This is a genomic window from Paenisporosarcina sp. P4_B8 (genome assembly GCF_056402175.1).
In genome coordinates this window covers 1-57,671 of record NZ_JBFUHX010000017.1, presented here as the reverse complement: position 1 = coordinate 57,671, position 57,671 = coordinate 1, and the positions used below count along the sequence as shown (strand labels likewise).

Annotated in this window: 46 protein-coding genes (1 of these 46 running past the window's edge); 38 read left to right on the top strand and 8 right to left on the bottom strand. The window is 39.9% G+C overall.

Features of this window, described 5'->3' with window-relative positions; all coding sequences use genetic code 11:
- The 7 genes from AC1DSK_RS14505 to AC1DSK_RS14475 form a co-directional block, all read left to right on the top strand.
- Positions 1-980, top strand: partial view of a M14 family zinc carboxypeptidase gene (locus AC1DSK_RS14505; protein ID WP_477548412.1) — the 3' portion only. It extends 835 nt beyond the left edge of the window; 980 of the gene's 1,815 nt are visible here — the last part of the coding sequence; its start codon lies off the left edge, out of view; it ends in the stop codon at positions 978-980.
- A gap of 24 nt (positions 981-1,004) precedes the next feature.
- Complete coding sequence (locus tag AC1DSK_RS14500) at positions 1,005-2,225, top strand: S-layer homology domain-containing protein (protein ID WP_477598312.1); 1,221 nt, start codon at positions 1,005-1,007, stop codon at positions 2,223-2,225.
- A gap of 394 nt (positions 2,226-2,619) precedes the next feature.
- Positions 2,620-4,974 carry a bifunctional 2',3'-cyclic-nucleotide 2'-phosphodiesterase/3'-nucleotidase gene (locus AC1DSK_RS14495; RefSeq protein ID WP_477548422.1) on the top strand — a complete coding sequence of 785 codons (2,355 nt, stop codon included), beginning with the start codon at positions 2,620-2,622 and terminating at the stop codon, positions 4,972-4,974.
- A 215-nt stretch (positions 4,975-5,189) separates the two neighbouring features.
- The gene (locus tag AC1DSK_RS14490) at positions 5,190-5,690 is read left to right on the top strand and encodes a C40 family peptidase (protein ID WP_477548410.1); all 501 of its coding nucleotides are present in this window, start codon (positions 5,190-5,192) and stop codon (positions 5,688-5,690) included.
- Positions 5,691-5,848: 158 nt separating this feature from the next.
- Complete coding sequence (locus tag AC1DSK_RS14485; RefSeq protein WP_477598310.1) at positions 5,849-6,871, top strand: acyltransferase; 1,023 nt, start codon at positions 5,849-5,851, stop codon at positions 6,869-6,871.
- Between the two features lie 147 nt (positions 6,872-7,018).
- Complete coding sequence (locus AC1DSK_RS14480; RefSeq protein ID WP_477548408.1) at positions 7,019-7,636, top strand: S-layer homology domain-containing protein; 618 nt, start codon at positions 7,019-7,021, stop codon at positions 7,634-7,636.
- Positions 7,637-7,880: 244 nt separating this feature from the next.
- A complete protein-coding gene (locus tag AC1DSK_RS14475) occupies positions 7,881-10,391 on the top strand; it encodes a phosphodiester glycosidase family protein (protein WP_477548407.1) in 2,511 nt (836 codons plus the stop codon).
- 70 nt (positions 10,392-10,461) lie between these two features.
- Here AC1DSK_RS14475 and AC1DSK_RS14470 read toward each other — a convergent pair whose 3' ends face one another.
- Both AC1DSK_RS14470 and secA2 read right to left on the bottom strand, forming a co-directional pair.
- On the bottom strand, positions 10,462-11,358 hold the full coding sequence (locus tag AC1DSK_RS14470; protein WP_477548406.1) for an accessory Sec system S-layer assembly protein: 897 nt from the start codon (positions 11,356-11,358) through the stop codon (positions 10,462-10,464).
- Positions 11,358-13,718 (bottom strand): accessory Sec system translocase SecA2, encoded by a 2,361-nt coding sequence (gene secA2, locus AC1DSK_RS14465; protein ID WP_477548405.1) that lies wholly within the window; start codon positions 13,716-13,718, stop codon positions 11,358-11,360. Before secA2 ends, AC1DSK_RS14470 begins: the two co-directional genes overlap by 1 nt.
- Before the next feature lie 249 nt (positions 13,719-13,967).
- On the opposite strand from secA2, the gene AC1DSK_RS14460 reads away from it, so the two are divergent.
- Positions 13,968-15,008, top strand: coding sequence for a glycosyltransferase family 4 protein (locus AC1DSK_RS14460; protein WP_016428075.1), 1,041 nt, complete (start codon positions 13,968-13,970; stop codon positions 15,006-15,008).
- Positions 15,009-15,157: 149 nt separating this feature from the next.
- On the opposite strand, the gene AC1DSK_RS14455 is transcribed toward AC1DSK_RS14460, so the two are convergent.
- Positions 15,158-16,219, bottom strand: coding sequence for an LCP family protein (locus AC1DSK_RS14455; RefSeq protein WP_477548404.1), 1,062 nt, complete (start codon positions 16,217-16,219; stop codon positions 15,158-15,160).
- 202 nt (positions 16,220-16,421) lie between these two features.
- The gene (locus AC1DSK_RS14450) at positions 16,422-17,054 is read right to left on the bottom strand and encodes a YigZ family protein (protein ID WP_477548403.1); all 633 of its coding nucleotides are present in this window, start codon (positions 17,052-17,054) and stop codon (positions 16,422-16,424) included.
- Positions 17,055-17,232: 178 nt separating this feature from the next.
- Between AC1DSK_RS14450 and AC1DSK_RS14445 the strand changes: the two genes are divergently transcribed.
- Entirely contained in the window at positions 17,233-18,387 is a 1,155-nt protein-coding gene (locus AC1DSK_RS14445) for a sensor histidine kinase (protein WP_016428072.1), read from the top strand.
- A gap of 29 nt (positions 18,388-18,416) precedes the next feature.
- Positions 18,417-19,091, top strand: coding sequence for a response regulator (locus AC1DSK_RS14440; protein ID WP_016428071.1), 675 nt, complete (start codon positions 18,417-18,419; stop codon positions 19,089-19,091).
- 374 nt (positions 19,092-19,465) lie between these two features.
- On the opposite strand, the gene AC1DSK_RS14435 is transcribed toward AC1DSK_RS14440, so the two are convergent.
- Positions 19,466-20,341, bottom strand: coding sequence for a nuclease-related domain-containing protein (locus tag AC1DSK_RS14435; RefSeq protein ID WP_477548421.1), 876 nt, complete (start codon positions 20,339-20,341; stop codon positions 19,466-19,468).
- Positions 20,342-20,868: 527 nt separating this feature from the next.
- On the opposite strand from AC1DSK_RS14435, the gene AC1DSK_RS14430 reads away from it, so the two are divergent.
- The 19 genes from AC1DSK_RS14430 (at position 20,869) to AC1DSK_RS14340 (ending at position 41,116) form a co-directional block, all read left to right on the top strand.
- Positions 20,869-21,453, top strand: a complete 585-nt coding sequence (locus AC1DSK_RS14430; protein WP_477548402.1) for a nuclear transport factor 2 family protein — start codon at positions 20,869-20,871, stop codon at positions 21,451-21,453.
- Positions 21,454-21,758: 305 nt separating this feature from the next.
- A complete protein-coding gene (locus tag AC1DSK_RS14425; protein WP_477548401.1) occupies positions 21,759-23,114 on the top strand; it encodes an ATP-dependent helicase ComFA in 1,356 nt (451 codons plus the stop codon).
- Positions 23,111-23,731 carry a ComF family protein gene (locus AC1DSK_RS14420; RefSeq protein ID WP_477548400.1) on the top strand — a complete coding sequence of 207 codons (621 nt, stop codon included), beginning with the start codon at positions 23,111-23,113 and terminating at the stop codon, positions 23,729-23,731. Before AC1DSK_RS14425 ends, AC1DSK_RS14420 begins: the two co-directional genes overlap by 4 nt.
- Before the next feature lie 118 nt (positions 23,732-23,849).
- Positions 23,850-24,410: a ribosome hibernation-promoting factor, HPF/YfiA family gene (gene hpf, locus AC1DSK_RS14415; RefSeq protein ID WP_016428061.1), complete on the top strand. Its 561-nt coding sequence runs from the start codon at positions 23,850-23,852 to the stop codon at positions 24,408-24,410.
- Between the two features lie 518 nt (positions 24,411-24,928).
- Positions 24,929-27,319, top strand: coding sequence for an EAL domain-containing protein (locus tag AC1DSK_RS14410; protein ID WP_477548399.1), 2,391 nt, complete (start codon positions 24,929-24,931; stop codon positions 27,317-27,319).
- Positions 27,320-27,417: 98 nt separating this feature from the next.
- A complete protein-coding gene (gene secA / locus AC1DSK_RS14405) occupies positions 27,418-29,931 on the top strand; it encodes a preprotein translocase subunit SecA (RefSeq protein WP_477548398.1) in 2,514 nt (837 codons plus the stop codon).
- A gap of 18 nt (positions 29,932-29,949) precedes the next feature.
- Positions 29,950-31,051, top strand: a protein-coding gene (gene prfB, locus AC1DSK_RS14400; RefSeq protein ID WP_477548420.1) for a peptide chain release factor 2 whose coding sequence is annotated in 2 segments (ribosomal slippage) — positions 29,950-30,021 and positions 30,023-31,051 — 1,101 coding nt in all. Because the reading frame shifts where the segments join, the coding sequence is not laid out codon by codon here.
- Between the two features lie 313 nt (positions 31,052-31,364).
- Complete coding sequence (locus tag AC1DSK_RS14395; protein ID WP_477548397.1) at positions 31,365-32,228, top strand: YitT family protein; 864 nt, start codon at positions 31,365-31,367, stop codon at positions 32,226-32,228.
- Positions 32,229-32,277: 49 nt separating this feature from the next.
- The gene (gene cccB, locus AC1DSK_RS14390; protein WP_477548396.1) at positions 32,278-32,619 is read left to right on the top strand and encodes a cytochrome c551; all 342 of its coding nucleotides are present in this window, start codon (positions 32,278-32,280) and stop codon (positions 32,617-32,619) included.
- A 291-nt stretch (positions 32,620-32,910) separates the two neighbouring features.
- Entirely contained in the window at positions 32,911-33,597 is a 687-nt protein-coding gene (gene ftsE, locus AC1DSK_RS14385; protein ID WP_016428055.1) for a cell division ATP-binding protein FtsE, read from the top strand.
- Entirely contained in the window at positions 33,587-34,471 is an 885-nt protein-coding gene (gene ftsX / locus AC1DSK_RS14380) for a permease-like cell division protein FtsX (protein ID WP_477548395.1), read from the top strand. The genes ftsE and ftsX overlap by 11 nt, the downstream gene beginning before the upstream one ends.
- A gap of 24 nt (positions 34,472-34,495) precedes the next feature.
- Positions 34,496-35,803, top strand: a complete 1,308-nt coding sequence (locus tag AC1DSK_RS14375) for a murein hydrolase activator EnvC family protein (RefSeq protein ID WP_477548394.1) — start codon at positions 34,496-34,498, stop codon at positions 35,801-35,803.
- Between the two features lie 137 nt (positions 35,804-35,940).
- Complete coding sequence (locus AC1DSK_RS14370; protein WP_477548393.1) at positions 35,941-36,594, top strand: hypothetical protein; 654 nt, start codon at positions 35,941-35,943, stop codon at positions 36,592-36,594.
- Positions 36,591-37,166, top strand: coding sequence for a redoxin domain-containing protein (locus tag AC1DSK_RS14365; RefSeq protein WP_477548392.1), 576 nt, complete (start codon positions 36,591-36,593; stop codon positions 37,164-37,166). Before AC1DSK_RS14370 ends, AC1DSK_RS14365 begins: the two co-directional genes overlap by 4 nt.
- A gap of 75 nt (positions 37,167-37,241) precedes the next feature.
- Positions 37,242-37,370, top strand: a complete 129-nt coding sequence (locus tag AC1DSK_RS14360; RefSeq protein WP_477548391.1) for a hypothetical protein — start codon at positions 37,242-37,244, stop codon at positions 37,368-37,370.
- Between the two features lie 317 nt (positions 37,371-37,687).
- The gene (locus AC1DSK_RS14355; RefSeq protein ID WP_477548390.1) at positions 37,688-39,121 is read left to right on the top strand and encodes a S41 family peptidase; all 1,434 of its coding nucleotides are present in this window, start codon (positions 37,688-37,690) and stop codon (positions 39,119-39,121) included.
- An 81-nt stretch (positions 39,122-39,202) separates the two neighbouring features.
- Positions 39,203-40,372 (top strand): PDZ domain-containing protein, encoded by a 1,170-nt coding sequence (locus AC1DSK_RS14350; RefSeq protein WP_477548389.1) that lies wholly within the window; start codon positions 39,203-39,205, stop codon positions 40,370-40,372.
- A 10-nt stretch (positions 40,373-40,382) separates the two neighbouring features.
- The gene (locus AC1DSK_RS14345) at positions 40,383-40,628 is read left to right on the top strand and encodes a CsbA family protein (RefSeq protein WP_477548388.1); all 246 of its coding nucleotides are present in this window, start codon (positions 40,383-40,385) and stop codon (positions 40,626-40,628) included.
- Between the two features lie 251 nt (positions 40,629-40,879).
- The gene (locus AC1DSK_RS14340) at positions 40,880-41,116 is read left to right on the top strand and encodes a glutaredoxin family protein (RefSeq protein WP_016428047.1); all 237 of its coding nucleotides are present in this window, start codon (positions 40,880-40,882) and stop codon (positions 41,114-41,116) included.
- Positions 41,117-41,249: 133 nt separating this feature from the next.
- Here AC1DSK_RS14340 and AC1DSK_RS14335 read toward each other — a convergent pair whose 3' ends face one another.
- Both AC1DSK_RS14335 and AC1DSK_RS14330 read right to left on the bottom strand, forming a co-directional pair.
- Positions 41,250-41,558, bottom strand: a complete 309-nt coding sequence (locus AC1DSK_RS14335; RefSeq protein WP_477548387.1) for an AzlD domain-containing protein — start codon at positions 41,556-41,558, stop codon at positions 41,250-41,252.
- On the bottom strand, positions 41,558-42,244 hold the full coding sequence (locus AC1DSK_RS14330; RefSeq protein ID WP_477548386.1) for an AzlC family ABC transporter permease: 687 nt from the start codon (positions 42,242-42,244) through the stop codon (positions 41,558-41,560). Before AC1DSK_RS14330 ends, AC1DSK_RS14335 begins: the two co-directional genes overlap by 1 nt.
- A 76-nt stretch (positions 42,245-42,320) precedes the next feature.
- Between AC1DSK_RS14330 and AC1DSK_RS14325 the strand changes: the two genes are divergently transcribed.
- From AC1DSK_RS14325 to AC1DSK_RS14285, 9 genes are all read left to right on the top strand, one after another.
- Entirely contained in the window at positions 42,321-42,878 is a 558-nt protein-coding gene (locus AC1DSK_RS14325; RefSeq protein WP_477548385.1) for a helix-turn-helix domain-containing protein, read from the top strand.
- A 58-nt stretch (positions 42,879-42,936) separates the two neighbouring features.
- On the top strand, positions 42,937-43,575 hold the full coding sequence (locus AC1DSK_RS14320) for a TVP38/TMEM64 family protein (RefSeq protein ID WP_477548384.1): 639 nt from the start codon (positions 42,937-42,939) through the stop codon (positions 43,573-43,575).
- Entirely contained in the window at positions 43,572-44,144 is a 573-nt protein-coding gene (lepB, locus tag AC1DSK_RS14315; RefSeq protein WP_477548383.1) for a signal peptidase I, read from the top strand. Before AC1DSK_RS14320 ends, lepB begins: the two co-directional genes overlap by 4 nt.
- 96 nt (positions 44,145-44,240) lie before the next feature.
- The gene (gene addB, locus AC1DSK_RS14310; RefSeq protein ID WP_477548382.1) at positions 44,241-47,735 is read left to right on the top strand and encodes a helicase-exonuclease AddAB subunit AddB; all 3,495 of its coding nucleotides are present in this window, start codon (positions 44,241-44,243) and stop codon (positions 47,733-47,735) included.
- Positions 47,719-51,441: a helicase-exonuclease AddAB subunit AddA gene (addA, locus tag AC1DSK_RS14305; RefSeq protein ID WP_477548381.1), complete on the top strand. Its 3,723-nt coding sequence runs from the start codon at positions 47,719-47,721 to the stop codon at positions 51,439-51,441. The genes addB and addA overlap by 17 nt, the downstream gene beginning before the upstream one ends.
- Positions 51,442-51,443: 2 nt before the next feature.
- The gene (locus AC1DSK_RS14300) at positions 51,444-52,613 is read left to right on the top strand and encodes a DUF418 domain-containing protein (RefSeq protein ID WP_477548380.1); all 1,170 of its coding nucleotides are present in this window, start codon (positions 51,444-51,446) and stop codon (positions 52,611-52,613) included.
- Between the two features lie 63 nt (positions 52,614-52,676).
- Complete coding sequence (locus AC1DSK_RS14295; RefSeq protein WP_477548379.1) at positions 52,677-53,579, top strand: fumarylacetoacetate hydrolase family protein; 903 nt, start codon at positions 52,677-52,679, stop codon at positions 53,577-53,579.
- Between the two features lie 294 nt (positions 53,580-53,873).
- Positions 53,874-54,245 carry a YisL family protein gene (locus AC1DSK_RS14290; protein ID WP_477548378.1) on the top strand — a complete coding sequence of 124 codons (372 nt, stop codon included), beginning with the start codon at positions 53,874-53,876 and terminating at the stop codon, positions 54,243-54,245.
- A 256-nt stretch (positions 54,246-54,501) separates the two neighbouring features.
- Positions 54,502-55,965, top strand: coding sequence for an alpha-amylase family glycosyl hydrolase (locus AC1DSK_RS14285; RefSeq protein WP_477548377.1), 1,464 nt, complete (start codon positions 54,502-54,504; stop codon positions 55,963-55,965).
- Between the two features lie 291 nt (positions 55,966-56,256).
- On the opposite strand, the gene AC1DSK_RS14280 is transcribed toward AC1DSK_RS14285, so the two are convergent.
- The gene (locus tag AC1DSK_RS14280; RefSeq protein ID WP_477548376.1) at positions 56,257-57,195 is read right to left on the bottom strand and encodes a bifunctional helix-turn-helix transcriptional regulator/GNAT family N-acetyltransferase; all 939 of its coding nucleotides are present in this window, start codon (positions 57,193-57,195) and stop codon (positions 56,257-56,259) included.
- Between the last annotated feature and the right edge of the window lie 476 nt (positions 57,196-57,671).

Here is a 57,671-nt window from a genome sequence, read left to right as displayed (position 1 = left end):
ATAAAGGCGTCATTGAATTTCTTGGTTCAGTAGCTTATATTCCTTTGAAAAATGTGACACATTCAAACCTTGTTCAACCAAAGAAAAACATTTCTCACCGAGAAATGTCCTATTGGATGCAAGTGATAGCGGGAATGTACCCGGAGTTCACTAAGTTTGAACTCATCGGGAAAAGTGTAGAAGGACGGGGAATTTACGCGTTAAGAGTAGGGAATGGAAAGAAAGAAATATTATTTGATGCATCCATGCATGCACGGGAGCACATGACAACCAATGTACTTTTAGAAATGATTGATACTTACTCTCTTCATTACAATAACAAAACAACCTTTGCTGGATATAACGTTAAAACGGTATTGGATCAAACGAGTATATGGTTCGTTCCAATGATGAATCCTGATGGTGTTACGCTGGTTCAAGGTGGGCAAGGTGCTGTTACAAATGGCGCACTTGCTCGAAAAATCAACGGTTCGAGTAACTTTGCACGTTGGAAAGCGAATGTGCGGGGAGTCGATTTGAACAAAAACTTTGATGCAGGATGGAGCTATATTGATAATAATATTACTAAGCCAAACTGGATGGGTTACCGTGGACCACGTGCGTTTTCTGAACCAGAAGCAGTTGCTTTGAAGCATTTCGTCGAGAAACATAAGTTTATGTCCAATGTCTCTTATCATTCCTCTGGACAAGTCCTGTATTGGTTCAATTTCCAAGCAGGAGCGCAACTGAGCAGGGATGTTCAATATGTGAATCAGCTTAAATCGATTACAGGATATACAGTTGTCCCACCTTATTATAGAAAAGGAACAGGTTCTTCCGCGGATTGGTTTATTAAAGTGACGAAGATGCCTGGTGTTACAGTGGAGATTGCTCCGTATGCTGGAGAGGCGCCTGTTCCACTTGCTTATTGGGATGGCATTTGGAAACAGAATCATAAAGTCGGTTTGCACGCTGCCAATGAAGCTTGGAAACGGAATTAATATAATAATGGAAAGAGGGATATGATGATGAAAAAAGTAATTGCATCCTTGTCACTAGGAATCTTGTTTGCAAGTTCATTTGTCAATGAAGCCAATGCCAGTGTAAAACATTCAATCTATACCGACTTATCCATGAACAACACTTTCTATGAGGCTGTCTATTCTATGAACATGAAAGAAGTATTGGAAGCAGAATATACGAATGATGGTAAAGTGTTGATTGATGCCGCTGGAATCGTCACTCGTGGGGAAGCAGCATACATGCTGTATATGCTTCTTGGCATGGAGCCGGAAATCAGTAAGAGCTTCCCAGATGTTAAATCCGACAGTGCCTATTATGAAGCAATTTCCACAATTGCTTCACTAGGGTATGTTAATGGCTATGAAGATGGGTCATTCCGCCCCGACGTTGAATTGACACGTTCGCAAATGACTCGCATCTTGTCAGGAGCATTCAATTATTCAGTGAAAACGAATGTTACTGTACCTTTTACTGATGTCAATGAACGTTGGGCGCCTTACGTTGATGCGATTTTCCGCAATGGAGTGACCAAAGGTGTGACGGCGACGTCGTTTGCACCGGATAAAAAGTTGACCCGAGGTGAAATGTCAGCTTTCATGTATCGTGCCTTTAAAAAAGTTCCGGGATCTACTTATAATGACTTCGAAGTGATGAATGCCGTTAATGAAGCTACTCGCAAAACACGAATTATCATGATTCAAGGTCTTGAAAAATATCATCCGAATCATAAAGCTGCAGATATTAAGGATGATTTGTCAGAGCTAGTGGTGGAGCCATACTTATTACAAGCATTAAAAGAATATGAAGCGTCATGTTATAACTGTGATAACGCAAATGTTATACATGACTTCCAATTTGGATTACCATTCAGAGTCGTTTCGAAAACGGACAATGTTCTAAAAGTGGATGCGACCGTTCCTTCAAATGGGATTAATTCGGGTTACCGTGCCACGATTGAATTAGTACGAAGCGGTGATACATGGAAAATCAAAACGTACGTGCCACGTACGTTTAAAGAAGATCCACTAAAACTCACAATTGAGCAATCAATTGATTACTTAAAATATGCTATTCCTCTTTACTACCAGGAAGAAGTTGATTCAATTCAACATACAGGAAAAGAACCTCGATTAGGACTGGATTTGTTTAAGGTGAATGGGAAAACAACGTATGTCTTTGATGTAAATACCGCTGAACTCACGGAGTACTATCCAGTTAACTAAATAGTGTATAAGGAGCCTATCTGTGAAAAAGATAGGTTCTTTTCTTTTTCTATTAATATTTTGAAGAACTAATATTAATCGATAATAAAGAAGATATGTTAAAGTTCCCTTTTGATTTTTCCTTATAAAGAGATATGTAGCAAATCAGAGGAGACTCATGTGGTAAAGCGAGACAGTCGAGAGCGAGGCTCGGTGCTCGCCCACGGAAAGCGGAGCGGTTTTGCGGAATATCTACAATACCATTTAATATAGCCAATAAAAAATGAGCTTTAAGAATAGGAAAATAGTAGGAAAACTTCATAAAACAGTCACATAGACTTAACATTCCGACATCCTAAATTTGGTATAATGAATTTGTTTCATTATTTCGAATTAAGGGGAGAAATGCATGACAATGTGGAAAAAAGTATCCGCTTCAGCATTAGCAATGTCGTTAGCTGTAAGTGGTTTGGGGATAAGCCAAGAAACGTCTGCTGCAGAAAAAGATGCTACGCGCGGAGAATATGTGAAGGCACTAATTACTGCAATGGGCGTGGAACTTGGAACTGGAAAAACGATTAAATTTGATGACGTTCCAAATGAACTGAAACCGTATATTGAAAAAGCAGTTGAGTTAAAACTAATCAATGGCAAAACTGCAACAAAATTCGATCCAAACGGAACTCTAAATCGTGAACAAGCATTTGTAATTGCGGTTCGTGGTATCGGGACTGATAAGAGTTTTCCGATAAGTAACTTAAAAGAGTTCAAGGATGGCAATAAAATCAGCGGAAGTTTACGCTCTGATCTTTCAAAAGGAGTTGGAATGGGCTTCTTACTTGGATATGCCGACAAAACAGTAAGACCAGGTCACCATGTAAGCAAAGGGGAAATGAGTGCACTCGTGCAACGTTTCCTGAAAGAATACAAGGCATCTGTGGCGAATACGACAGTAGCGCTACGAATTCTTGGAACTTCTGATATCCATACGAATATAGTGAACTATGATTATTACAAAGATACGCCATCCAACAGCTTGGGTCTTGCAAAGACAGCAACATTAATCAAAAATGCCCGTAAAGAAAATGGCAATACTTTGTTATTCGACAATGGAGATTTGATTCAAGGGACTCCACTAGGCTCATTCAAATCATCAGTGGAGCCATTGAAAGATGGGGAAGTTCACCCATCGATAGCGGCTCTTAATTTGTTGGATTATGACGTTGCCACTCTTGGGAACCATGAGTTTAACTATGGTCTTCCATACTTGAATGAAGTGATGGACGATGCTGGCTTCCCTTATGTAAATGCAAACGTGAAAGACGCTAAGACAGGGAAGAATATGTATACTCCGTATGTCATCATTGATAAAAAAGTGAAAGATTCTAAAGGAAAAGAAACGACCATTAAAGTCGGTGTAACTGGAATTGTCCCTCCAGCGATTCTTAAATGGGACAAGTCTCATTTAGAAGGAAAAGTCACTGTAGACGATTCAGTGGATGCTGTAGAAGCACTTATTCCTAAAATGGAAAAAGACGGTGCAGACGTAATTGTCGTTCTGTCCCACTCAGGTATGGGTGACATGGTTCACGAAAAAGGCGAAGAAGATGTGTCCTATTTGATGACAAAAGTTGAAGGCGTCGATGCAATTATTACAGGACATGCACATCAAGTATTCCCTGGGAAAGTTGATGCTTCATTGACTGGCGTGAATGTTGAACAAGGTACAATCAACGGGAAACCCGTAGTAATGTCTGGCAAGTTCGGCAGCCATTTGGGTGTAATCGATTTGACGTTAGCTAAGAAAGGAAAAGATTGGACAGTTTCTTCTTCTAAAGCTGAAGTACGAGCGATTGCAAAAGATGAAAGTGATGTAGATCCTACAGTAGTAGAATCCGTTAAAGTTGCACACGAAGGAACAATTAAATATGTGCGTAAAGCAGTAGGAACAACGACTGCCATCATCCATAGTTACTTCTCACAAGTTCAAGATGATCCATCAATTCAAATCGTAACAAATGCTCAAAAATGGTTTGTTGAAAAAGAATTAGCAGGAACTGCTGACGCCAAGTTGCCTATTCTATCTGCAGGAGCACCATTCAAAGCAGGTACCCGCAGCGATCCAGAGTATTACACATATGTACCAAAAGGTGAATTGGCAATCAAGAACGTCGCAGATTTGTACTTATACGACAACACTGTCTCTACTTTAAAACTTACAGGAGCTGACGTGAAAGAATGGCTTGAGATGTCTGCAGGTCAGTTCAACCAAATCGACGCAACGAAAACAGCAGAACAATCTCTGATCAATACTAACTTCCGTTCATACAACTTTGACGTAATTGATGGAGTGATGTATGAAATCGATGTAACACAACCAGCAAAATATGATGCTGATGGCAAAGAAATCAATGCCAATGCATCACGTATCAAAAACTTGAAGTATGATGGAAAAGCAATCGATCCTAAACAGGAATTCATCGTTGCTACAAACAACTACCGAGCAAACGGTACTTTCCCAGGCGTACGAAATGCTAAAGAAGTCGAAATATATACAGTTGAAAACCGCCAAGCGGTCATCGACTACATTATCGAAAAGAAAACAATTGATCCTTCTGCTGACGGCAACTGGAAGTTTACAACATTGCCTGCATCAGCTAAAGTAATGTTTGAATCATCTAAAAAAGCGGTTGAAGTTATTCCAACTAGTGGTAATATCAGCTACTTGGGTGAAGGTACAGATGGATTTGGTAAGTACTTATTAAAATAATAACATGCAAAAGTAGTGGCCAAATCGGTCACTGCTTTTTTTATGTTTAATAGTCTGAACATTCAATTATTACAAGATTATCTTAAATTCGACTCATAATGTAACGACATTGTTACACAACTGTAAAATAAAACAGGTATATTTCATGGTAAGATGACTTTAGTTAAGTTTTCAGAAAATTTTTAGCCATGGGCCAAACCGGAGGATTCTAATTCATGAAGTTACAGTCTCAGTTCCTTAAAGTTCTTACGATGATTACTTTCGCTATACTATTAATTGTTGCTCCATTAGCAAATGAAGTGGACGCTTCAAGTGGTGTTGATTCAAGCAAGCTTGTATCTGCAGCAAATAATGTTATGGGAACAAAGTATTTACGTGGTGGAACGACAGCAAACGGATTTGATTGCTCAGGATTTATCGGTTATGTTTACAACCAAGTAGGTGTTGATCTTCCAAGAACATCTGCAGGCATGTACTCAACAGGCTCATCAGTTGCTAAGAAAAATCTACAAGCGGGCGATTTGGTTTTCTTCAATACTTCAGGTAAAGGTGTATCTCATGTGGGAGTTTACATTGGTGGAGGAAAATTCGCTCACTCATCATCTAGCAAAGGTGTTTCAATTGCAAAAGTTAACGATCCCTACTACTGGGGTTCAAAATACATTGGCGCTAAGCGTGTTGCAAACGTATCACAAGTAGCTTCAGCTAAAAAATAAGCTTACATTCTCATACGCCTTGTCGTAAATTCAATTTGCGATAAGGCGTTTTTATATGGAATAATATGATGTGAGTCTTCGAAATAGAATCGCGAGAGCAAAGAAGTTTAGAAATGAAGTTAGTTCAAGATTTTTTGATGTAGAAAGGATATGAGAGAATGTCGAATGAGCGTTATGATTATATGGACTGGATGAGAGTTTTCGCCATCTTTTCAGTCGTAGGTATACATGTAGTAGCACAGTTAGTATCAAGTATGGAGATTGGTCACCAAATTTGGTGGTTTGCAAATCTATTGGATTCTGCCTTACGTAACAGTGTCCCGTTATTTTTCATGATTAGTGGGGCACTATTGTTGACGCGCAAACAACAGGAACCGTTAATCCCTTTTTTCAAGAAGCGGGTTAGTAAGGTCGCAATCCCGTTACTGGCGTGGAGTATTATTTACATCGTCTATCGCAAATTCATGTGGTTTGAAGAACATACGTGGAAACAAATGATTAAAATGGTGTTGACGGACTCTGTGTTCTTCCATTTATGGTTTCTATACGTTATTTTGGGTTTATATTTAATGACCCCGTTTTTAAGACAAATTGTCAGTTCCTCTTCTAAACAAATGCTGCAATACTTTATAGGAGCTTGGTTTGTCATGTCAAGCTTGTTTCCATTCGTACCAAAATTCTTCGATTTTGGGCTGGCTTTGTCTGCTGGACTGTTCGGTACGTATATTGGCTACTTTATTTTAGGCGCGTATTTAATCTTATATCCTCTCAAACGGAAATGGTTGCCTTTGCTTGGACTGTTAGCCGTGATCGGGTATGCCGTAACAGCATATGGCACATATATTTTGACTCTCCAGAATGACGGGAGATTGGATGGTTTCTTCTATTTGTATATTGCCCCGAATACGGTGGTGATTGCTGTTTTCTTATTTGTATTATTTCAGCAGTTTCCGAATGTCTTCAAGCCGAATACTGTTATTCAAAAAATCAGTGCTGCCAGCATGGGAATCTATTTGTTACATCCCATCATCCAGTTATATGGTCGCCGTATAGGGTTTGACGAATATTGGGTTCATCCAGTACTTGCAGTGCCGCTAGTGTGGATTGCTATATTCTTTTCATCATTTATCATCGTGTGGATTCTTCAAAAAATTCCACTCGTTAATAAACTAGTACCATAAAGCATTCAAAACAAAGTGTCAGGTCATTTCGTTTGAATCTCAATCGTCCCAACTGAGAGAGGGAGGGCCTGGCACTATTTACACGGTGGTATTCATTTCCATATTTTGTTACACTCATAAGAGACTTAAAAAGAGGTGAGCAGTAAAATGTTTAAAAAAACTTTGTTGCTTTTGTCATTGGCAATTGTCGTCCTACTTCCTTTGAACTCGGTTCTTGCGGCTTTTTCAGATGTAAATAATACATATAAACCAGCTGTAGACCATATTGTCAGTAAAGGTTATGCACAGGGAATCAGTGAAACGCAATTCGGTATTTCCAACGAAATCAAACGTATTGATGCAGCAGTCATGATTGCCCGTGTAAATGGTTTTACTCCGGATGGAAATTATCCACAAGCAGGATTCACGGACGTCCCTAAAGATCGTCAATGGGCTGTTAATGCTCTTGCGGCAAAGGGTATTATGAACGGATTATCTGCGAATACATTCGGTAGTTATCAATCGATGTCACGTGAACAAATGGCGAAGGTCATTGCTCTTACATACGATTTAAAGGCTACTTCTATGGATATTCCATTTACTGATGTTCTTTCAACAGTGAAACCTTTTGTAGCAGCTTTGCTTGAAAGTAATATTACGCAAGGGAAAACGGCTACTGAATTTGGTTCTAAAGCAAATATTACACGAGGTGAATTTGCCTTATTCATCTACCGTGCAGAAACTGCTGGGTCACTTACACCGCCAGATGTAATTTCAGTTGATTAAATTGTAAAATGAAAAATTACCATCTTGTACTAATTCTGAATTGTGATACAATAAAAACGTATTAAACTTCCTGTTTTGTATTTTCATAAACTTAAAAACTTGGTTGATGCGCGAAAAAGAATCCACGGGACTGGTCTCCTGTGGATTCTTTTTCGTTTATGGAAAACAATTACAAATAGACTATTCCTATTTTACTATATTTTAGTATAATTATTAGTAGAATCTAACATTAAGGAGCTGCATCATGTACCTAAAATTAAAAAGAATGCCTGCTTTTCTACTAGCATTCATTCTAGTCTTTTCAAGTTTACCCGTTTCTGCCGCCACGTTATCTCCTGGTATACACCACGAAACTATCTCGACATCAGTGGGAGGTTACCCACAAAAAGTAAACAAACTCTCCATCGATGTCACAAATCCGTATACTAAAATCGAATACGGGGTATCCAATCCAATCAATACACTTAAGACAGTAACTAATTTATCAAAAGAACATACATATCCGAGCCATAATGTAGTTGGTGCAATTAATGCATCTTTTTTCACCTTCGAAAATCGTTATCCTTCATATTTACTGGCAAAAAATGATCAAATCGTTAATTTAGGAAGAGTTTCGACTAATTTTAATGACTATATGTACGTGCCAGCTGCATTTGGTGTGACGGCTGAAAATAAAGCGAAAGTTGGGCGTTATTCATTAGAACGTACGATTGAACATAATGGGTCGTCATTTAAGACGACAGATATGAACCGGGATAGAGCAAATAACGAATTAATTTTATACACGGAAGGTTTGCGTGAAGAAAAAACCCGTCAAAACCAATATGGAATTGAAGTAGTTGTAACGGGAGTAACAAAAAAAGTAGACTCCCAGTTGAAATTCGGAGAAAAAGTGACCGGTAAAGTATCCGCTATACGTCCGTATGGTCAGTATACTTCTTCGACAATCCCGAAAGATGGTTTTGTTCTATCCGCATCTGGAACATCGAGTGCTAAATTATCATCTATGAAAATAGGAGATGACGTTTCACTGACAGTTGATGTTGATTCTGCATGGAAAGGCTCACAATTCATGTTGGCATCAGGACCTTTACTGGTACAAGAAGGCAAGTCGGCTTTGACAATTGATGTCACTGCCGGTCGTGCAACTGAAAGAACCTCCCGTACCGCTGTTGCGACCGATGCTACTGGCAGTCGTGCATATTTCGTAACGGTCGATGGTCGTCAGTCTGGTTACAGCCAAGGTATGACACTTATTGAATTTTCAAAGTACCTCGTATCAATCGGCGCTTATAATGCCATCAACTTGGATGGTGGTGGATCAACGGCAATGGTTACACGCCGTTATGGAAATGTATATCCATCTCTAATTAACCGACCTTCGGATGGTACTGAACGTTCCGTCTCTGCTATTTTGGAAGCAATTAGTACTGCACCTAATGGACAAGCCACTCATGTAAATGTCTCTCAAGATCAAGAGGGAATCGTTGCTGTTGGTGCATCTCTAGGTTTTAAAGTAAATTATGTGTTAGATCAATATTATAACCCTTTAATAGTAGATTCTACGAAACTAGAACTTCAGGAAGTTTCAAATGGAGTAGGGAAGATTGAAAATAATCGCTTCGTCGGAGTAAAAGCTGGAACAGGGCAAATCACCGCAAAATACGATACCGCTACGGTTTCAATTCCAGTTACAGTTACCGATACGATAGAACAATTAGTGGCATCTCCTTCAGAAGTTCGTGTCGGACTTGGAGAATCAGCTAATTTTCAAGTGAATGGAATCAGTAAAAATCAGAAAGTTATTTTCAATCCTGCAGCTGTTTCCTGGACGACAACAGGAGGCGTAGGCTCAATCAACGGCACTACTTTCAATGCAGGAAATAGTGAAGCTACGGGTTCAATCACAGGAACATTCGGATCTGCACGTGTGTCGATTCCTGTTACGGTTTCAAATAAATCATTACAAGTCAGTGGATTAGACTCACTCACAGGATTAAAGGCAGAAACTATCCGTTCATCTGCAACCATTGGTTTAGAAAAAACATTGCAGGCTAAAGAAGGATCCAGTTCCCTTAAGTTGTCTTATGATTTTTCAAGCTTTGCTGAGGGTACCTCCGTATCGTACTTGACTTGGCCGAACGGTTTGTCCATTCCTGCGGCACCTAAGAAAATTGGTGCATGGGTGTATGGAGATGGTGCAAATCATTGGTTACGCGCAGCCATTACAGATGCTAATGGTCGCGAAACAGTGATTGACTTTACTCAAGATGGAGGACTTAATTGGGTAGGCTGGAAATACGTTGAAGCAACGATTCCGACTAATGTCCAAAGTCCAGTGAAATTGAACAAGATATATATTGCTGAAACTTCTTCAGCGAAGAAAGGTAAGGGTTCGATTTGGATTGACCAGGTCCAAGCCGTTTATTCAAATCAACCAATTCCTACAAAATCGTTTGTTCCTTCTTCGTCAGCGAGAGTCGTGGATACAAATAAACAATTTACGGTGACTTTCAATCAACAAATGAATTCCGCATTTTTCAACACGAAGCATGTTTATGTCGAGGATGAGTTCGGTACTCGCCAAAGTGTAGCCGTCCGTACGGGAAGTGATGCAACTAAAGTTGTCGTCAGTGCACCTACGGGAGGATATGTGAAAGGGAAATCCTATCGACTAGTCGTTACACATTTCGTACCGAATGGAAAAGGTGTCCGAATGGTAAAAGACTCGATATCGGAATTTAAAGTGCAATAAGAAAAGCATGTGAGCGATTGCTCACATGCTTTTTCTATTTAATATGACCTGAGAGATAGATAAATCGCTTTTAAGCGCTCTGAGGCACTCTGACGGTCCATTTAGACATATCAGAATCTTTATTGATGACCATTTCCTTAGGGAACAAGAAGGTCCAGGGTTTAGAAGTATTTGCATTAACCTTAAGTTGATCAATCGTAAATGCGCCCTGTGCCACAATTTTGCCATTCGCATCGAGCACTTCCAGTGGAAGTTGCTCTAATATGATTTGCTGAGAGTGCCCATTTCTAATAAACAGTGAAACCGCAAGCGTACCATCTGGCTGAACTTTTGCCTGGAATCCACTGAAGTTTACTTCTCTGTCATGAAGTTTAGGCAGGGAATCAACAATTTTCTTTAAGCCATCTTTTTGTTCGTCGCTTAGAGCTTCTTCCCAAGCTGCTTCCAATTCAATCTTGTGTGGTACTAACGATTGAACGTTGAAGGCTAAACGCCAACCTTCTTTAGGAAGTTCTCCTTTTAAAGTCGGCTGTTCAAAAACAAATACCCAAGGTCGTGCACTGGTTGCAGGCAATTCGCCTAGTTCCGCAAGATTGAATTCTTTTACTGCCACCACTTTTTCATTTTGATCGATCAGCACGAGCTCAGCTGTATTCAATGTAATCGGAGTAGCCAATGATGTCCGTAAAAATGCTTTAACCAACCAAGCTTGTGTATTGTCGTCTTGCTCAATATCGATACCAGATAAGGAAATTTGATTTGGTTTTAATGGTTCAAGCTCATTCGAAAGGAAGCTGAATACATATTGTTGTTCTTTTGGTACATCCCAAGCAGGATGAAGGGACAATGCTGTAGTGACTTCTTCCGACTGAGCACTCGGTTCAGTGCCATTAACTAACTCTGTTGATTCTACAGTACTATCAGCACCTGTTTTTTCGGTCTTCTTGAAAATCGAAAAAATGCCCATTAAATCGTCTCCTCTCGAGTTGAAATAATTTTCATAAAGTTGATGATCTCGGTTGCGATTGAACGGCGTAGCTCCTGGTAATGCATTTCAAAAAGCTCCAGACCTTCATTTTGGTAAATACGCATTGGGTCTTCTTGTTGATATGCGCGTAAACCGATACCTTCTTTCAATCGTGTCATCGCCTCTAAATGTCGTACCCACGTCGAATCCAAGTAGGCAAGCATCACTTGTGGAATGGTATTCATCACCTCAGGCTGCTCAGAGAAAGTGGACATGTAATCTTTCAATTCATTTACTGCCGGCTGAAGCTGTTTAATAATATCTTTCACTTTAGAAACAGAACGATTCAATGTAACAGGTGCTAGTAGGATTTGATTCATCGTTTGTTCGATTTGGTCGAAATTCCAGTGTTCAGAAAGTTCGTCTTCTGAGCAACTTTCCCCTACAACAAACTCGACTGTTTCATTCAACATTTTGTGTAATTGACCAATCAGATCATTTCTTTCAAGCACTTTGTCTCTTAAGGTATAAATGACTTTTCGTTGTTCATTAATGACATCATCCAATTTAAGGTTGTACTCACGCATGGAGAAATGAGATCCTTCGACAATACGCTGTGTACGTTCCGTCAATTCATGAACATCTTTACCAATGACAAGACCTAAGCTATCAGTTTTCACTTTTTTATTGATTTTCTCTAAATCATCTTTTGCAAAACGTTTGAACATATCATCCTCGAGGGAAATAAAGAATTGAGACTCACCAGGATCGCCTTGGCGTCCAGAGCGACCGCGTAATTGATTATCAATTCGACGATTTTCATGCTTTTCAGTTCCGAGGACAAATAGTCCGCCTACATCAGAAACACCATCACCTAGTTCGATATCAGTTCCTCGACCAGCCATGTTAGTGGCAACGGTAATTTGGTTTAATTGCCCAGCTTGTGAAATCAAGAATACTTCCTGCTCCACGCTTTTTGCATTCAACAGTTGGAAGTCCAAGCCTAGTTGTTTTAAATATTTCGCTACTTCTTCTGATTGCAAAATAGAAGTAGTTCCGACTAAAACAGGTTGTCCAGTTGTGTGACGGGCTTTTACTTCCTTGGCAACTGCTGTATATTTCTGCTCAATCGTTTCATAGACTTGATCCGTTTCATCTTTACGAATGCGTGGTCGGTTTGTCGGGATTTGCAGAACTTGCATTCCATATACTTCAAGGAATTCTTTTTCCTGCGTTTTTGCCGTACCTGTCATCCCACAAAGTAGGGGATACATCCGGAAATAGTTTTGAATGGTGATTTGGGCTTGGGCTTTATTTTCTTCCGTAATCGTAACGCCTTCTTTAGCTTCAATTGCTTGATGTAATCCATCAGACAATGTACGGCCATCCATGATTCGGCCAGTAAACATATCGACTAAGAAGATTTTGTCTTCTTTAACGATATAATCAACATCTCGTTCAAACATGACATGAGCACGAACTGCCTGAATGACATAATGGAATAAAGTCTGATGCTCCAAATCATAAAGATTATCAATGCCAAAAGCCGCTTCCACTTTTTCGATTCCGGTTTCAGTCAATGATGTTGCTTTCGTTTCATCATCGAAATCGTAGTCCCGCTCTATGATAAATCGTTTAGCCAAGCGAGCCGCAATCATATGTAAATCTGCATCAGCTGACATTTTGCCGGCTACAATCAACGGTGTTTTGGCTTCATCAACCAATACGCTATCCACTTCATCTATAATGGCAAAATGGTAAGGGCGTTGGACTTTTTGGGAGAGGTCAGGTGCCATATTATCACGCAAATAGTCAAAACCAAACTCTGTTCCCACACCGTACGTAATGTCCGCATTGTAGGCTTCTTGTTTCATGGCCGGTTGCATCAATGGCAGATTGATGCCGACTGTCAATCCTAAAAAGCGATGGATCTGTCCGATTTGTTCAAAGTCACGATTCGCTAAATATTCATTTACCGTTATGACATGAACGCCTTTCCCTTCAAGTGCGCGCACGTAAGAAGGCAGGGATGCAACGAGTGTTTTTCCTTCTCCAGTTGGCATTTCGGCAATATTGCCTTCAGTCAATACTAGACCTCCAATTAACTGGACATCGAAGTGACGCATTTTTAGGACGCGTTTCGAAGCTTCACGAACAACAGCAAAAGCATCTGGAATAATGGCCTGAATTTTTTCGCCATTTCCAATTCGTTTTTTAAACGCTTGAGTGGCTTCTCTTAATTCATCATCTGATTTTTGAGAATATGTATTTTCCAGGTTATTAATTTGATCTACTAATTTACGATATTTCTTTAATTGGCGTTCGCTAGTTTCTGTTGACCGTTTAAAAAGGGAAATCATAATTTTTACGCTCCTTTTATTTCTATACACCTAGTTATTTTAACAAAAAATAGAAGGAAATACTATGAAACATATAATCACTTCGGACGTCTAATAGGATGAAAGTGTTTTATTTGTCGAGTTAATGGTTATATTCATAGGAAGAAACATTCATTTTTACGAATACTGTTTACCATCATCGGTTTCATGCTATAATACTTATGGATTTATATGTATAAACGATTATGTAATAACTTGAGGAGGAAAGACATGCTCTACCTATCTTTGGTTCTGGCATTTGTCGCTTCGATACTACTAACACCAGTGGTGAAGGCAATCGCTTTTAAGGTGGGCGCCGTCGACCGACCTAATTATAGAAAAGTTCACGCACGTATTATGCCACGTTTAGGTGGATTAGCCATATTTGGTTCATTTTTAATTGGTTACTTTGTGCTACACCCGGAAGATCCAACTGCACTTTATATTATTTTAGGTGCTTTTATGATCATTATTACAGGTGTACTTGATGATATGTTTGAAATAACGGCAAAAGCAAAATTGCTTGGACAATTCATTGCGGCAGGAATCGTCATTTATGGCGGCTTGGAAATTGATTTCATTAACTTACCTTTTGGTGGGGAATTGGATTTTGGTTACTTCAGTATCCCATTAACGATTTTATGGATTGTCGGAATCACCAATGCAATCAATTTGATTGATGGTCTTGATGGATTGGCTGCAGGAGTATCCACAATCGCATTAATCACACTTGCAGGAATGGCATTTATGATGGGTAACATGTTCGTGTTTGCAATGGCTGCACTACTTGCAGCGAGTTCTGCCGGATTCTTATTCTACAATTTCCACCCTGCGAAAATTTTCATGGGTGATACAGGGGCTTTGTTCCTTGGATATATGATTGGTGTACTTGCTTTGCTTGGTTTCAAAAATGTTACGGTGATTTCGTTGATTATCCCGATTATTATGTTGGGTGTTCCGATTTCCGATACATTTTTCGCCATCGTGCGACGCGTGCGTTTGAAACAGCCGCTCTCAGCACCAGATAAATCTCATTTACATCACTGCCTATTGAATGTAGGATTTACTCACAGTCAAACTGTTCTTATCATTTATGCACTGGCATCGATGTTTGGTCTGGCAGCTTTGATTTTCTCACAAGCAACGTTGTGGGGGGCAATCTTATTAATCGCCGTTATGTTAGTAGCTATCGAATTGTTCGTAGAAGCAGTTGGCTTGGCTGGCAAGAACTATAAACCATTAATCAACTTTGTCCGAATGATCGGCAAATGATTAAAACCTCATGCGAAACTCGCATGAGGTTTTTTTATGGTTTGATAGGGAAAAGATAAACATATTGACTAGTTCAAGCACAAAGATGAAAGAAGTAGCTTTAAGCATAAAAAAATCCCGACACTGTTTGAAGTGTCGAGATTTTAAAGTTATTCATTACTGTTTAAATCGTCTTCTTTTGCAAACTCATTTGAGTCTGTTTCAGAACCACTATCGGAGTAACTGGATGCATCAGGATTTAATCCTAAATGGCTTTTCAGCACATCTTTCGTTTCATTTAATGATTCTTCATCCAATAACCAGTAATAAACGCCAGTCGACATGTCGTCTGAACCTTCAAGCGACAGTGTGTCAACTTGAGGAGCACCATCTTTGATATAGGCAATGAATGATTTCATTTCGCTAAACGTCATATCTGTTTTCATGTTATCGCCAACAGCATCAATTACATCGCCATACTTTGTAAAGGATGAAGCAGAAGATGCTTTCTTCATAATTGCACTTAATATTTCTTGTTGGCGTTTGCCACGTTCAATATCATTATCCAGTTTACGGGTACGGGCCAAAGCTAGGGCTTCGCGGCCGTCTAATTTCTGATAGCCTTCTTTTAATTGTATGGAGTATATGTCATTTTCATCTTTTTCAAGTCGATCATAAGGAACATGTGCGTAAATGCCATCTAGTGCATCTACAACGTCGATGAATGCATTAAAGTTCATTCGAACATAATAATCCACAGGTACATCAAGTAATTCTTCAACAGTTTCTATGGAAGCTTTCGTGCCGCCATAAGCAAGTGCATGAGTTATTTTATCTTTGTGTCCCACTTCAGGGATGTATACAAATGAGTCACGTGGAATGCTGACTAATTTTACGGTTTTATCTTTGTTATTAAGTGTTGCAAGCATTAATGCATCTGAACGGCTGTTGCCTTCACCTTGACCGCGTGCTTCACTATCATCAACGCCAATGAAAAGAATGGATACATTATCTTCAAGGGGTTTCACAGCTTCTTCACGTAATTCTGAACCTGCACGATCTTGAACTGCTTCATAAGAATTGTCTGCAGCAGATTCTGCCTTTTTAGCTAAATAAATTCCGTAAGCGGTTAAGCTAATCAGGAGGGACGCAACAAGCATAGCTGAAATTTTTAGTATTAATGACTTTTTCGAGGTACCGCTTCTTGTCGTTTTATATTGTTTTCGATTCATTTTTAATCTCCTCTGGGTAGGGTTCGACCCTACTACTCAATAAGACGTCCCAAGTTAGGTCATTGTTTCGTCTCTAGCTACAGCACTCCTCATTATACAATGCTTTACCTATACCGTAAAAGGAAATGTTTTTTACATTTTCTTTAAAATCATTACATCTGTTAAATATTTCTTGCTAAATATACGCAAATAAGGCTCGAATTTAGGTGTCAAACTCAAGGAATTTAGAAGATTGTTGCTCGATTTTAGCTTGCCCATTCGTCATTTCTGTTATCCATTCAACAAATGTCTCTTCTGTTGATACAGGCACGTAGAGAAATATTTCAACAGTATCTGCGTAATCTATGCGTTCGAGTGGATAGGTGGACCCACGCACTTCATTTTCGACTTTACCCAGCCACGTATAATCGACAGAAACTTTCATTAAATGGTGGAGTCGGCGTTCGACAATATGCGCTGCCTGAATTCCTTCGGTAGTAGCTTTTCCATACGCACGAATTAAACCGCCTCCACCTAATTTAATACCGCCAAAGTATCGCGTTACGACAACAACAGTATCCTTTAAGCCTTGTTTTTTTAAAACTTCCAACATCGGAACACCAGCTGTTCCACTTGGTTCCCCGTCATCATTCGCTTTTTGAATGGAGTCATGCTCTCCAATCATATATGCTGAGCAATTGTGATTCGCTGATTTATGTTGAGATTTAATTTCATCAATAAAGGCTTGAGCCTGTTGTTCTGTCTCCGCTCGGTTTACGTAAGTGAGGAATCGGGATTTTTGAATAATAATTTCTGATTCTCCGAAGCCTTTAACTGTGACATAATCTTTTCTCAAATCTTTCCACTCCTCGCTGACATCTAGTTGTCATCTAATTTTAATATGTTTTTGTGTATATAGTGATATAATAAATGCAGTCATTGCAGGAATAAAGGCATATATGACGTATAATATAGATAGAGAAATGAATGATTAAGCATTCATCAGACAGTTGCTCGAAAAAGGAGAATACCCGATGTCAGGGAAAAAGGTCGATATCAATTCTTTAGATCATATTTTCAGCCAAATGGTTGAAACGATGGACCGCTCCAAAAACGATATTTTCATTATAAGCGAACAAAATCGACAAAGCTTATTACAAATGCAAAAAGAATTGGAAATTGTCCATTCGAAATTAGCTGATGTATTAATAGAAGGTGATTTGCTTGAAGAAGATACCCGTCTATCAAGAAAGCGGCTAGGCGATGTATCCAAGCATTTTAACACGTTTACGGAAGAACAAGTGCGTGAAGCTTATGAACAAGCAAACGATTTACAAATTAAACTTTCAATTAATCGTACGGAAGATCGCCAACTACGGGAACGTAGAGATGATTTGGAACGTCGTTTAAATGAATTAAACGATGCTATTTTGCATGCTGATCAACTTGTTACACAAGCCAACGTGGTTACCAACTACTTAACATCGGATTTGAAAAATGTTGGACAAGCATTGGAAACCGCGAAATTAAAACAAGATTTCAGTTTGAAAATTATTGAAGCACAAGAAGAAGAACGAAAAAGGCTATCTCGTGAAATACATGATGGTCCCGCCCAGATGATGGCCAATGTTTTAGTTCGATCAGATTTGATTGAACGGACTTATCGTGAAAAAGGTGTTGATCAGGCACTAGTAGAAATTTCAAGTTTAAAATTGATGGTACGAAATGCTCTGTCGGAAGTAAGACGAATTATTTATGACTTGCGACCAATGGCATTGGACGATTTAGGTTTAGTCCCTACCCTCAAAAAATACTTAATGACTATCGAAGAATATAATATGGGGTGCAAAATACACTTCCATTCAAATGGAGAACAGCGTCGACTTTTACCGAATTATGAAGTAGCTCTATTTCGTCTGATTCAGGAATCTGTGACGAATGCGACAAAACATGGCAAATGCCAAACAATTTGGGTAGAAGTTGTATGGAATAAGAACAAAGTAGCCGTTACGGTGAAAGATAACGGAATTGGTTTTGATCAGCGCCTTGTTCGGGATAGTTCATTTGGTTTACTTGGAATGCAAGAACGTGTCGATCTATTGAAAGGTGAAATGGTTGTGAAATCCTCACCTGGCAAAGGAACAACAATGATGTTTCGAATTCCTTTAATTGAGGAAAAAGAGAGATAAGCTCTGCTTATATTTAGGAGGAAATGACGATGACAAAAATTGTAATTATAGACGATCACCAATTATTCCGTGAAGGGGTAAAACGAATTCTAGACTTTGAAGATTCATTTGATGTAATTGCTGAAGGCGATGATGGAAGCGACGCTTTAAATTTGTACGAGCAATATGCACCGGAAGTTATATTAATGGATATCAACATGCCACGTAAAAATGGAGTAGAAGCAACAGGTGAGCTAATGGCGAAATATCCAGAAGCCAAAGTGATCATGTTGTCTATCCACGACGATGAATCTTACGTTACGCACGCCCTGAAAACAGGTGCTCTTGGGTACATGTTGAAAGAAATGGATGCTGACGCAATTGTACAAGCCATAAAAGTGGTTGCAGCAGGTGGATCTTACTTACATCCAAAAGTAACACGTAATTTAGTGGCGGAATTCCGTCGTTTAAGTGAACGTGAAAATAAAGGAACGTTCCACCAATCCGAAATTCGACGTCCTTTCCATTTACTAACAAAACGTGAATGTGAAGTTCTCCAATTATTAACAGATGGCCAAAGTAACCGCATGATCGGTGAAACATTGTTCATCTCTGAAAAAACAGTGAAAAATCACGTCTCTAGCATTCTTCAAAAAATGAATGTAAACGACCGTACACAAGCCGTCGTAACAGCTATTAAAAATGGCTGGGTTGAAGTACGCTAATTGACTAATTGGACCCCTCACAAAAGTGAGGGGTTTTTTGATTTTTAGTGAGATGACAATGGGTCGGGTGTGTAGTTTAGTGTCCAGGTTGACAGTTTGGATGTCCAGGTAGACAGAACGGGTGTCCAGGTTGACAGAACTGGGTTCCAGGTAGACAGTTTTGGATTCCAGGTAGACAGAATGGCCATCCAGATTGCACAAAATGATTAGTACCAAGATATTCTCAAGTGAAACTTGTCCAGGTAGACAGAATGAGGATCCAGGTAGACAGTTTTGGATTCCAGGTAGACAGAATGGGTGTCCAGGTTGCACAAAATGAAAATTTGACATGGTATTGTCATGAGACAGAATAGATGTCCAAGAAGCACAAACTCCTATTTTGTTTCAAGCACTTCAGCTCGCATTGAAAAAGAACCTTCATAGTCATCGTCAAATAATTTATAAAATCTATAGCGACCATTGTTTTTAGGTATCAATTTAGCTCTATTTAAAATATGTGATGCAGATGTTTTATCTCTTAGTTGCAAAAAATCCAGACATTCTCTTGTAGTAATAGTGTTTTTCATTAAATAAAACCAATCCTCGAGAGCATTCGCAATGATTACTTTCCTCGTAATTTTGCAAGTAGGACATTTATAAAGAGAGCCAATATTCATAGAGCATTGCGGGCAAAGCAATCCTTTGACAATCTCTGAATCTTGAATTGGGACAGTATTTACTAGTGGGGTGGGGGAATAATTCGTTTTAGCCTGTTGCAGGGAGTCGATCAATGAATTGAATTCTTTTTCTGTAAGTACGGGAGGGAGATCAAATAGGTCTTCAATATAAGAACCGACATCACAGCCCATCACTATGTTGGAATACCTAGGGGGCAAATCTACAAGGGTGCTAGAAAATGCGAAAACAATAGCACTTCGTATGGGTAGATTTATTTGATTTGTATTCAACCATTTAACCAATCTTCTTTCATGACGTTTCAGTTGCTCCTCTGGACATTTCATTGAAGTTTTAACTCCGTCGACTTCTTTGACTAATTGGGCAGGAGTCTTGTGGAAAGAGATTCGACCTTTCAATGCTTTTATTTCTAATATACATATAAACTTTGGTGTAATGATTAATGTATCAAACTGGGCTTTTGTGTTTGCTGAAGTTTGAACATTAATGTCTTTAAAGATGACATAAGGACATGGAAAATCAATATTCTTTAAAAAATTGTCCACATACGTTTCACCGCTGTACCCAGCACGAATCCGTTTGATTCTCGATTCAATATCCTTATAAAGCGGATGTTCTTTGGGTACTCTATTTAGTAAGCGAAGATAAACCGTTAACGATTTAGGTGTTTCTCGATTTCCGACAATAAAATATCACTCCTTCTAGTCTTTGGGATAATGTAAAAATAGCATTTTTATCCATCTAGTTGCAACTGAATTACTAGAAAAGATTGCCAAGTAGACAGAATGCCCATCCAGGTTGACAGTTTTGCATTCCAGGTAGACAGATTAGCCATCCAGGTTGCACAAAATGATAAGCACCAAGATATTCTCAAGTGAAATTTGTCCAGGTAGACAGATTGGAGTTCCAGGTAGACAGTTTAGCCTTTCAGGTTGCACAAAATGGAAACAGCCCACTATAATCCGAAGCCATCCAACAATCCTACGCTTTAATACACGAAACTTTCACATGATGGGTGTCGTCTCTATTCTGAATGCGGCTATAATTATTGTAAGGGCAATCATTTTATGACAAAATAGCCGAGTAGGAGGGACGAATTATAATGAAATTCAAATATATGATCGTGTTAGCGCTAATTTCAATATTACTGTCTGCTTGTGCAAGTGAAGAAGACCGAGGCGGTGCAGGTTCCGTTTCCGATGGGGAAACTTCAAGTGAAAATAATGCATTGGAACATGGTGTGAAGAATCAGGATCAGGAACAATCTGATGTTGGCTTTGAGATGTCGGGTTCTGAAATTGAAGAGGCACAAGATGTGCCAGCAGATGAAAAGAAGGCAATATTGGCTGCATTTGATACCTATATGACTTCTTTCAATAACGAAGACTTTGAGACGTATATGTCTGTCATCGCTAAAGAACCTGAAGGGTTTGATTACAAGGAAGAAGAAGAGATGATTAAAAAAACGTTTAAAGAATATAAAGCTAATCGGACAGCTGAAGATGTGACGGTCATTAAGTATGACAAAAGCCAAGCTCAGGTCTTTGCTTCACTTGCGATCTCGCTTGAACAGGAGTCAACAGGTGCTAAACTTGACCGAACAGGTCGACAAGTAACCGTTTTTGCCAAAGAGGATGGAAACTGGCGTGTCAGCAGTGTCTACTTCATCGGTGATGTAGCGGAATAAAGAAGATGAGAACCTCGCATAAGTGCGAGGTTTTTATTATTTAGGCTCAGTTACATTGAACTGTAAATCAACGTTTTGAGCTATCTCAAGTTTCCGCCAGAGCTAATTAGTATGAAATCCGCTTAACGCACACTTCAAGCTCTTGCGGCATGTAAGGTGCAAATACAGTCCTTCATAATATCAACTTCTTTGTTAAAAATTTCCCTTCTCTATACACCAATATGCCCATCTTAAATTGGCGAGTTCTACAATTTGGGATTATGATTAAATGGTAGGAATGAGATATCCGTATAGGAGGGATGCTCATGAAAGAGATACAAACATTTTTAAGTGGCCGATTATGGTTGAAGGAACAAACCCCATTTCCTTTATCCGACGTAGAAGATTTAATTGAAAAAGGATTTATTACCCCTCATCAAGGCATTTCATCAACTCATTTTTCACCATTACTAAAAACCAATCAACACCAATGTCGTCGTTGTGGATTTAACCAATTGACCTCTTTCCACTGTGCAAAATGTAAAGGTGTTTGCCTTTATTGCAGGCATTGCATTCGTATGGGCAGAGTGAGCAGTTGCACGGAGTTGATAACATGGACTGGACCTGTGATTGAACAAATCCAGTCACATCGGTTTTCATGGTCTGGCACATTGACATCCCAACAAGAACGAGCTTCAAATGAATTACTAGCCAGCGTTCGTCGAAATCAAAGTCATTTAGTTCATGCCGTATGCGGGGCTGGAAAAACGGAATTATTGTTTCCTGCTGTATTTGATTTGCTTGAGCGGGGACAACGTGTATGTGTGGCTACTCCAAGGACAGATGTTGTACTGGAGCTTGCGCCGAGATTCCAGCAAGTTTTTCCGCAAACAGTTATTCATGCTTTATATGGTGGCTCTCCGGGTTACACGGACTACGCACAGCTCATCATCGCAACAACACATCAATTGTACAGATTTGAAGAAGCTTTTGATGTCGTGTTTGTCGATGAAGCGGATGCTTTCCCATATACAGTGGATAAATCTCTGCAATATGCAGTGCAAAAAGCGAAAAAGAAAGAAGCTGTTGTCCATACTATTACAGCTACACCATCTGATGAACTTTTAAGACAAGCTGTTAATAAATCGGTCATATCTGTAAGGTTTCATGGTTTTCCTCTACCGATACCACGTTTTGTCGGGTTGTGGAATTATCATAAGCACATTCAGAAAGGTAAACTTCCCCCCAAATTAAAGATGTGGACTTTAAATTGCTTGAACCACTCCCGACCCTTTTTAATTTTCTTCCCTACTATTGAACTCATGGAAAAAGCTTTGCCCTTATTTCAGCTGTTGCATCCGGAAATTTTGTCAGTCCATGCAGAAGACAGTGATAGAAAAGATAAGGTCATTAAATTGCGTCAGAAAAAAGTTTGTGGCTTGCTGACAACGACCATTTTGGAGCGAGGAATCACGATTCCTAATGTTCAAGTAGCAGTAGTGGGTGCTGATGAGACGATTTTTACGAGCAGTGCATTAATCCAAATAGGTGGGCGTGTCGGTCGAGCGATAGATTATCCTGATGGAGATCTGGTGTTTTTTCATCATGGAATTTCGTCTGCCATGGATACAGCCAAAGCTACTATAGAAGCTCACAATAAGCAGGGTGGATACAGGCAATGACGTGTTTACTCTGTTCAACACCATTTTTAGAAAGTGCTTCTTGGCAAAAACTATTTTTCTTAAAACAATCGGATGTTCTTTGTCATGGTTGCAGAGCAAAATTTGAAAAAGTACAAAATAATCAGATTGAAAATGAATGGTCGGGGACAATATATGAAGGTGCACTGGATACCGTCAGATCCATATACACTTACAATGACTGGATGAAGCATGTGTTTCAACAATACAAATTCCAGTTGGACGTGGAGCTGGCAACGATTTTTACTGAAGATTTCAAACCGTTAAGAAATGTTCAGAAGTTGATAGTCCCTATTCCTCTACATCCGGAAAAGTTACAGGAGAGAACCTTTTCACAAGTGGATCAATTGCTCATGGCTGCACATGTTCCTTATACGCATGTGTTGGACAAAACTGTAAATCGTTCACAAGTCGGAAAAACAAGAAAAGATCGGATGTCCTCCGAATTAATTTTTTCCGTGTCCAAGAGTGTTCAAAATCAACACATTATATTGGTCGACGATTTATATACAACAGGCACCACACTGCATCATGCCGCATTTGTTTTAAAAAAAGCGGGGGCTGAATCAGTAGATGCAATTACATTGATTCGAGCATGATGCGACAGAAAAAGGCATTTATTCGACAAAATCCAGAAAAGTTTTTGGTTTGTAGCAGGAGTTTATAGGGGATATGTAGAATAAGGTTTACATAGCCTTAATTAAAGGAGGAGTTTACATGTTAAATTTTAATATCCGTGGTGAAAACGTTGAGGTAACTCCTGCGATTCGTGAGCACGTTGAAAGCAAAATCAATAAGGTAGAGCGCTATTTCAACGAAGATCTCCAAGCGAACGCAAATGTCAATTTAAAGGTGTATAACGACAGTCAAACGAAAGTGGAAGTAACAATTCCTTTGAAGAGTTTAACGCTTCGAGCTGAAGAACGTCACAATGATATGTATGCAGCGGTCGATTTAATCGTCGATAAACTTGAGCGTCAAATTCGTAAATATAAAACGAAAGTAAACCGTAAGTTCCGTGAACGTGAAGGAGTAGGTGCATACTTTGCAAACGTTGTTTCTCCTGAGCAAGCGGCATATCAGGATGAGAGTGAAGAAGAATTACACATCGTCCGTACAAAACAATTTGAATTGAAACCGATGGATCAGGAAGAAGCGGTTCTTCAAATGGATATGCTTGGACATAATTTTTACGTTTTCACTGATGCAGAATCTAATGGAACAAATATCGTCTACAAGCGTAGAGACGGTAAGTATGGTTTAATCGAAACAAATTAATCTTAATCAGTAAATGAGAAAGCCCAGAAAGATTTGGGCTTTCTTTTTTTATTTATTTAGCTAAATAAAGAGTGCATTTGCGCCTGCATTTCAGGGAACGAAGATTAAAAACGTCTTGTCCTGCGTCTCCGGTTACTCGTTGCAAAATGCAATGCGAGAAATTTTGTGGCAACACCTTTATGACCCACTTCTTGTTTGCCCACATGTGAGACTAACAAATATGTGATTTGCATAATTGTTGGCTCATACGGCTAGCGCGAATGGCGATAAACATCAGCATCATTTAACAGCAGTAAAAATTATGATTTGTATAAATGCAGTAGATGTTAAAAAATGATTTGCGCCAGGATGCCTCAAGTGGAACGAATGGCTTGTACAAACGGATAAAAACAACCGTGTTTAACATAGCCATTTGTAAAATTGATTTATTTGTCGATTGAGGAGGAATTCACTCGAATGAAGCGAATTATAACATTATTAATTGCTAGGTACTTCACTTAAATAGGGGAGGGGATTGGATGAAGAAAAGTCGATTTTGGAAAAGACTTGGATTTCGTGGGAAAGTGTTATTTGCCATGAGTGCAATTGTCATCCCAATCCTCTTTGTGATGGCTTCTTTTTCATACAATTATTCAAAAAACTTATTTGAATCACAAATGGAAGAAGAATTGGCCCTTGAAAACGAATTGGTGGTTCAGCAAATCTACACGTTGTTAAGTAGTAAAAGTGAAATTACAAAACAACTTGGAGAACTTGAAGATGTACGGGAACTTATGGAATCTTCAGTTGAACGGGAAAATGTAGAGGAGTCAAATACATATCAGCATGCAAATCAGCTTATGACAAGAGTACAAGAAAATACAGATGGTGTTGGTTTAGTATGGATGGCCTTTCTTGAGCCGAATTTTTTAATTGCAGATAATGGATACGTTACCGATGCCGCTTATGATATACATAAACGAACGTGGATTAAAAAAGCGAATGAAGCAGAAGGCTTATCATACTCAGATCTTTATTTCGATTACACAACGAAGGAATTAACCGTGAGTGTCATTTATCCAGTCGAATCAGAGGGCAGACGTCTCGGTTATTTTGGTTTGGACATGCATCTGGATACGATTCCTAAATTGATAGGACCATATGAAACAAAGGAAAACAAGCATATTTTATTGACGGAGACAGGGCAAACCTTATTTGACTCTGACAACATTAATAGTGAATTCGAAAACATTGCACTCGCTGAAAACGTATTCGAGTTAGTTAAAACATCAAAAGGAAACTTTTATGTGGAAACACGAAAAATTGATAGTACTGGGTGGCAAATGATTAGTTATGCACCCGAAAAAACAGTTACTCAACCACTTGCAGTTTTTGGGCAAATCATCGGTATATCATGGGTCATCGCAGCAATTCTTATTTTAATCACCTTATCCTGGTTGCTTCGCTCCATGTTAAAAGACTTACCGACCATTGTGAAGCATGTCCGTCAAATGGAACGAGGTAATTTAGTCGCTAAGATGGGAATCAAAAGTAAGGACGAAATTGGTGAAATTGCACAATCTATCGAGCAGATGGGCAATTTGCTAAACCTACAAGTACAAGAAATTGACTATCAGGCAAGATTTGACTCATTAACGAACTTGCCAAACCGTTTTTCGATTGAACGTGAACTTGCCGGATGGATCGAAGAATTAACCGATTCCGATCAAATGATAACTGTGGCATTTATTGACCTTGATCATTTTAAACAAATCAATGATTCGAAAGGACATGCTTACGGGGATTCGCTATTAGTACAAGTAGCACATCGGATAAAAGACTTATTGCCAGAAAACAGCTGCTTTGGTCGCTTCAGTGGGGATGAATTCATTGTCTTGCTACATTCCAAAAAAGACAAATTCCCGGGTGTCCGAGCAACCCTTACTTCAATACATACTTCATTCGCAAAAGCATTTTATTTGAACGAACAAGCATTTTTTGTGACTTCTTCCATAGGAGTTTCACTTTATCCCACGGATGCTCAATCATGTGAGCAATTACTAATCAATGCAGATACCGCACTTTATAAAGCAAAAGCAGTAGGAAGAAACAGAGTCCTCTATTTCAATTATGAAATGAAGGAAGCATTCGAAAAACAGCATATGATGGAGCAAGGTTTACGTGAGGCCATCAAGTACAATCAACTTTCACTCGTTTACCAACCACAGTTCAACCTAAACACAGGAAAAACCGAAAGTCTGGAAGCATTGCTGCGGTGGCGACATCCAGAATGGGGAATGATTTCTCCTGCCGAATTTATTCCCGTGGCGGAAGAGTCTGGGAAAATTCAAGAGATAGGTGATTGGGTACTTGAAACAGCCATTCGCGAAATTAAGAGTATTCATAAGGATTACCCACATGTGTCGACTGTAGCGATCAATGTCAGTACGATTCAACTACGGGAAACATCCTTCATTCATCTCTTGAAAACGTTGTTGAATAAATATCATGTAGATCCTGGCCTCATCGAAATCGAGATAACCGAGTCCATCTTTATTGAGGGTGGAGAAGAAGTGTTGGAAACGCTCGAAAAAATTCAAGAAATGGGCATTTCCATTGCGCTTGATGATTTCGGAACAGGTTATTCCTCATTAAATTATTTGCGTATTTTACCGATAAACCGTGTGAAAATTGACCGTTCATTTGTTCAGAAAATGGAGAATGATTCGCGTGTGCAGGCGATCATTAAATCCGTCATTGACCTGTCCCACGATTTAGGGTTCAACGTAGTTGCAGAAGGGGTAGAAACACAAAAACAGCTCTTCTTAATAAAGGCTTTGAATGCAGATGTCATTCAAGGGTTTTATGGCAGCAAACCTTTGAACTGGACACAATTGCATGATTTTCTAAAAGATAGACAACCACTGTAGAGATATAGCCGTTATTTGCACCCCCATAGTTGCAGTGGTAAAATAAACCTTGAGACTATAGTAAAATAACCTTGAGACTATATGGGAAGTGAATCTAAATGCTTGGAGTATTAAATAAAGTATTTGACTTAAATAAGCGTGATTTAAAAAGATTAGAAAAAGTTGCCGATCAAGTAGAGGCGTTTGCAAAAGACATGGAAGCATTAACTGATGATCAGTTACGTGCTAAGACTGATGAATTTAAAGGGCGTTTTGAAAGTGGTTCCGATTTGTCGGAAATTCAAGCGGAGGCATTCGCAGTTGTTCGGGAAGCAGCCAAACGAGTTCTTGGTATGTATCCTTTCCGCGTTCAAATTATGGGTGCGGCTGCACTTCATGAAGGCAATATTTCAGAGATGAAAACCGGTGAAGGGAAGACGTTGACGTCCACTATGCCTGTTTATTTAAATGCCATCACTGGAAAAGGTGTTCATGTGGTTACTGTCAATGAGTATTTGGCAAGCCGTGATGCTGCCGAAATGGGTCAGTTGTATAATTTCTTAGGATTAACTGTTGGATTGAATTTAAACAGTTTGAATAAGGACGAGAAACGTGAAGCGTATGCAGCTGATATTACGTACTCAACAAACAACGAACTTGGATTCGACTACTTACGTGACAATATGGTGTTGTACAAAGAAGAACATGTTCAACGACCACTCTATTATGCAGTAATCGATGAAGTCGATTCCATTTTAATTGATGAGGCACGTACGCCATTGATTATTTCAGGACAAGCAGCAAAATCTGCTCAACTTTACCAACAATCAAATGCTCTTGTCCGTGTACTTCGTAAGGAAGAAGACTATTCATATGATGAGTCGACTAAAGGTGTCGTATTAACAGAGGCAGGAATTGAAAAGGTTGAAAAAGCGTTTGGAATCGACAATTTATTCGATTTGACACATGTTCGCTTAAACCATGCCATTAACCAGTCCTTGAAGGCACATGCAAGTATGCATAACGATGTAGATTATGTGGTTCAAGAAGGCAACGTCGTAATTGTTGACTCCTTTACAGGACGTCTGATGAAAGGTCGCCGTTATTCGGATGGACTTCATCAAGCGATTGAAGCGAAAGAAGGCCTTGAGATTCAAAATGAATCGATGACCATGGCAACCATTACATTCCAGAACTATTTCCGTATGTACGAAAAACTTTCTGGGATGACGGGTACAGCCAAAACCGAAGAAGAAGAATTCCGCAATATATACAATATGAATGTCATTGTCATTCCAACGAATCGTGTCATTGGACGTGATGATCGTGCTGATTTAATTTACGCTTCAATGGAAGGTAAATATAAAGCCGTAGCGGAAGATATTGCACAACGACACAAAGCTGGTCAACCAGTTCTTGTTGGTACAGTGGCTATCGAAACATCTGAAATTATTTCGAATTTGTTGACAAAACATGGCATTCGCCACAACGTATTGAATGCGAAAAATCATGAACGTGAAGCTGAAATCATCTCAACTGCTGGCCATAAAGGATCTGTAACGATTGCTACGAACATGGCTGGACGTGGAACAGACATCAAACTTGGTGAAGATGTCATCGAAGTTGGTGGATTAGCTGTCATCGGTACAGAACGCCATGAATCGCGTCGTATTGACAATCAGCTTCGTGGACGCTCAGGACGCCAAGGCGATCCTGGTGTGACTCAGTTCTATTTATCAATGGAAGATGATTTGATGCGTCGTTTTGGTTCGGACAATATGCGTGCTATGATGTCTAGATTGGGTATGGATGATTCTCAGCCAATCCAGTCGAAAATGGTAACACGTGCGGTTGAATCTGCACAAAAACGTGTCGAAGGAAATAACTTTGATGCACGTAAACGATTGCTTCAATATGATGATGTTTTACGTCAACAACGTGAAATCATTTATAAAGAACGTTTGGAAGTGCTGGAAACCGAAAATATGCGTGGATTGGTAGAAACGATGATCGACGAAGTTATTGAACGATCAGTTGCAGCTCATACTGCTACAGACAAGCACGCAGAGTGGAACTATAAAGGTCTGGAAGATACAATTCAAGCAAATTTACTATCTGAAGGTGCCATGACTCGTGAGCAGTTGGAAGGTAAATCTGTGGACGAAATCACAGAATTTATTAAAGCGGAAGTTTACAAACGCTATGATGAAAAAGAAGAGGAAATGACTCCTGAGCGTATGCGTGAATTTGAAAAAGTTGTCCTGTTGCGTTCAATTGATTCAAAATGGATTGATCACATTGATGCGATGGACCAACTGCGCCAAGGAATTCACTTGCGTGCTTACGGACAAATCGATCCACTTCGTGAGTATCAAAACGAAGGATTTGCGATGTTCGAAGCGATGGTTGAGTCCGTACAGGATGATGTTGCGAAATATGCCATGAAGGCAGAAATACGCAATAACCTGGAACGTGAAGAAGTAGCGAAGGGCCAAGCTGTTAATCCGAAAGAAGAAGGCGGAACTGTCAAGAAAAAGCCAGTTCGTACAGAAGCTTCAGTAGGAAGAAATGAAGTGTGTCCATGCGGCAGTGGCAAGAAATTCAAAAATTGCCATGGTGCTGTTGAAAGATAACGGAGGAATTTAGACATGATGGAATTATCAGATGTACGTAATGAACTAGACAGAACAGCTTCAAAATTATCCGACTTTAGGGGGTCTCTTTGACTTAGAAAACAAAGAGGCAAGAATTGCTGAGTTGGATGAAAATATGTCGATGCCTGACTTTTGGAATGATCAACAAGCAGCACAAGTGGTCATCGGAGAAGCAAATGGATTAAAAGAAATTGTGAACGAATATAATGAATTGCTTGATACCCAGGAAAACTTAGAAATGACATTGGAATTGTTACGCGAAGAACCTGACGAGGAATTGCAAGAAGAACTCAGCAGTGAAATGATAGAGTTTACTGCGAAATTGGGCGATTTTGAACTGCAATTATTACTGAGCGAACCGTATGACAAAAACAATGCCATTCTTGAACTTCATCCTGGTGCAGGAGGAACGGAGTCTCAGGATTGGGGCTCCATGCTCCTGCGTATGTATACGCGTTGGGGCGAGAAGCGTGGCTTCAAAGTGGAGACACTCGATTATTTACCTGGTGACGAAGCTGGAATTAAGTCCGTCACACTAGGATTTAAAGGCCACAATGCATACGGCTATTTGAAAGCTGAAAAAGGGGTCCATCGTTTAGTACGAATTTCTCCTTTCGATTCTTCTGGCCGACGTCATACTTCTTTCGTATCCTGTGAAGTTATGCCTGAATTTAATGATGAAATCGAAATTGACATTCGTACGGAAGATTTGAAAATCGATACGTACCGTGCCAGTGGTGCAGGTGGTCAGCATATCAATACAACTGACTCCGCTGTCCGTATCACTCATTTACCGACCGGTGCAGTTGTTACGTGTCAACAAGAACGTTCTCAAATCAAGAACCGTGAAAAAGCGATGACGATGTTAAAAGCGAAATTGTATCAATTGAAAATCGAAGAACAAGAAGCTCAGATGCTCGAAATTCGAGGAGAGCAAAAGGAAATCGGTTGGGGATCTCAAATTCGTTCATACGTCTTCCATCCTTATTCAATGGTAAAAGATCACCGTACAAATGCTGAAAGCGGCAATGTACAAGGTGTAATGGACGGCGATATCGATCTGTTCATCAATTCCTACTTGCGATCAAAAATGAATTAAGGTAAAAACGGACATCCTACAGAGGTGTCCGTTTTTTTATGGTTCTGTAAACTTTTACGGAGGATAAAAAGGCTCATACATAGCTTACTAAAATAAAGGGAAAACAATTATGTAGGTGGTTTTCATACTTGTTAGCGCATGCGGAACATGCTGCCAGCGCAAATGTACGATAAATCAACGTATATATTACAATTGCGACGTTGAAAGAAAATTTTCATACCGGCTCACTTTATCATGATGAAGTTCACACTATATATATCCTCTGCTATACTTCATTAGGGAAAAATGGACATAATAGAAAGAAGGAAATTTTATGAATCGAAAAACACGGGTTGAGCCACATCCTATTTTGGCTTCCGTTTTAGAATATTTGTATATCATCGCCGGTGCTGCTATTATCGCTGTAGGTTTTAACGTTTTCTTATTGCCAAACGAAGTGGCATCTGGCGGAGTTAGTGGAATCAGTACGATTTTAAAAGGATTGTTCAATTGGAATCCAGGATATGTGCAATACGCATTTAATATTCCTTTATTTATTGCAGGTGTAATTTTTCTTGGTAAACAATTCGGAGCACGTTCACTAGTCGGAACACTTGCGCTTCCCATGTTTGTCTTACTAACTGCAGGATGGGAACCCGCAACATTAAATCCGTTACTCGGGGCACTATTTGGCGGGATTTCAGTAGGAGTAGGATTGGGTATTGTCTTCCGAGGACGTGCATCAACTGGAGGAACAGATTTAGCGGCTCAAATTTTTGCGAAGTACACCGGTTTTACCCTTGGAACTAGCGTTATGCTGATTGACGGACTGATTGTTCTTTCTGCAGCCATTGTTTTCGATATTGAAAAAGGACTATATGCTCTGATTGGTCTATTTGTGACAACCAAAACCATTGATATTGTTCAACTTGGATTCAGCCAATCGAAAATGGTTTACATTATTACGAATAAACAGGAAGAATTACGGGATGCTATTTATACCGAAATAAATCGTGGTGTAACCAAGCTTCCGGCAGTTGGTGGCTATACCGAACAAGAACGACCAATGTTACTTGTTGTTGTTTATCAAACCGAATTCACGAAATTGAAACAATTAGTTAAAATGGTTGATCCATCAGCATTTGTCATCGTTTCAGATGCCTACGAAGTACTCGGTGAGGGTTTCAAACGTCCATAATTTAGGTATACTTAAAAAGTATATAAACTATTTTGAGGGAGGGAACAAGATGAACAAAAAATTTCTTGGAGCTATTTTTGGTTCTGCACTAATGCTTGCCGCATGTGGTGGTGGAAATGATGAAAAACCGACGCCAACCAATGATGAAAATGGCGGAGAAGTAACTGATACACAGGATGCTGAAAAAATTGTACAGGGTAATTGCACAAGCTGTCACGGTGGTAATTTAGAAGGGCAAGGCAACTTCCCAAATCTGACAGATGTGGGATCCCGCCTTACTGAAGAGGAAATTTTACAGGTAATTCAAAAAGGCCGTGGTCAAATGCCTCCGAACATTATTGAAGGCGCAGAAGCTGAAGTAGTTGCCGAATGGTTGGCTAATAAAAAATAAATTGTAATAAACAAAGACCAATGACTGTTTATGTCATTGGTCTTTGTTTTTGTCAAAAAAGTGTCGAACTAAAAGGAGGATTTCAGGAACCTAATGCCGAATTTTAGTGTTTAATAGGTCGAAATATCTTGTTGAATTTTAGGGATAAAGAACTAATGAGGAGGTATCACAAGGTTTCTGTCTAAATTTTGTAATAGTACTGTAATAAAATTTTGTCGACAAACTTGATATAATGAGCTTGTCGGAAAAAATTTCGAACAGCTAGGAAAAAACATAGGTGGTTACAAAAATATGATTTCAATGAAAAATGTCTACAAAAAATATCCAAACGGCATTGTTGCTGCAAACGGAATTAATGTAGAAATCAAACAAGGTGAATTTGTATATGTTGTAGGTCCAAGTGGGGCTGGTAAATCTACATTTATCAAAATGATGTACAGAGAAGAGCGTCCTACGAGTGGAGATATACTAGTAAATGGCATAAACTTGGCGACATTGAAGTCGAAAAAAGTTCCATATTTAAGAAGACAAATAGGTGTTGTCTTTCAAGATTTTAAATTATTACCGAGATTGAATGTTTTTGAAAATGTAGCATTTGCTTTAGAAGTAATTGAAGAATCGCCAAAAGTGATTCGTAAACGTGTTATGGAAGTTTTGGATTTGGTAGGGCTTAAACATAAAGCTCGTATGTTCCCAACTGAGCTGTCTGGTGGAGAACAACAGCGTGTATCGATTGCCCGGTCCATTGTCAACATCCCAAAAGTGATGATTGCGGACGAGCCAACTGGAAACTTAGATCCTGAAACTTCTTGGGATATCATGAATTTGTTCGAAGAAATCAATCGTCGTGGGACAACCATTATAATGGCCACCCATAATAAAGAAATTGTTAATACAATCAAACATCGAGTGATTGCAGTTGAAGGCGGACTCGTCGTACGTGATGAAGTCGGAGGTGACTACGGTTATGAAAGCTAGGACTGTAGGACGTCATTTCCGTGAAAGTTTTAAAAGTCTCGGCCGAAATAGCTGGATGACTTTTGCATCTGCCAGTGCAGTGACTGTCACATTGTTGCTTGTCGGCGTATTCGTAATGATCATGATGAATTTAAGTAAAGTGGCTGATGATTTAGAAAAAGATGTTGAAATAAAAGTGTTGCTTGAACTTACTGCAGATGACAAAGCTGCAACGCAATTAGAAAAAGATATTAAAGAATTAGATGGTGTTGCAACAGTCGTCTATTCAACAAAAGAAGCTGAATTAAAAGATTTAATAAAAGATTTCGGAGCGAACATGGGATTGTCCGATCAAAATAACCCGCTTCGTGCAGCCTACTACGTGAAGGCTGAAAACCCTCAGGAAACTGAGAAAGTTGCTCAACGAATAGATCGTCTTAAAAACACCTATTCGGTCGAATATGGTGAAGGCAAGATTGAAAAACTATTCAGTTTCCTGAATGTTGCTAGAAATATAGGTTTAGTATTAATCCTAGCGTTACTATTTACTGCGATGTTCCTAATTTCGAATACAATCCGTATCACAATTGTTGCACGTCGACGTGAAATTGAAATTATGAAACTGGTAGGAGCGTCAAATTGGTTTGTTCGTATACCGTTCGTTTTAGAAGGAATGTGGATCGGAATCCTTGGTGCAATATTGCCAATAACTCTCGTCACTCTTCTCTATTACAACTTATATCAAGCTGTTCAACCTTATTTAAAAGGCGAATTGTTTAATTTATTACCACTTACTCCATTTTTGTATCAAGTTAACGGCCTCATTTTAATGATGGGCATTTTCATTGGTGTGTGGGGAAGTTTTATGTCAGTACGTAAGTTTTTACGCGTATAAACGCGAGCTTGAAAGGGGCAGAACATGAGAAAGAATCAATCTAAATGGATGGCAGTTTCCATTGCAACAGTATTGGGATGTTCATTATTTATGACACAACCTGCGGATGCATTGGCTAACTCCTTGAACGATTTGAAAAATGAACAGAAACAATTGGATCGTAAAAAATCACAATTGAATTCGACTATTAATCAGAAAAAAGGCGACATTTCAGAAAATCAATCGGACCAAGAAAAATTGCTTGCTCAAATTCAAACTCTCGATAGCAAAATTATTGAGACAAATGGCGAAATAGATCGTGTGCTTGGAGACATTAAACGCACGAACTTAGAAATTGAAAAATTGCATGAAAGTATTACGGTTTTAGAAAAGAAAATCGCTGATCGTGACGAGTTAATTAAAGAGCGTCTTCGCTCCGTTCAGGAAAGTGGCGGTTCCGTTAATTATCTTGATGTGTTACTTGGAGCTAGCAGTTTCTCAGATTTCATTGACCGTTTCTCAGCTGTAAATACGCTAATGGATGCAGACCGCAAGATTTTGGAAGAACAGGCTGCAGATAAAAAGTCATTGGAAGTGCAGAAATCTTCGGTTGAAGAAAAATTGGCTCAACAAAAGACAAGCCGTGATAAATTAGTAAGTCTTAAAGCAGATCTTGATTCCCAAAAAGCTTCAAAAGGTAGTTTAGTAGACCAACTAGAAGCGGAACAAGGAAAATTAATCCAACAAAAGAATTCACTTGAAGAAGAATATTCTGAAACACTCGAAATCAGTAAAGCGGTAGAGAGTAAAATAGTAGCTGAACAAGAGAGATTAATCGAAGTTGCACGTCAAGCCGAAATCGCACGCAAGAAAAAAGATGCTGCTGAACGCAATAAACATAATTCTTCAAATTCTAATGCAACACCTCCACCAGTAGTATCTTCTGGTGATTGGACACGCCCTGCTGCAGGACGTTTCTCTTCCACTTTCGGTGGTCGTAATATCGGATCAGGCGCGGAATTCCATTACGGCAGTGACATTGCCAATAGCATCGGTACACCGGTTGTCTCAGCGGCGGATGGTATTGTTTCTCATGCTGGGCCAATGGGAACATACGGAAATGTAATTATGGTTACACATTCTATTAATGGTCAAATTTTCACGACTGTCTACGCGCATTTAAGTGGATACAATGTAAGTTCAGGTCAATCAGTCTCTAAAGGACAAATGATAGGTAGAATGGGAAATACAGGTCGTTCGACTGGACCTCATTTACATTTTGAAGTTCATGAAGGACCTTGGAATAGTGAACGTTCAAATGCGGTCAATCCGATACGTTATGTATCATTCTAAAGTAAGTCAATTGAGCTCACTCTCAGGTAAACTGAGTGTGAGCTTTTTTATTGATGTTCAAAAGCATATTTCTCCACATAGTAAGTAGTTTGATATACGATATAGGGTATATTTGGAATGTCATGAGGAGTTGAAAAGTGTTGCCGGTAACGGATTGGTTTATTATCAAGTCTCTAACAATTCCTTCATCGTGGATAGCAATACTTTTGGCGTTATTTATTACGGGAATCGTATTAAGGATGAAATTTGGGAAAGATACAGAAGATTGGTTTTCGGATGCAGCAATACTCTTTTTAATTGTATGGAAATTTAGTGTAGTGTTTACCGATTTTGATATGATTGTTAAATACCCACTTGGGATTCTTTATTTCAATGGGGGTGAAACCGGATTCTACATTGCATTGGTTTTAGCACTTAGTCGTTTAGTATGGCAAATAAGAAGCAGAGGTTTGCCTGAACGCGAGGTTGGCGCGATGCTTATTGGGTTCGTTTTGTTGCAATCTTTGTATCAATTCCTTATGGTTATTATGAATGAAGCGGAAATTTGGCAGAAACTGATGACAATTGTTATTTTTACCGGAATGACTACCTTAACATGGAAGAAAGCATTTGCATCAAATGTTTGGAGATTACAATTGCTTACGCTCTTTTTATTTACACATATCCTTGCTGCCGTTTTACAGCCTGAAGGTGTGTTCCAAAGTCCGCTGATGGTCACGGTACTATTCGTGATTTGCGGTTTTACCGTTTCTATATTTTTGAATAAACAACAAATGGAGGAGAACAAATGACCAAAAAAGTATTTGGACTCGTGATACTTGCTGTTCTTATAACGATTGTCATCGCGACGATGGTGAAAAATAACATCGATGAGGCAGAATCCTTTGAAAATGAACAATTAGGTATCGAAATGACAGGTGTTGCTGCATCCGAAGGATTGAATAAGGGCGATACAGCACCAGATTTTGAATTAACAACACTTGATGGGAAAAAAGTGAAGCTCTCTGACTATCAAGGGAAAAAAGTAATCGTTAATTTCTGGGCGACGTGGTGTCCTCCTTGTAAGGCCGAAATGCCCCATATGCAAAATTACTATGAAGATTTCGCAGAAGAAGAAAATGTAGAAATATTAGCTGTCAACCTAACCAGCGGAGACAGTGAAGAGAAAGTGAACGATTTTGTACGGGACTACGGGCTGACTTTTCCGATTCCTATGGATACTGAAGGTGCCGTTGGTCAAACCTTTGAAGCCATCACTATACCTACTTCATATATGATTGATACTAAAGGCCGCATTCAGAACAAGATTGTAGGACCGATGGATGACCAAATGATTAAAGATTATGTGTCTAATTTAGAATAAAAATGCTCTGTTAAAAGGTATGGTTGTTTATCGTATATTTGCGCAAGCCGTACGTTCCGCATGAGACCCACAAGTATGAAAACCACATACTTGTGGGTCTCATTTTTCAAAAGTGCTGCTCCTGCGGTTAAGCGTCGCAAAGATATGGTCAAACTAACTTTGACCATATTTGCTGCTCCTGCGGTTACTCGTCGCAAAGAATAAGGCTGCTCCTGCGGTTACTCGTCGCAAAGAATATTGTCAAACTACCTTTAACTATATTCTTGGCTGGCAAGACCCCACAGTGATGATAAAGGAATGAAGGCTAAGGACGCCACCTAGAGTGGCAACGCCTTCGTGACCAATATCCTGTTGGCCCGAGGAGGCTTTCCAGTTCGTTCGCGGAAATGGCACAGATTCCTTCTTTCTATAAAATCAACAGTGAAAAATAACATAGCCAATAAAAATAAATCTGGCTTCTTCTTGTCCTATCGTCACCTATTCGTTCATACACTGAAACGAAGAAAGTAGGGGGCGATTTTTTGAGACGAAGCAGGGTTTTTTTGTTTGGTTTTTTAGTGATTTTGATTCTTCTATTCCTCATTTTTTGGGCGCCTTTCAAAAAGGACAAGGCAGCAAGTGTACCAATCAGCCAACTGTCACCGATAGATCAGGCTTATGAACGTATCTTGGCAAGTTCTGTTCATCCCGTCGAGGGGAAACAATTGATTGAAGGTGCTTTACGGGGAATGGCAGATACGCTTGGAGATCCTTATAGCAAATATATGACCAAAGAGGAAGCGAAGGCTCACCGTGAATCCTTATCGGACGAACGTGTGGGAATAGGGCTGGAGATTGTAGAAAATAAAGGTCGATTTATTGTTGTGACACCGATGAAAGAATCACCTGCTGAAAAAGCAGGAGTTAAACCGTATGACGAAATTGTAAGAGTAGATGGGAAGCGAGTAGAGGGAAAAAGCTTATCTGATTTGCTGTCGGCCATAAAAGGAAAAAAAGGAACCAATGTCTCATTAACGGTCTTCAGAGAAGCGGAAGATCGACATGTGGAATTAAAGATGACCAGATCCGCACTTCAGATACAAACGGTGACTAGTGAGATAATTGAACAAGATAGTTCTTCGATTGGCTATGTAAGCATCTCCGTGTTTGGTGAAAAAACAGCAGAAGAATGGGAAACGCAAACCCGCACACTCGTAACACAGGGGATTGATGGATTATTGATAGACGTGCGTGGTAATCCAGGAGGATATTTACATAGTGTAGAACAAATAATTGGCACAATGTTGAAAAGCGGGCAAATCTTTGCTTACATGCAAGACTCAAAAGGTGCACTCGAGCCATTGGCCGTAAAATCAACAAATGAAGATGACTATTCAAAAGTTATGAAAAAGATTCCGATTGTATTATTACAGAACGAAGGCAGTGCCTCTGCAAGTGAAGTGTTGAGTGGTGCTTTAAAATCCAACCAACGGGCACTAATCGCCGGTTCCAAGAGTTTTGGAAAAGGCACCGTGCAAGAAACATGGGAGTTAACAAATGGGGGAGAAATGAAGTTATCTTCGCACAAATGGTTAACACCTAAACAGCAGTGGATTCATGGAACTGGGATTAAGACGGATTTTGAAGTGAAAGCAAGCGAACTTTACCAACTCGAACCCCTTCCGATTAGCGGAACTTATCAAGTAGGAGATTTCAATGTAGATGTACAGTATGGGCAAAAGGTACTGAAGGCATTAGGATTCCCTGTTACAAGAGTCGATGGCTACTTCGATGAAGATACAGCAAGAGCCGTGAAATCTTTCAAGGAACAAAAGAAACTCAATGCAGAAGCGAAAATGGATATAGTTTTTTATAAAGAAGTCAGAGAGACCATTTTGACCTATAAATCAAGCAAGAAACATGATAATCAGCTTCAGATGTCTCTAGGCTATTTATTCCACTCTATTCAAAAGTAGAAAAAACCTATACGCATTCCATCAACGGTTTGTTACAATGGAAAGAAATGCACGAACCGTTGATTGGGTGGTGATTCGTAAATGTGGCAAGAAATTGGACTAGAATTGATTAAGGGAATCGGAAAATTTTTTATTAATCCATTATTTTATGTAGCAATCTGTTTTGCGGTGCTTCTAGGATACGTACGCGTAAAGAGGGAACGACGTTCATTCCGTACACGGATTCTTTGGGGTTGGACAGAGGTTAAGAGAATGTTCACGGATATATGGATGTATGCACTGATTTTATCCTTACTCAGTACAGGTATTGGTCTGACGCTTACGACAGATTGGGTGGTAACGTTCAGTTTGATCAGTGCGATTATTGTCGTACTTTTTATGTATCAGATTGGATCGTCCATTATTTCTGCAGCGCTTGCAACTTCCGCATTGTGGATTGGCTATAAAATGAATACCAGTTTTTCAATTTTGAATTTCGAATGGGTCGGGGATCGCAATTGGATTGAACTGTCTTTGCCTGTCAGTCTGTTAATGGGGGCAGCGGTAATTGCAGAGGGGTTGCTAATCCGAAAAACAGGTGCTGAATCGGCATCTCCTATATTGGAAAAATCGGCACGTGGTTTGACATCTGCCAGTTATTTATCAAAACGACTGTGGATGTTGCCTGTATTGGGCATTGTACCGGGAAGTGTAGTACCGGACTTCATGACTTATTGGCCACAATTTACAATTGGAAATGAAACGTTTGCTTTTGTGTTATTTCCAATTGTAATCGGGTTCCAGCAAAAAGCACGCAGGACACTCCCTATGAATTTATTTCCGAAGTTGGGTAAAGCCGTCATCATCGTTGGGGTGGCCACAATAGGTCTATCACTCATTGCTTATTGGCTACCAGTTGTCGCAGCTATTAGTTTAGCTCTTGGTGCTTTTGCAAGAATAGGGGTATGGATGTATTTTGCCATAAAGGAAAGACAAGGCAATTACGCCGTTTCCCCACAAGATTCAGGCGTGATGATTGCAGGCGTATTACCGGAATCTCCAGCGGATAAGATGGGACTTGTCATTGGAGAATGTATCCGCAGGGTTAACGGGCAGACTGTCACGAATGAACGGGAATTATATGAAGCGATTCAAATAAATGCTGCACATTGCCGACTTGAAGTATTGGATCATCAAGGTGAAGTCAGATTACGTCAACATGTTATTTATCGTCACGACCATCATCGACTCGGTTTATTGGTTGTAAGATAGGAGAGCAATAATGGAATCAATGTTTACAAAAATACTATTTGCATTATTTTTACCAGGACTGCTCGTCGTACTGTTTACAAGAATCACATTTTCACATATCGTTGCTTTAATTTTAACCGTATCTCTTATAACCGCCTCCGTCTATGTCGGGTATACGCATACATGGCTGTTATTTATTGTTGATGCATTATCATTGACGATCGGATTTTGGTACGCGACACGTATGATGCAACGAGCAAAAAGACAGGATAATTAACAAAACGTCTTTACACTTATGTGTAGAGACGTTTTTTTGTGGGAAACATTGTGCATACTAATTATTTGAACTTGTAGACCCCTAGTAGTATATTGTGAATAAAATGTAGACTTTCATAAAAAACTGGAGGGATAGTAAATGTATTTTCAATCACATTTTTTATGATAAATTAGCAAGACAATCGAAAATGTTAAACATTTAACTGGCAATAATGTTGCTTATAAAAAAGCATAATATCGGAGGTATACAAAATGAAACCACAAATTACTGTTTATTCAACCAACACATGTCCATATTGCGACATGATGAAAAGTTTCCTGAAACAAAATGAAATGGAGTTCACGGAAGTGAATGTTCAAGCAGATCCTATAGCAGCACAAAAATTAGTGGAAACAACTGGGCAAATGGGAGTTCCACAAACAAATATTAACGGTCAATGGGTTTTGGGATTCGATCCGGACCGAGTTCTGGAACTTGTAAAAGCTTAAAAAGGGGATTTGTTAAGGGACTGTAGTTTATCTTACATTTGCGCTAGCCGCACATACAATGAATTGACGTATAACAAAAAGCGAATAGCTATGATGCTATTCGTTTTTTGTCATATAATCCAAATATATTACATCAACCTAACAAACCATATATCGCCAGAACAGCAATGGACCCCATGACAACGATAATTACATTCGCTCCAGCAAATGCTAGTGTAAAAGCGGCAAGTGCACCAATAAGCCCGAATAACATATTTCCTTCTTGTACAAACAACATAGCGGGAAAGATCAGTGCGCCCAAAACAGCGTAAGGAATATTACGCAGTATTCCGCTGACAATGGGAGGCAATTCTCGGCCTTCCAGAAATGTTAGTGGAAATGCGCGTGGTATATAGGTGACCACAGCCATTCCAAGTAACATCCACCAGTACGATTTTTCCATTAACTTGCACTTCCTTTCTTCGCATACAGCATCTCAACCAAAATGGCTGAACCGAGCGTCGCTACTAAAATGGACCATCCTGTTGAAAGGAGGCCGCTCCAATACAAAGCAATGTGAATCACAGCACCGAAGAAAGCCAGCAGCATCACTTTACGGTTACCTTTCATGGATGGAACGAGCAGTCCGACAAACATTGCGTATAAAGCAATCGACATGGCTGCTTGAAGGAACTCGGGTAAATTGGCACCAATGACATGACCTATAGCAGTGAAGACCACCCAGCTGCCGTAAGAAATCAAAATGACACCGGCTGCAAAAGGAGTCCGGATTTTGTCGGCTTTATTTGTTGCTAATACGGAGAACGTTTCATCCGTCACCCCAAACGCATATATGGCTTTTTTCCAACGTGCATCAGGTTGCATCTTTTCATTTAATGAGGCCGTCATAAGAAAGTGTCGGATATTGACAACAAACGTATTAAGAACAATTAAGATAGGGTCTACACCTGTTGATATTAGAGTTAACGATATGTATTGTGCAGCACCAGCAAAAACGAATATACTCATGGCTGTCGCTTCCCACATAGACAACCCGGTTGTTTTTGCTAGTAATCCAAAGGTTAATGCGATAGGAAAGTAGCCAATGGCAATGCTTAACCCAGCTCTTATTCCATTCATAAATGTCATTGGTCGAATTCCTCCCGCTTCAAAGTTTAATATATTATACATCTGTATGGTAAAGTAAACAATAAGAGGTGAAGAGATGGAACAGATGAGACGTAATTTAGGCCTACAATTAAAAATGATTCGACAACAACGCGGGATGAGTTTAGATGATATCGCCAAACTGACGGATGTAAGTAAAGCACAATTGGCGCAAATGGAAAAAGGTGAATCCAATCCTACGGTTTCTACCATTTGGAAAATTGCAGACGGACTTAAAATCAGCTTCTCATCTTTATTGCAACCACCGAGGCTGAATGCAAAAAAAATATCACCTACAGATATTCCTTTTTTAACAGAAGACGAAGGCCGTTACCGTGTATTTTCCATTATTCCGTATGATCCAAAACGGGGCTGGGAGTTTTACCGGATTGAAATGGATCCTTTATGTTCTTATGAAAGTGCACCTCACCTGAAAGGTGTCGAGGAATCGCTTACAATAGTAGATGGACAACTGAAAGTCATCCTTGAAAGTGAACAAGTTGATTTACTAAAAGGAGACACACTTGTTTTTTCCGGAAATCAGACACATCGGTATGTGAATAATAGCAAAGAAACGACTGTCTTTCATTTAATCATCCATTATCAGTATGTTTGATGTTGGCAGTCGACGGGGAAACTGAAGGATAACTATAATTTTTTTGAGGATGAGGAACATGTTCGATTGGTTAACAACTGAAAATTTATTGGAACTAACAAGAGACTATCGTTCACTGGGACCTCTCATTGGCTTCCTGTTACCATTTTTAGAAGCATTTTTACCGTTTTTACCTCTATTTGTATTCGTTTTTGCAAATGCTAGCGCATATGGTTTATGGATAGGGTTTTTATTATCGTGGGCGGGGACAGTTGTGGGTTCATATTTAGTTTTCTTACTGGTTCGAAAATATGGACGGGCGCGCTTTCTTCGTTTCATGACCAAACACGAACGTGTTCAAAAATTAATCCATTGGGTTGAGACCCATGGTTTCGCTCCATTATTTTTGCTGTTATGTTTTCCTTTTACCCCGTCAGCATTAGTCAATTTGGTAGCGGGATTGTCTAACATGAAAAAGAATTCTTATTTATGGACATTGTTGGCTGGGAAATTTGTGATGATTTTGACAATCAGCTTCATCGGTTATGATATCAAAGCCCTGATTACACAGCCGATACGGACTGCTATTGTCATTGGCGTAATCATTTTGCTTTGGTTCATCGGAAAACAAATTGAACGTCGATTAAATGCACGGGTGGAAGCTGACTTTTTAATGGTTCAAAAAGAACGACAGGAAGGGAAGGGGCCAACGGTTTGACTTCAATGAAAAAAGAGGCATGGGAATGGTTAAAAGCGATTGTCATCGGAGTGCTGATCATTGTCATCATTCGTTCATTTTTTATCACGAATTATGCCGTCTCTGGCCATTCGATGGAGCCTACACTCCACAATTTGGATAAAGTACTAGTGAGTAAAATTTCGTATTCCGTTGGCGATATTGATCGATTGGACGTTCTGGTTTTTCATTCTGCTGACAATGAGGATTTTGTAAAACGAGTCATTGGAATACCAGGAGATATCCTCACGTACAAAAACGACAAGCTCTTTATCAACAACCAAAGAGTGGAAGAACCGTATTTGCAGTCATATGATGCCTACCAAAACCCTGACGACCGATTAACAGAGAACTTTACGCTTGAAGGAATCACTGGGGCAGTCCGTATTCCCCCTAATTCGTATTTTGTTCTTGGTGATAATCGCAGACAAAGTTTGGACAGTCGTTATTTTCAATTCGTCAACAAAGAAGATATCGTTGGAAAAGTAGTCGCAAGGTACTGGCCACTTGAATCAGCAACGATGAATTTCTCAGGTGAAAATCCCGAATAATTTCCCCCTCTTGCAGTAGTTAGGTACAATAGAGGGAAGGAAAATATTCGGGATTTTGTTTGTTTTTTATACATGATTTAATAGGGGGGCATGGATGTGTCATTACGATTAATTACCGGACGAGCTGGTGTAGGGAAATCTGAATTCATGCGGCATGAAGTAACTGAAAATGCCATGAGTAATCCACTGGGTGCGCCTATATTTTTTGTGGTACCTGACCAAATGTCCTTTTCCACTGAATTTGCACTTTCAGCAATGGACCATTCAAAAGGAATCATCCGCACACAAGTCACTACATTCAAACGACTGGCTTGGCGTGTATTACAAGAAACCGGAGGGATAAGCCGTCAAGAAATCAGTGGATTCGGCTACCGCATGTTAATCCGCCGATTGCTTGAAGAACACAAGGAAGAGTTCTCTCTTTTTAAGCAAGCCGCCAATAAACGAGGATTTACTAACCAGATGGAAATGCTGTTAAAGGAGTTCACCCGATACTGCCTTGACGGTACAACTTTAATTTCTCTTGAGGAATCTCTTAAACAACTGAATGCCCCGCGCACTTTACAAGATAAGTCACATGACTTGTCGGTTTTGTTGCGTGCTTTGGAGGAACGGCTTGGAACTGCTTATATTGACAGCGAAGGTTACTATGCTTTGCTGTCAAAGCAAATTGTTCAATCGGAATTAATTGCTGAGGCGGACGTTTATATTGATGGTTTTGTGACGATGACAACCCGGGAATACGAAATTATCGGAGAACTGATTAAACATGCGAAACGCGTCACCATTGCACTGCCTTTGGATGATGAGAGCCTTGATTTGATGGATGAGCAATCATTATTCCACGGTGCCGCTAAGACTGCGGAACGTTTAAAGGAAGTGGCACGTGCTGAATCCGTTGCAATTGAACCTTCAATCCACTTAAACGAAAACAAGCGTTTTATGACAAATGAGATTAAACATATTGAAGCGAACTTACATAGTTATCCCGTACCATCCATTGACGATCATAATCATGTACTTGTGGTGGAAGCAGACAGTAGAAGGGCTGAAATTCACGCAGTTGCAAGACATATCCGAAGTCTTGTTCGTGACGAACAGCTTCGCTATCGTGATGTTGCGGTATTATATCGCCAACCCGAAGTGTACGATGAATTGATTGAAACCACGTTTGCTCAATACGATATTCCTGTATTCATCAATCGGAAAAAGGCCATGCTTCATCATCCATTGGTCGAATTCAGTCGTTCTGTTTTTGAAGCAGTTTTAAATGATTTTCAATATGAGCCAATGTTCAGGGCCATCAAAACGGATTTGTTCTTCCCGCTTCAAGCAAATAAAAGAGTATGGCGAGAACGCGCAGATCGATTAGAGAATTTCGTGATTTCACAAGGGATTTACGGCGAACGCTGGACGGATGAACGACGCTGGCTTGTGAAAAAATACCGTGGACTTGAATTCCATTCAAAAGTTCAAACAGATGAAGAACGTGCTATCCAAGCTGACATAACCGCAGTGCGGAACATCGTTTTGACCCCTCTTCAGGAGTTTAGGCGGAAAATAGAGGCATGCGGGACAGGAAGAGACATCGCACAGGCACTATTTGAATTAATCGAAGAGTTACAGATTTACGATAAGCTGCAAGGATTAAAAGATGAGGAAAATGAACAGGGTCGTCTTTTGCTAGCTACAGAGCATGACCAGGCCTGGTCCCAGTGGGTAGATGTACTGGATCAATTTGTGTTGATGTTTGGTGATGAAAAACTGACTCCTAAAGAAAGCTTGCTACTATTGGAAGAAGGTTTTGACACGTTGGAGTTCTCCCGCATTCCACCGTCACTCGATCAAGTGACCGTAGCAACGGTTGATTTATCCCGATTGTCCGGTATTCGGGCAGCATTTGTCATTGGCGTCAATGACGGGGTATTTCCAAAACGACTCGAACAGGAAGGGTTGCTTTCGGATACCGAGCGGGAATGGTTTATGCAAATTGGCTTTGAGCTGGCTCCGACGTCAAAAATGCGTCTGATGGACGAATCTTATATGGCGTACCGAGCGGTGACAACAGCTTCCGAAAAACTGTTTTTGTCATACGCTGTTGCGGATGAAGAAGGGAAAGCACTGCTTCCATCGACATACATCAAACGATTGCAACAATTGTTGCCGAAAATCGAAGTGGAACTGGCTGTCATTGATCCGGCTGTTTTGAAAGACAGTACAGATTACTATATCCAACATCCTCGGGCAACTTTGCCGTACCTTGCCACTAAATTAAAACAAGCGGCTGTTGAAGGAAATCTGGAGGAAGAATGGCAGGCGGTTGCTTCCTATTATGAAAATGATCCATTTTGGCATAGCATTTTCGAACGGATTATTCGACCACTGACGAATCCAATAATCGCAGAGCGTCTGGACCGCGAAACGACTAATGCATTGTATGGGGATACGTTCACATCCAGTGTGTCACGTGTCGAGAAATATTACAGTTGTCCTTTTGCACATTTCGCAACGTATGGTTTGCGCTTGGAAGAACGCGCAGAATATTTACTAGAAGCCCCGGCCATCGGAGATTTATTCCATGCCGCTTTGAAATGGATTTCTGACAAAACGAAGCGATTGGGGTTGACTTGGGCACAGCTTTCAACTACTCAGGCTTGGGAACTGGCGAGACAAGCAGTAGAAGAAATTTCGCCATTTTTCGTCCATCAAATTTTACTCAGCACAAAAAGATATACCTATATTCAACGTAAGCTCGTCCAGATTTTGCAACGCACCATGACGACTTTACGTGATCATGCCAGTGTCTCGACTTTTGTTCCAATCGCGATAGAAGCTGGTTTTGGTCCTGGAGAAGAATTGCCCACATTGGAAATCCCATTGAAAAATGGTCACGCCATGAAAATGCGTGGTCGTATAGACCGCGTGGACGCAGCTGTTGTTGATGGCCAGCCATTTGTGCGAATCGTTGATTACAAATCGTCCGCCAAAGGACTCGATTTAAATGATGTGTATTATGGAATATCCCTACAGATGCTTACGTACTTGGATGTGGCTGTCAGCAACTCAGCAATTTGGTTAGGTGAAGATGCCAGTCCGGCAGGCGTGTTATATATGCATGTTCATAATCCAATGTTGAAATTGGCTAAAGAGCTTTCTGACATGGACCTTGCGGAAGAAGTATTTAAGAAATACAAAATGCGCGGTTTATTGATAGACGATGCCAACGTCTTAAGTGAAATGGATACGGAAATAGCAGGCACTTCAAAAGTTATACCAGCGCGCATCAATAAAGACGGCTCCATATCCAAATCTTTTTCGAAAGTTGTGTCCACACAGGACATGGCGAATTTGCGGACATTTGTACGTAAAAAGCATCAGCAAGCCGGAGATGGGATGCTCGCTGGCGATACACGGGTTCTGCCCTACAGGATGAAGGATAAAACAGCATGCGACTATTGTAATTTCCGTAGTGTATGCCAGTTTGATCCTACAGATCCTGATCAGCACTATCGTAAACTGTCGGTAGGTACACCAGAAGAAGTCACGCAACGAATTAAAGAGGAGGTCTCACCTGATGCTCATACCGATTAAACCACAAGATGTTACATGGACTGACGCTCAGTGGCGCGCCATTTTTGCAGAAGGACGTGACATACTCGTTTCAGCGGCAGCTGGCTCAGGAAAAACGGCTGTCCTGATTGAACGTCTAATCCAGAAGATGATTCGTGAAGATAATCCGATTGATGTGGATGAGCTTCTCGTTGTGACATTTACCAATGCATCGGCGGCCGAAATGCGACACCGGATGGCGGAAGCGCTGGAAAAAGCTCTTGTGAAAAATCCGACTTCCAGTCATTTACGAAGACAATTGAGTCTATTGAATAAAGCGCAAATCTCGACACTTCACTCTTTTTGTTTATCCATTGTTAAGCAGTACGCTTACATCCTCGATTTGGATCCGGGATTCAGACTGGCAAACGAAGCTGAAGCAGCCCTAATTCGTGATGATGTATTGGCTGCGATATTGGAGTCGGCGCATAAAGCGGAAAATCCGGAAGCGCTGTACAGACTTGTTGACAGTTTCACGACAGACCGGGACGATCAAATGATTGAAACGTTGATTGATAAATTATATGACACAGCAAGTGTACATCCGGAACCGAAGAAATGGTTACAGTCAATCCCACAAAGCTATAATGTGCCTGACGATATGGTAATCGATGATCTGCCTTTTATCGGAGCACTTAAACTGACCATCCAGCATGCTATGGAAGAAGCGTATGCGATGACGGAAGAGATTCGTCAATATGCGTTGCTTCCGGCAGGTCCAGCTCCTTACGGGACCACAGTGGAACAAGATCAACTCGTAATTGCTGAAGCGATTCGTCGTATTTCCACACAATCGTGGCAGTCGTCTTTTGACTTTTTCCAAACGTTGAAATTTGCGACGGCTGCCCGCATCCCGAAAGATACGTTCGACGACGAACTCGTTCAAAAAGCGAAAGATAAACGTGATCAATTGAAGAAACGCGTCAATGGTGTTAAAGAAGCCTATTTCACACGTACACCAGCAAGATTATTGCAGGAAATGAGAATGATGCACCCTCTTCTAGTAACATTGGTGGAACTGACATTAACTTATGGTGACCAATATCGTTTGGCAAAAAGTGAGCGAGGGTTAGTCGATTTCTCGGATTTGGAGCATTTTGCCTTGCAAATATTGACGGAAGAAGAAGATGGCCAACTTGTTCCTTCAAGCACGGCACAGGACATCATGATGCAATACAAAGAAGTTCTAGTGGATGAATATCAGGATACAAACCGTTTGCAAGAAACCATTTTGCAAATTGTCAAAACCGGTACGGAAGCAAACGGCAATATGTTCATGGTGGGTGACGTCAAACAATCGATTTATCGCTTCCGATTGGCTGAACCGATGTTGTTCCTGGAGAAGTACTTGAAGTTTACGACAGAACCGCAAAATACAGGTGTGAAAATCGATTTAAATGCTAACTTCCGAAGTCGCGCGGAAGTTTTGGATGCAACCAATTTTATATTTTCTCAAATCATGGGGAAACGAGTTGGGGAAATTGAGTACGATGAAGCGGCAGCCTTAAAAGCAGGAGCTCCGTATCCGGATCAGACATCTGCAGTAGAGCTTACGATTCTGTCTCAGCAAACGGAAGATGTCGATGAAGGTGCGAGAGAAGACGAAGAAATCAATGAAGAAATCTTAGAAATTGATGAGTTGAAAAAATCCCAGTGGGAAGCTCGCTATATCATCCGAAAAATTCGCTCATTAATGGATCAGAAAACGATGGTCGTCGATGCGTGGACAAAAAAAGAACGTCCACTTGAATACCGGGATATAGTGATCCTGACGAGATCCATGACTTGGTCAGCTGATCTAACGGAAGAATTCAAGCAGGCGGGCATTCCGTTATATGCGAACCTTTCAAAAGGTTATTTTGATGCGCTTGAAGTGATGATTATGTTGAATACCCTGCGTATTGTCGATAATCCATATCAGGATATTCCCCTGGCTTCGGTGCTAAGGGCACCATTTGTCGGGTTAACGGAAGCAGAGCTTTCCCATATCCGTCTATCCGCTCCTAAAGAACCATTTTATGAAGCACTTAAAAACTTCGTACGAATGGGTGGCAGTGGCATCGCTTCCGAAACAGCTGAAAAGCTGCAGAGATTCTTCCTTCATTATGAAGAATGGCGTGATTTGGCACGACGGGGATCATTGGCAGATTTAATCTGGCGAATTTATATGGATACCCATTATTACGAAATGGTCGGCGCCATGCCAGGAGGAAAACAAAGACAAGCGAACTTGCGTGCGTTGCATGACCGTGCACTGTCTTATGAAAAATCGTCCTTCCGTGGACTTTTCCGCTTTTTGCGATTTATCGACCGAATGAAAAAGCGTGGAGACGACTTGGGAACAGCACGTGCGATGAGTGAAAAAGAAAACGTCGTCCGTTTAATGACAATCCATTCTTCCAAGGGACTTGAATTTCCTTATGTGTTCATTGCCGGTCTTGGCCGTGACTTCAATCAAATGGATTTCAATGAACTGTATTTATTTGATCAGACGTTCGGTTTGGCTGTAAAAGCAGTGGATCCGGATAAACGAATTTCCTTTACATCACTGCCATTTTTAGCCATGAAAGAAAAGAAGCAGCTTGAGCTGAAGTCGGAAGAAATGCGGGTTTTATACGTAGCGATGACACGAGCAAAGGAAAAGTTAATGCTCGTCGCGACTGTTAAGGATGCACAAAAATCGATTGACAAGTGGCAGGATATTGCCGCTTCCAGTGGGGATATGTTACCGGAATATGTACGTTCACGTGCGAAGGGGTTCCTGGACTGGATTGGTCCTGCCGTCGCTAGGCATCATGACTTTGCGTTGTGGCAAGGACAGGTGGATTCAGATGCATTGCAACATCCATCAAAATGGTCGTTTGAAACGATTCATGTAGAAGAATTACGACAGGTCATTGCAATCGATACTACTTCAGAGCCATCTGATGCCACGAAGCAAAAAGGAATTTCCCCGGAAATAATGAGTGAAGTGGAACGTCGATTCAATACAGTCTATATTCACGAGCGTTCGACCGTAAAACGTTCCAAGCAATCGGTAAGTGAACTGAAACGAATTGATCAACTGCGAAAAGAAGAAGAACCCGAATTTTTCAGGACGAGAGAAGTGCAGCAAGCCATTACCAGTATTCATAAACGACCTGCTTTTCTACAACAAGGGGAGCACAAACTGACAAGTGCAGAAATTGGTACAGCGATGCATACTGCCATGCAGCATCTCGATTTCAATTTACAGCCTGGCAAGGAAATGATTGAATCCTTTATTCAACTGCTTGCAGATCGTCAGTTGTTGACTACAAATGAAGCAAAAGCCATAAAAGTGAATGCCATTGAAAGCTTCCTGCAATCACCGGTTGTGTACAGATTGCGTCATGCTTCCGAAGTCCTGCGTGAAGTACCTTTTACGTATGGTATGAAAGATGAGGATGGGGACATTCAAATTTTGCAGGGTATCGCAGACTGCTTATTCCAGGAAGAAGATGGACAGTGGGTATTACTAGACTATAAAACCGATCGAATTAATGGTGTCTTCCATAACGAGACTTCGATTTTGCGGGAAATGCAGCATCGCTATGGTTTACAGCTGTCGCTCTATCAAAAAGCTATAGAAAATATTCTTTCCATCACCATCAAGGAAAAAATATTGTATTTGTTTGACTCGAATCAAATCATTGTATTGGAGGATTGAAGGTGAATTTAAGACCTACAGAATTACAGGAACGAGTCGTTGCAATCGATATGATGCGCGGCTTCTCACTCCTAGGGATTTTTATCGTCAATATGCTGGCGTTTCATACTCCCTATTACTACATAAATCCGTACACTTGGTATACAGATTTGAGTGATAAAGAAACGTTTCAGTGGATAGATATTGTGTTACAAGGAAGTGTGTATCCTTTATTTTCCATGCTATTTGGCTATGGATTGATGATGCAATTCCTTAAATCAAAGCAACGAGGAGGATCTTTCCTACCACTTGCAATACGCAGGTTAAGCGTATTATTGATCATCGGAATTCTACATGCTTTCCTTATTTGGTCAGGTGACATATTGATCACATATGCACTGAGCGGGTTTATTGTCATTTTGTTGTTGCGACTTTCAAGTGGCTGGTTACTTGGAATTGCGCTTCCTCTTTATCTCATACCGAACTTAGGTTTCTCGTTTTTACTTTATTACGCAGCGCAAACTGGCCAAGAATTTTATGCGGGTGTGCAGGAAATTGAATCTTCCATCTTGGCATTTGGTTCTGGAAGCTGGACTGATATTTTCATTCAGCGGGCAGCCGATTGGAGCTATGCCAATATTGAGTCGGGGACCTTATTATTAATTGGTATAACGATTTTCCCTTATATGCTGCTTGGTGCTGCGGCGGCTAAAGCGAAATTGATTGAACGCACATCAGAGAAGAAGATTTTTTGGATTGGATTGACGGTACTAACATTGGCAGTGGGCTATTTCATCAAGTTCTTGCCTTTCACAAAAGAAGCGGACTTTTTCACAATGTATGTGCAAGATATATTTGGAGGTCCCTTGGTCGCTATTGGCTATGCAGGACTGATTGCACTGTTATGTCAATTAACTGTCTTCCGTAAGCTCTTCTCGCCTGTTGCTAAAGTTGGAAGAATGTCCATGACGACATATTTAACACAATCAGTCATTGCCACCACCATCTTTTATTCTTATGGGTTTGGCTTGTATGGCAAAGTGGATGTATTGACAGGAACTTGGCTCGCTGTCGGAATCTTTATCGTCCAAATAATATTCGCAGAAATCTGGTTATCCAAGTTTAAGCAAGGACCGATTGAAATGCTCTGGAAAAGAGCGACGTATGGAAAATTAAATAAAAAAAATCGATGAAAAATTTGTCGAAGTATCGTAGACTGAATTAAACAAAAATTAATTCAGAGGGAGTGTCAGTGTATGAAAATCGTTTCTTTTCGCTATGAAGGTCAAATTCGTTTCGGTCCCAAGGTGAAGAAAGAAGAAGCCGTATGGGACGTGGTGGCGATACAACAGACGCTCCAAGTGTTGCCCGATTTCCCTCAGACCATTGTTGATGGAATTGAAAAAGGAATGGATTTTGTTGAGCAGATGCGTAAGCTCGCAGATGCTGCTCTGAATTCTGAAGAGCCGAATCAATTCAAACGACCATTTTCAAGCATTGAATGGCTTTCTCCGATTCCAAGAACGCCGAAAAATATTTTTGGTGTGGGTCGAAACTATGCAGAGCATGCAAAAGAAATGGGCTCAGAAGCTGCACCAGACCATTTGATGATTTTCACAAAATCACCGACAACAATTGCAGCAGACGGAGAATCACTTTCAGTACATTCAGAAGCCACTTCTTCATATGACTATGAAGGTGAATTGGCTGTTGTGATCAGTAAAAAAGGTGAAAATATTCCTAAAAAACTGGCGTATGATCATGTGTTTGGATATACAATCGCAAACGATTTAACAGCGCGTGATTTACAGAAGAAACACCAACAATTTTTCCTTGGCAAAAGCTTGAAAGGGTCTTGTCCGATGGGTCCATATTTGGTAACGAAAGACGAGTTACCAAATCCGCAAAATCTATCCATTGTGACAAAAGTGAATGACGAAGTACGCCAAAATGGACGTACAGATGATATGATTTTTTCTGTTGAAGAATTGATTGCACAAATTTCTGCATTGGTAACACTTGAGCCTGGAGATGTAATTTTGACAGGAACTCCTTCCGGTGTGGGAAAAGGCTTTAATCCCCCAAAATTTTTGGTAGCCGGTGATACAGTGAAGGTGTCTGTTGAAGGAATTGGTACATTGGTGAACCGATTTGAATAAAGGTATTTAGACTTTGTAACATCATGTTATTGAATAAGAGAATCTTCGTGACTCCTGCGGAAAAATGGATTGCCAAGACCCCCTACAGTGAGAATAAAGGAACGAAATGCAATTTTGTGGCAATACCTTCGTGACCAACATCCTGTTGGCCTGAGGTGGCTTGTCAGTTCGTCCGAGGATAGGGAGCAGAGATTCACACTTTTTTATAAATTGTAACTAGTAGGTTAAAAAGTTTATTAGACAGCGAGATATGATACGATAGAATCGAACGATTAATTAGATGAGGTGACGATTTTGGATTTTTTAGCTAACACGCACTTACACATTACAGCTTGGGTACTAGGTATTATCTTGTTCTTTGTCTCTGTTTTACTTAAGACAGGCAAAGGACAAAAAATCACACATATGGTGTTACGTTTAGTTTACGTATTCATCATTTTGACAGGTGTGGCATTGTTCATGGTTGGCATGGATTTCGACAAGGGCATGCTTTATGGATTTAAGTTCCTTGGTGGAATTTTAGTCATCGGCATGATGGAAATGATTTTGGTTCGTATGAAAAAACAAAAACCAACAACGATGTTTTGGGTATTATTGTTCGTGTTCTTGTTTATCACAATGTTCCTAGGGTTCTCATTACCATTAGGCAGCAGTTTTTTAGCATAAACAAACGAAGAAACCACTTTACTTCATTTATTTGGAGTGAAGTGGTTTTTTTATTGCGTGATTTAAAGGTCAGTGGATGGTTAGTTGGAAAATCTGGAGGTTTAGTTGGATTCGGACACTTACCAGGTTCCTTGAGGTATCCATGTTATTTTTCACAGTTTTGACGTAAATACTACTTAAATCTTTGCTAATCATGGCGTGGCAATGTTCCGTTTGATAAAATAACGTAGGAAGATTCGTTAGAGGAGGACCTCAATTGAAAATAGATAAATGGATTCGTGCAACAATTGCAGCAACATTACTTATGGGTTTGATTGCCCCGTTAACTACACAGGCGGCATCAAAACAATCCATTCAAAACGAAAGTATATACGACTTACTAGTCGACCGCTATTTCAATAAAACAATTGAAAATGATTTTGAAGTTGATGCGAGGGAGCCCAATGCATTTGCAGGTGGCGATTTCGAAGGTGTGGCGGAAAAATTGGATCACATCCAAAATATGGGCTTTACGATGGTGTCTTTAGGACCCGTCTTTTCAACAGAGACATATGACGGGAAACGTGTCATGGATTACGGGCAACTGGAACGTCATTTTGGGACATCCGAAGAGCTTACAGCTTTGATCAAAAAAGCGCATAAAAACAACATGAGCGTTATGATTGATTTCCCGCTTCAAAATGTAAGTGCGAAGCACGTTTGGGCAAAAGATAAGGACAAGGCTTCCTGGGTACAATCCAATGAAGATGGAACGATCTCATGGGATTTAACAAATGAAGATGCACAAAAAGCGATTGAACAGGCAGCGCTTGATTTTGTAAAACAATATAAAGTAGATGCCGTACGATTGACTGAAATTGAAGGAATCGATTCTGCGTTTTTAAATTCATTGATCGAGAGCCTTAAAAAAGACAATGAAAATTTATCTGTGCTCAGTTCCGAATCTAGTGAAGCTAAGTTCGATGCCACAGTAGTAAGTGGACAAGAAGATATGTATCGAAACATTTTCAAAAATGTAGATTTAGATTCAAAAGCATTGGAAGAAATATCGACTGAAAATCCAGTCATCCATCAAATTGATACGATCAATTCAAAACGATTCACCGCCAATGCGGCAGAAGAAAATATGTTTCCGCCTACACGTTGGAAAATGGCAATGGCTACTTTATTGTCAATGCCCGGTATACCAATGATGACTTACGGTTCGGAGATTGCAGTAAACGGAGAGAAGCCTCCAGCTTCGCACCCGATTATGGACTTTAAGACTGATGAAGAATTGATTGAATATATTGGAGATGTACAATCGCTTCGAAATGATTCAGCAGCATTTCGGACAGGTTCAATGGAAATGTTATATAACGAAGCCGGCTTGATGGTGTATGAACGTTCGAATGATGAGGAAACTTGGATTGTCGCCATCAACAATACAGGTGGTACTCAAAGCTTTGATATCCCACGAGAAGTGGTTGGCGATAATAAACAACTTCGTGGTTTAATTGAAGGGGATATTTTACGACAAAGAGATGATGGAAACTATCGTCTGGTAGTGGACAGAGAAATTGCCGAATTTTATCAAGTAACTGATGATAAAGGAATCAATAAAGGGTATTTAGCAGCTCTTGTTTTAGTCTACATTCTATTCATGTTCTTCATTTATCTTGTTTGGCGTAAAGGTAAGCAACGAAAAGTAGATGAAAAGAAGAATATAGGACAGTTGTAATTCTATTGCATGGGGACTGTATACCACCATAATGGGGGTATTAGCAGCAAAAGCATAAACCCAATAATCAAGCCGGTTWTYCTATTAAGAGGAATAACCGGCTTAATTTTTAGAGAGTCCTCGCTTCACCAAGTGAAAGTTTTTTCTATTCTTTTACTTATGTTCATTGGTTCTAAAAGAACATACTTATGTATAAACAGAAAACATAACATCACCATCATCTTATATTACTTCCAAAGAGGATAAGCTTTTCCCATCGGTATTGAATCCAACAAGATTGATTTTTCGTTTTTATTTTGATTGGTTTTCATCGGAAAAATCAAGATCCCATCGTTCTTCTATTAATTGCTCTCCAGTCCATTCTTCATTTGGTTTTTCTTCGGTCAGCCTAAAATTATACTTTTTGTAAAGATATCGAGCGGTGTCGAGCGTGCTTACCGTCCATAAGAACACATGCTGATAATTTTGTGCCTTACAGAAATTGAGAGCATGCTCCATTAGTTTTTTTCCTAAGCCTAATCCTTGAAAATTTTCATTTAAAACAAACCATCTTAGCTGTGCAACGTTATCACTCGACTTAGTAATTGCAATCGAACCAACGATTTCACCATTCACTTCAGCAACCCATAACTCTCCACCATCCGTATCGATCATAAATTCAGTTAAGCCTTTCATGACGTAATATTCAAAGATTCGTCCGAATTTATTTGTCTTGGCATATAACCTTCCATGTAGGTGGGCGACATATCCAATATCTCCGGGTTGAAATGGATGAATGGAGACAACCAGTGAGGAATCATTTTCATTTGAATAAATCGATTCGATTGATTCCATAGATTGGACTAGCTCTGTCAGGTGTTTCTTTGATAAATTTTGAATCTTTTTATCTACTCCGTTATTTGCATTTTCAACCAAGTCATTGAAAACTTCTTTGCCATATTGTGTTAGAAAGAGGGAATATTGACGTTTATCCTCGGTTGACTGTTTTTTTATGATGATATTTTCTTCCTCAAATCGTTGTACAATTCGGCTCATATAACCTCGGTCTATTCCAAGCTTTTCTCTGACTTCAGTCGCATTACAACCGTTTCTATAATTGATTTCAGTTATTACCCGCGCCTCTGTTAATGGAAACGGTTGATTATAAATTTCTTGATCGATTTTACCTAAAACATTTGCATAAAACCTGTTGAATTTCCGGATTTTTTCTACATAATGAATTGTTTCCATAAAGATCCCTCCTTAATATTCTGAAATTTTAAATTAAAAAGAGTATAATATATATAGTTGACTCAGTCAACTATATAATGATTTTTCAAAAGGATTACCATCGGATAGCAAAATTCCTCGAAAAACAAAAATCGCTTGAGACAACTGAGAGTCTCAAGCGATTTTTTTCATTTTCTTATTAAGAATGGATTCTACTGAAATATTAATTCTTTCAATGTTCGCAATGTCTAGCTCTAAGCGCCAGCTCGCACCTAAGCTTCTGACCATAGGCGAAAGCAGGCGTTCGCATCGGTCTTGCTCCTGCGGTTACTCGTCGCAATGAGAACCTTTCCAGCGCTGCTCCTGCGGTTACTCGTCGCAATGAGAACCTTTCCAGCGCTGCTCCTGCGGTTACTCGTCGCAATGAGAACCTTTCCAGCGCTGCTCCTGCGGTTACTCGTCGCAATGAGAACCTTTCCAGCGCTGCTCCTGCGGTT

Excerpts from the sequence above, each read along its gene's own strand:
- AC1DSK_RS14485 (WP_477598310.1), top strand. The coding sequence starts at position 5,849 with ATGTCGAATGAGCGTTATGATTATATGGACTGGATGAGAGTTTTCGCC.
- hpf (WP_016428061.1), top strand. The coding sequence starts at position 23,850 with ATGTTAAATTTTAATATCCGTGGTGAAAACGTTGAGGTAACTCCTGCG.
- AC1DSK_RS14470 (WP_477548406.1), bottom strand. The coding sequence starts at position 11,358 with ATGGGCATTTTTTCGATTTTCAAGAAGACCGAAAAAACAGGTGCTGAT.
- AC1DSK_RS14445 (WP_016428072.1), top strand. The coding sequence starts at position 17,233 with ATGTCAGGGAAAAAGGTCGATATCAATTCTTTAGATCATATTTTCAGC.
- AC1DSK_RS14410 (WP_477548399.1), top strand. The coding sequence starts at position 24,929 with ATGAAGAAAAGTCGATTTTGGAAAAGACTTGGATTTCGTGGGAAAGTG.
- AC1DSK_RS14295 (WP_477548379.1), top strand. The coding sequence starts at position 52,677 with ATGAAAATCGTTTCTTTTCGCTATGAAGGTCAAATTCGTTTCGGTCCC.
- AC1DSK_RS14375 (WP_477548394.1), top strand. The coding sequence starts at position 34,496 with ATGAGAAAGAATCAATCTAAATGGATGGCAGTTTCCATTGCAACAGTA.
- AC1DSK_RS14280 (WP_477548376.1), bottom strand. The coding sequence starts at position 57,195 with ATGGAAACAATTCATTATGTAGAAAAAATCCGGAAATTCAACAGGTTT.
- AC1DSK_RS14480 (WP_477548408.1), top strand. The coding sequence starts at position 7,019 with ATGTTTAAAAAAACTTTGTTGCTTTTGTCATTGGCAATTGTCGTCCTA.
- AC1DSK_RS14340 (WP_016428047.1), top strand. The coding sequence starts at position 40,880 with ATGAAACCACAAATTACTGTTTATTCAACCAACACATGTCCATATTGC.
- AC1DSK_RS14420 (WP_477548400.1), top strand. The coding sequence starts at position 23,111 with ATGACGTGTTTACTCTGTTCAACACCATTTTTAGAAAGTGCTTCTTGG.
- AC1DSK_RS14460 (WP_016428075.1), top strand. The coding sequence starts at position 13,968 with ATGCTCTACCTATCTTTGGTTCTGGCATTTGTCGCTTCGATACTACTA.
- AC1DSK_RS14490 (WP_477548410.1), top strand. The coding sequence starts at position 5,190 with ATGAAGTTACAGTCTCAGTTCCTTAAAGTTCTTACGATGATTACTTTC.
- AC1DSK_RS14395 (WP_477548397.1), top strand. The coding sequence starts at position 31,365 with ATGAATCGAAAAACACGGGTTGAGCCACATCCTATTTTGGCTTCCGTT.
- secA2 (WP_477548405.1), bottom strand. The coding sequence starts at position 13,718 with ATGATTTCCCTTTTTAAACGGTCAACAGAAACTAGCGAACGCCAATTA.
- AC1DSK_RS14335 (WP_477548387.1), bottom strand. The coding sequence starts at position 41,558 with ATGGAAAAATCGTACTGGTGGATGTTACTTGGAATGGCTGTGGTCACC.
- AC1DSK_RS14440 (WP_016428071.1), top strand. The coding sequence starts at position 18,417 with ATGACAAAAATTGTAATTATAGACGATCACCAATTATTCCGTGAAGGG.
- secA (WP_477548398.1), top strand. The coding sequence starts at position 27,418 with ATGCTTGGAGTATTAAATAAAGTATTTGACTTAAATAAGCGTGATTTA.
- addA (WP_477548381.1), top strand. The coding sequence starts at position 47,719 with ATGCTCATACCGATTAAACCACAAGATGTTACATGGACTGACGCTCAG.
- AC1DSK_RS14455 (WP_477548404.1), bottom strand. The coding sequence starts at position 16,219 with ATGAATCGAAAACAATATAAAACGACAAGAAGCGGTACCTCGAAAAAG.
- ftsE (WP_016428055.1), top strand. The coding sequence starts at position 32,911 with ATGATTTCAATGAAAAATGTCTACAAAAAATATCCAAACGGCATTGTT.
- AC1DSK_RS14500 (WP_477598312.1), top strand. The coding sequence starts at position 1,005 with ATGATGAAAAAAGTAATTGCATCCTTGTCACTAGGAATCTTGTTTGCA.
- AC1DSK_RS14345 (WP_477548388.1), top strand. The coding sequence starts at position 40,383 with ATGGAATCAATGTTTACAAAAATACTATTTGCATTATTTTTACCAGGA.
- ftsX (WP_477548395.1), top strand. The coding sequence starts at position 33,587 with ATGAAAGCTAGGACTGTAGGACGTCATTTCCGTGAAAGTTTTAAAAGT.
- AC1DSK_RS14325 (WP_477548385.1), top strand. The coding sequence starts at position 42,321 with ATGGAACAGATGAGACGTAATTTAGGCCTACAATTAAAAATGATTCGA.
- cccB (WP_477548396.1), top strand. The coding sequence starts at position 32,278 with ATGAACAAAAAATTTCTTGGAGCTATTTTTGGTTCTGCACTAATGCTT.
- AC1DSK_RS14330 (WP_477548386.1), bottom strand. The coding sequence starts at position 42,244 with ATGACATTTATGAATGGAATAAGAGCTGGGTTAAGCATTGCCATTGGC.
- AC1DSK_RS14495 (WP_477548422.1), top strand. The coding sequence starts at position 2,620 with ATGTGGAAAAAAGTATCCGCTTCAGCATTAGCAATGTCGTTAGCTGTA.
- AC1DSK_RS14365 (WP_477548392.1), top strand. The coding sequence starts at position 36,591 with ATGACCAAAAAAGTATTTGGACTCGTGATACTTGCTGTTCTTATAACG.
- AC1DSK_RS14425 (WP_477548401.1), top strand. The coding sequence starts at position 21,759 with ATGAAAGAGATACAAACATTTTTAAGTGGCCGATTATGGTTGAAGGAA.
- AC1DSK_RS14350 (WP_477548389.1), top strand. The coding sequence starts at position 39,203 with ATGTGGCAAGAAATTGGACTAGAATTGATTAAGGGAATCGGAAAATTT.
- AC1DSK_RS14430 (WP_477548402.1), top strand. The coding sequence starts at position 20,869 with ATGAAATTCAAATATATGATCGTGTTAGCGCTAATTTCAATATTACTG.
- AC1DSK_RS14360 (WP_477548391.1), top strand. The coding sequence starts at position 37,242 with ATGAAAACCACATACTTGTGGGTCTCATTTTTCAAAAGTGCTGCTCCT.
- AC1DSK_RS14475 (WP_477548407.1), top strand. The coding sequence starts at position 7,881 with ATGTACCTAAAATTAAAAAGAATGCCTGCTTTTCTACTAGCATTCATT.
- AC1DSK_RS14320 (WP_477548384.1), top strand. The coding sequence starts at position 42,937 with ATGTTCGATTGGTTAACAACTGAAAATTTATTGGAACTAACAAGAGAC.